A 42724-nucleotide genomic window follows, 5' to 3' on the forward strand; every position below is an offset into this window, starting at 1 on the left:
CGGGTGCCGCCGGCGCTGCGGGCGCAGGCTGGGTGGCCGAACGCTCGAGCAGGCTGCCGCCGCCGGTCGACGGACGCGAGTGGCTCAGGTAGGCCAGCGCCAGGGTGCAGCCGAAGAACACCGCCGCCAGGACCGCCGTCGTGCGCGAGAGGAAGTTGGCGCTGCCGCTGGCACCGAACAGGCTGCCGGCGCTACCGCTGCCGAAGGCCGCACCCATGTCGGCCCCCTTGCCGTGCTGGATGAGGATGAGGCCGATCATGGCCAGAGCAGCCAGCATCTGGATGCCGACCAGCAGGTTCATAAACACGTTCATTCGCTTGGACTCCTAAATTCGTAACTGGCGGTCGCAGGCGCTTTTTCAGCGCGCGGCCGCGATGATCTGCAGAAAGTCGGGCGCCTTGAGCGAGGCGCCGCCAATCAATCCGCCGTCGATGTCGGGCTGGGCCAGCAGCTGGGCCGCATTGGCGGCGTTCATGCTGCCGCCGTAGAGGATGCGGATGCCGGCGGCGTGGTCGCTGGCCGCGTGGTGCAACTGCGCACGCAGCAGCGCATGCACGGCTTGCGCCTGCTCGGGCGTGGCCGTCTTGCCGGTGCCGATAGCCCATACGGGCTCGTAGGCGACCACGATCTCGCTGATGCAGTGTCCATTGACGTGGATGACTGCGGCCAACTGGCGCTTGACCACGTCCTCGGTATGGCCGCCTTCGCGCTCGGCCAGCGTTTCGCCCACGCACACGATGGGCGTCACGCCGTGCTTGAGGGCCGCGGCCGTCTTGGCGGCCACCAGCTCATCGCTTTCGCCGTGGTACTGGCGGCGCTCCGAGTGGCCGACGATGGCGTAGCGCACCCCGAATTCGCGCAGCATGGCAGCCGACTGCTCGCCGGTGTAGGCGCCCTGCTCGTGCTGCGACACGTCCTGCGCGCCGAGCGCGATGGGCGTGCCCTGCACCAGCGCCTGCACCTGCGCCAGGTAGGGCGCCGGCACGCACACGGCCACGTCGCAGGCAGGGGCACCGACGCCTTGCGCGAGCGCCTTCACCAGGCCCTCGTTGGCAGCCAGGCTGCCGTTCATCTTCCAGTTGCCGGCAATGAGCTTCTTCTTGTGCATTTCTCTCATCTCTTACCAGGTCAGCACGATCTTGCCGATGTGCTGGTTCGATTCCATCAGGCTGTGCGCCTGGCTCGCGCCGGTGGGCGTGCCGCCGGCCGCAAAGGTGCTGTAGATCACCGGGCGCACCGCACCGCCCTCGAGCAGCGGCCACACCTTCTCGCGCAGCGACTTCGCGATGGCACCCTTGAAGGCCACCGGACGCGGACGCAGCGTCGAGCCGGTGATGGTCAGGCGCCGGCGCAGCACGTCGCCGGCATTGAAGCCGCTCTTGACGCCACCCTGGATCGCAATGATCACCAGTCGGCCGTCGTCGGCCAGGCATTCGACCTCGCGCGCCACGTAGTCGCCAGCCACCATGTCCAGGATCACATCCGCGCCCTTGCCGCCGGTGAGGCGCTTGACCTCCGCGGCGAAGTCCGAGCTCTTGTAGTTGATCGCATGGTCGGCGCCCAGCTTGCGGCAGGCCTCGCACTTCTCGTCGCTGCCCGCGGTGGCGATCACCGTGGCCCCCATGGCCTTGCCCAGCTGGATGGCCGTGACGCCGATGCCGCTGGTGCCGCCCTGGATGAGCAGGGTCTCGCCCTTTTGCAGGCGGCCGCGGTCGAAGACATTGCTCCACACGGTGAAGAAGGTCTCGGGCAGCGAAGCCGCCTCGACGTCGCTCCAGCCCTTGGGCACCGGCAGGCATTGCGCCACGGGCGCCACGCAAAGCTGCGCGTAGCCGCCGCCGGCCACCAGCGCGCAGACGCGGTCGCCGACCTTGAAGCCGGCTTCACGCAGCGCGGCCTCGTCGCCCGACACGATCTCGCCAGCCACTTCCAGGCCCGGCAGATCGGAGGCGCCCGGCGGCACCGGGTAGTGGCCCTTGCGCTGCAACACGTCGGGCCGGTTCACGCCGCTGGCAGCGACGCGGATCAGCAGCTCGCCGGCACCCGCGACCGGCGCGGGGCGCTCAGCCTCGCGCAGCATGTCGGGCGCACCGTAGGACGCAATCTCGATGGCTTTCATGGTGTTTCTGGGCTCGTTGTGCCTGGGACGCAGGCAGCTTCGTTGCAATTTCAGATGGCATGACGGCCGGCGCGCCCTGAAGGCAAGCCGGCCGTTGCTCGATCAGCCTTGCTGCTCGGTGCCCGGCAGCGTTTGCTGTTGTTGCTGCTGCTCGGCTGCGGCGTCGGCCGTCTCGCCGCTGTTGCGCGGCTGGCGGTCTTCGCGGGGCGGGCGCTCGCGGCGCTCGCCACGGTCACCGCGCTCGCCCCGGTCGCCGCGATCACCACGGTCGCCGCGGAACTCACGCTCGTCGCCCATGCCGGCCGGACGCTCTGCGAGCGCCTTCATCGACAGCTTCACGCGGCCCTTGTCGTCGGTCTCGAGGACCTTGACCTTCACGATCTGGCCTTCGCTCAGGTAGTCGGTCACCTTCTCCACACGCTCGTGGGCGATCTGGCTGATGTGCAGCAGGCCGTCCTTGCCGGGCAGCAGGTTCACCAGCGCGCCGAAGTCCAGGATCTTGGTGATCGGGCCTTCGTACACCTTGCCGATCTCGACTTCGGCGGTGATCTGCTCGATGCGGCGCTTGGCCTCGTCGGCCTTGGCGCTGTCGGTCGAAGCAATGGTGATGGTGCCGTCTTCGTCGATGTTGATCTGCGTGCCGGTTTCCTCGGTCAGCGCACGGATGACGGCGCCGCCCTTGCCGATCACGTCGCGGATCTTCTCGGGATTGATCTTCATGGTGAAGAGCTTGGGCGCGAAGCTGCTCACTTCGGTCTTGGCTTCGCCCATGGCTTCCTGCATCTTGCCCAGGATGTGCATGCGCGCCTCCTTGGCCTGGGCCAGGGCGACCTGCATGATTTCCTTGGTGATGCCCTGGATCTTGATGTCCATCTGCAGGGCGGTGATGCCGTTGGTGGTACCGGCCACCTTGAAGTCCATGTCGCCCAGGTGATCTTCATCGCCCAGGATGTCGGTCAGCACCGCGAAGCGGTTGCCTTCCTTGATCAGGCCCATGGCGATGCCGGCCACGTGCGCCTTCATGGGCACGCCGGCGTCCATCATCGACAGGCAGCCGCCGCACACCGAAGCCATCGACGACGAGCCGTTCGATTCGGTGATCTCGGACACCACGCGGATGGTGTAGGGGAACTCTTCCTTCGTCGGCAGGCAGGCGACCAGCGCGCGCTTGGCCAGGCGGCCGTGGCCCACTTCGCGGCGCTTGGTGGAACCCATGCGGCCCACTTCACCAGTGGCGAAGGGAGGCATGTTGTAGTGGAAAAGGAAGGTGTCTTCGAATTCGCCGGCCAGCGCGTCGATGCGCTGCGCGTCGCGCTCGGTGCCCAGCGTGGTCACCACCAGCGCCTGCGTTTCGCCGCGGGTGAACAGGGCCGAGCCGTGGGTGCGCGGCAGCACGCTGTTGCGGATCTCGATGGGGCGCACGGTGCGGGTGTCGCGGCCGTCGATGCGGGGCTCGCCTTCCAGGATCTGGCTGCGCACGATGCGCGCCTCGATCTCGAACAGCAGGTCGCCCAGCTTGGCGCCGTCGAACTCGACGCCTTGGGCCGTCAGTTCGGCAGCCACGCTGGCGTTGGCTTCGCGCAGAGCCTGGGTACGGGCCTGCTTGCTGCGGATCTGGTACACCGCGCGCAGCTTGGGCTCGGCAATGGCGTTGACCTGGGCGATGAAGGCTTCGTCCTTGGCGGGGGCCTGCCAGTCCCACACCGGCTTGCCGGCGTCGCGCACCAGCTCATGGATGGCGTTGATGGCAACGCGGGCCTGCTCGTGGCCGAACACCACGCCGCCCAGCATCACTTCTTCCGACAGCTGCAGCGCTTCGGACTCGACCATCAGCACGGCCGCTTCGGTACCGGCCACGACCAGGTCCATCTGCGAATCGGCGCGGGCGGTCTTGCCGGGGTTGAGCACGTACTGGCCGTTGATGTAGCCCACGCGGGCGGCACCGATCGGGCCGTTGAAGGGCACGCCGGAAATCGACAGGGCCGCGCTCACGCCGATCATGGCGGCGATGTCGGCATCGACTTCGGGGTTGAGCGACACGGTGTGCACGACCACGTGCACCTCGTTCAGGAAGCCCTCGGGGAACAGCGGGCGGATCGGGCGGTCGATCAGGCGCGAGGTGAGGGTTTCCAGCTCGCTGGGCTTGGCTTCGCGCTTGAAGAAGCTGCCGGGGATCTTGCCGGCGGCGTAGGTCTTCTCGATGTAGTCGACGGTCAGCGGGAAGAAGTCCTGGCCGGGCTTGGCCGACTTGGAGGCCACCACGGTGGCCAGGATCACGGTGCCGTCGATGTTGACCAGCACGGCGCCGGAAGCCTGGCGCGCGATTTCGCCCGTTTCCATGACGACGGTCTTGTCGCCCCATTGGAAGGACTTGGTGACTTTGTTGAAGAGGCTCATGTTTTGCTCCTGTTTTGACAGCAGATCCGTGCGGATCCGCATTGGGTCGGAGCGCCCTTCAGAACACGATGCCATTCCAGCGCAGCCCTTGGCAGGGCTTCGTTGGAATGACACAGCTTCGCTCTGTTGGCGGCTCCGAAGTGAAAAACGCCTGAGCTAGCAGGCTAACTCAGGCGTTTTTCGCATTTGGTGGCGCTTACTTGCGCAGACCCAGCTTGGCGATCAGCGCGGTGTAGCGGTCGGCGTCCTTGGACTTGAGGTAGTCCAGCAGCTTGCGGCGGCGGCTCACCATGCGCAGCAGACCGCGGCGGCCATGGTGGTCCTTGGCGTGCTGCTTGAAGTGGGGGGTGAGCTCGTTGATGCGGGCGGTCAGCAGTGCGACTTGCACTTCCGGGCTGCCGGTGTCGTTGGCGGCGCGGGCGTTGTCCTTGACGACTTCGGCCTTGACGGAGGCTGCGATCATGGTTTGGTTTCCTTCGTTCCGGGATGTTTGACTTGCGGCAGGGGCTGGAACTGCCCCTGTCGTGCGCTTTGCGAGATGCAAAACCCTGGGATTATAGCCCGACCCGCCAAACTCCCCCGGACACCCTTACCGGCCGGCTTGGCTTGCCAGCCAGGACCGCAGGCGCCGCACCCCCTCTTCCAGGCGGCCCAGGTCGTGCGAGGCGAAGCACCAGCGCAGCCACCCCTCGCCTTCGGCGCCGAAGGCGGCGCCCGGCGCGAGGCCGATGCCGGCCTCGAGCACCAGGCGCTTGGCCAGCGCCAGCGAGTCGCCATAGCCCTGCAGCTGGAAGAAGGCGTACATGCCCCCGCGCGCCGGCGCCACGCTCACGCCCGGCACCTGGGCCAGCAGGGGCACCAGGGTGTCGCGGCACTTCTTCAGGTGCGCCACCACCCGCGGCGTCACCTCGTCGGTGCGCTGCAGGGCCACCACGCCGGCGCGCTGCGTGAACACGCTGGCACAGGAGGTGTTGAACTCGATGATCTTGCCCATGGCGTCCACCAGCGAGGGCGGCAGCACCAGCCAGCCCAGGCGCCAGCCGGTCATCAGGAAGCTCTTGCTGAAGCTGTGCACCACCACCAGGCGCTCCTCGGGCTCGGAAATGTCAAGGAAGCTGGGCGCGCAACCATTGCTGGTGGGCTCGTAGTAGAGCCGCTCGTACACCTCGTCCGCCAGGATCCAGGTGCCGGTTTCGCGGCAGTGCGCCAGCAGCGCCTCCTGCTCGGCGCGCGACAGGGTCCAGCCGGTGGGGTTGTTCGGGGCGTTGACGATCAGCAGCTTGGTGCGCGCAGTGACGGCGGCTCGCACCGCGCCCAGGTCCAGCACCCATTCGCCCTGCCGGGCCACCAGCGGCACGCAGCGCACCGTGGCGCCCATGATGGCCGGCTGCGCCGTGAGGTTGGGCCACACCGGCGTGATGGCCACCACCTCGTCGCCCGGATCCACCAGCGCCTGCACCGCCAGTATGAGCGCACTGACGCCGCCCGAGGTGATGGCGATGCGCCCAGCGTCGATGCGCGGGTGCAGCCGGCTCATGTAGCCGGCCACGGCCTCGCGCAGTTCGGGCAGGCCGAGGTTGTGCGCGTAGAAGGTCTCGCCCTTGTGCAGCGAATCGATGGCCGCCTGGCGGATGAAGTCGGGCGTGACCTCGTCGCTTTCGCCGAACCAGAAGGCCAGCACGCTGTCACGGCCCAGCCCCGCATTGGCCACCTCGCGGATGCGCGAGGCCTCGAGGTTTTCGATGGCTTGTCTCATGTCTGCTCTTCAACAATCCTTCAGGGCCGCTGCATGCGGCAGGTGGTGGGCATCTCGGCGCGCTCGGCGGCAATGGTCTTGATGACCTTGAAGCCGTAGCCCGAGCCTTCCACGTCGAACTTCACGCCCGGCGTGCCCTGCCGCTCCATCTGGCCGATGACCAGCGACTGCTGGAACTGGTGGTCGCTGGCGCGCATGCGCCCGCGCTGGCCGGCCAGGGTGACGTCCGCCGTTTCCATGGCGCGCGCCACCGCCGCCGCATCGGTGCTGCCGGCCTTCTCGATCGACTGGGCCAGCGCCTCGATCAGAAGCTGCATGCGCATGTGCACATAGTCGTCCGCCGGCTTGGGAAAGCGCGCGCGGAACGACTTGTAGAAGGCTTCCGATTCGGGCGTCTGCACGTTGGGCAGCCAGTCGGCCACCGCGATCACGCGGCCGATGCCGGCATCGCCGATGGCCGCCGGCGCGCCCAGCGCATTGCCATAGAAGGTGTAGAACTTGCCCTGGTAGCCCGCCTCGCGCGCGGCCTTCACCAGCAGCGTGAGGTCGTTGCCCCAGTTGCCGGTGATCACCGCCTGCGCGCCGCTGGCCATGATCTTGGTGGCGTAGGGCGCAAAGTCCTTGACCCGGCCCATGGGATGCAGTTCGTCGCCGACGATCTGGATGTCGGGGCGCAGAACGCCCAGCTGCCGGCGCGACTCCCGCAGCACCGCCTGGCCGAAGCTGTAGTCCTGCCCGATCAGGTAGGCCTTCTGCACCGACTTGTCGTCGGCGATCACCTGCATCAGCGCCGTCACCCGCATGTCGGCATGCGCGTCGAAGCGGAAATGCCAGAAGCTGCAGCGCTCGTTGGTGAGCACAGGGTCCACGGCCGAATAGTTGAGGAAGAGCGCACGCCGCGACGGGTCGCGCTCATTGTTCTTCTCGACGGCATCGAGGATGGCCGCGGCCATGGCCGACGAATTGCCCTGCAGCACGATGCGCGAACCATCGTCGATGGCCGAGCGCAGGGCCGAGAGCGCCTCTTCGTTCAGGCCCTTGCTGTCGTAGCGGTCGAGCTGCAGCATGCGCGCGCCGCCCGGCAGCTTCACGCCGCCGCGCTGGTTGACCCGCTCGACGGCCCAGAGCAGGTTGCGGTAGACGGCCTCTCCGGCATTGGCAAAGGGGCCGCTGAGGCTTTCCACCATGGCCAGCCGGATGGGCGCGCCGGCCTGCGCCCGCGCCGGGCTGGAGCCGATGGCAAGGGCGTTCGCAAATAGCGTCGCCGCCCCCATTTTCAAGGCCTGGCGGCGCCGAAATACTTTGGGAATCACAGTCTTGAAACTCTCTGCGCCGCGCCCAGATTTGGAGTCATGCGGCACTCATGGTTGAAAGGCCGCGCAGTGTAAGGGACACACCTTTGTCCCGAGTTGCAATTCATCCGAAGGAGTACCTCATGTTTTTCGCCCCCACCGTCCGCGCCCGCAGCTATTCGCCCCGCGCCTTTGACCGCAGCTTCGAGCGCTTCTTCAACGACGCCTTCGCTGCTGCCGCACCCGCGCAGCGTGGCCTGCAGTTCGAGCAGGACGACAAGAGCTGGACGCTGTCGCTGGACGTGCCCGGACTCTCGCGTGAAGAGCTGAGCATCGGCATCGAGGGCGCCGTGGTCCGCATCGAAAGCAAGGCCGAAGCCAAGCGCCAGATCAAGGCGGCCTACGAGTTGCCCCTGGAAGTGGACGCAGCCGCCAGCGAAGCCAAGCTGGAAAACGGGGTGCTGACCCTGAAGCTGGCCAAAAAAGCTCCGGTGAGCAACGTCGCCCAGCTGGCCATCAACTGAGCCGGCCCGGCCCCGGCAATCCCTCGCAAAGCCCCGCAAATACGCGGGGCAGCGCCCCAAGCCCGCCTCTGGCGGGCTTTTTCATTGTTGCGCCAATCCGTCGTATGTAACCTTTAGTTGCCGTTCCTTTTTGTGACGGATTCACAATAATCCATACAACATGTGGCCTATACCCCAAAGCTACACGTTCTTTGATGCCAGTTCGGTGAAGTATTCAGCAGGGGTATCGCTTCGTCATCGAATGGCACTTGACGCGAAGGAAACCAATGGATACGCAACTCATGCCCGCGAGCAAGTCCTCACGCTCGGACACACTCATGGTGTTCCTGCCGGGGGCTTTCCTTCACCCCGACGAGTTCGAACGGGAGGGATTCGTGAGCGCGGTTCGGGAGCGTGACCTGGCCGCCGACGTGCTCCTGGTGCATGCGGATGTCTCCTATTACTACGACCAGACCTTCATCGAGCGGCTGGATGCCGACGTGCTCAAGCCCCAGCGGGCCAGCGGCTACAAGAACATCTGGCTGGTGGGCATCTCGATCGGCGGCTTCGGCGCGCTGATCCATGAACTGGCCCGTCCCGGTTTCGTGGACGGCATCGTCGCCCTGGCCCCCTACCTGGGCCGCCGCCCGCTGGGCGCCGAGATCCACAAGGCCGGCGGCCTGCGCGCCTGGAAGGCGCCCACCGGCCCGCTGCCCGACGAGGAAGTGGACCGCAAGCTCTGGCCCTGGCTGCAGCAGTACGCCGACTCCAAGCATGCGAAGCAGAAGCAGCTGCCGCCGCTCTACCTGGGCTTCGGGCTGGCCGACCGCTTCGCGTCCAACCACAAGCTGCTGGCTGACGCCCTGCCCTCGGACCGCGTCTTCACCACCGAAGGCGGCCACGACTGGCCCCAGTGGTCCAAGCTCTGGAAGAAGGTACTGGACGTGCTGCCGGTGCCCGCGCTCGGTCAGGCTATGCCGCGACCGGCAATGCGTCCAATGGCCATCGCGGCCTGACGTCGAAGGCATAGCGCGGCTGGGGCTGCTCCAGCCCGGCCTGGATGCGCATGGCGCCGGCCATGGCGATCATGGCGCCGTTGTCGGTGCACAGGTGCAGTTCCGGGTAGTGAACGCACACACCCCGCTTGGCGCAGGCGGCATTCAATTGCTCCCGCAGGCGCTTGTTGGCGCCCACGCCGCCGGCCACCACCAGGCGCTTCAGGCCGGTCCTGTCCAGCGCCGACAAGGATTTCTTCAGCAGCACCTCGACGATGGCGGCCTGCGTGGACGCCGCCAGGTCGCTCTTGTGCGCTTCGAGTTCGTCGCCCAGCTTGCGCACCTGGGTCAGCACGGCGGTCTTGAGTCCGGCAAAGGAGAAGTCCAGGTCGCCGCTGTGCAGCAGCGGGCGGGGCAGCTTGAAGGCGGTCTCGCTGCCGCTTTCCGACAGCTTGGCCAGCCAGGGGCCGCCGGGGTACGGCAGGCCCAGCAGCTTGGCGCTCTTGTCGAAGGCTTCGCCGGCCGCGTCGTCGATGGTTTCGCCCAGCACCTTGTAGTGCCCCACCCCGTCCACTTCCATCAATTGCGTGTGGCCGCCCGACACCAGCAGCGCAACGAACGGAAACTCGGGCGGATCGGCGCTCAGGAAGGGCGAGAGCAGATGCCCTTCGAGGTGGTGCACGCCCAGCACCGGCCGATCGAGCGCCGCCCCGAGGGCGCAGGCCACGCCCGCACCCACCAGCAAGGCGCCCGCCAGCCCCGGGCCGCGGGTGTAGGCCACCACGTCCACCTCGCCCAGCGCACGGCCGCTTTCGGCCAGCACCGACTGGGCCAGCGGCAGCACACGGCGGATGTGGTCGCGGCTGGCCAGTTCGGGCACCACGCCGCCATAGGCCTGGTGCATGGCGATCTGGCTGTGCAGGGCATGGCTGAGCAGGCGCGGCACCGGCGCGCCGCCGTGCGCCTCGACCAGCGCCACGCCGGTTTCATCGCAGGAGGATTCGATTCCCAGAACAAGCATCCGGGGAGTTTAGGCGCGCCCCACCGCGCAGGCATGCAAAAGGGCATTCGCCCTCCCGATGGCATCGCAGGGCATGAATGTTGCTCGACGGCTCATGATTCCCTTGCGCAACGATGAGCACCGGCCTGAACTTCCTGATCGCAGCCCTGCGTTGCGAGATCGACGCGCTCGAGGAGCTTGCGCGCACCAGCGAGCTGGTGGCGGACATCGGCCGGCTCATTCACGCATTGCAGCGCGAGCGGGGGCTCTCGAACGGCCTGCTGGCCTCCCATGGCCAACGATTCGCGCAGCGGCGCGAGGCGCAGATCCGCGAATGCCTGGCCTGCGAAGAAGCGGTGCGCGCCGGCTTCGATGCGCTGGCTGCGGACCGCCGCCGCCACAGCGTCAACGGCGCAAGGCTGTTCTCGCGCATCGCCTGGGTGCTGCCGGGCCTGGACGCACTGCCGGCGCTTCGCCAGCGCATCGGTGCACTGGCGTTCGATGCGGCGCAGGCCACGGCTGCATTCGCCAAGCTCGTGGCCGGGTTGCTGGCGGTCGTGTTCGAAGCGGCCGACGGCGCCACCGACCCGGAGATCTCCCGCCGCCTGGTGGCCATGTTCAACTTCATGCAGGGCAAGGAATTCGCCGGACAGGAGCGCGCCTGCGGCGCCGCCGCCTTCGGCTGCGGGCGCAGCGGAGCGGCACGCCAGCAGCAGTGGCTGCAGCTGATCTCGTCGCAGGAGGCCTGCTTTCACACCTTTGCCGAATTCGCCAGCCCCACCTTGGCGTCGCGCTGGCTCGCCAGCCAGTCGCCCGCGCAACTGGCCGAGCTGGAGCGCCTGCGCCGCATTGCCTGCAGCGCGCCGGCCGGTACCGCGCTCGACGCGGAGCTGAGCCTGTACTGGTTCGACTGCTGCACGCGCCGCATCGACGCCATGCAGGAGATCGAGGCCCTCCTGGCCACCGAATTGCGGGAGCTCTCGCGAAGCCGCACCGCACAGGCCCGCGCGGAACTGCAGGCACACGAGCAGCTGCTCTCCCGCTGGGCGGAGCAGGCTCCGGCCAACCAGGCGGACTTCTTCTTCGGCGCCCCCGACCTGCAAGCGCCCGCAGCCGCCTCCGAGGGCTCGACACCGCCGTATGGCCGGCATCTGGAACGGTCCATCCTCCAGCTCGTGCAGGACCAGGCCCAACGCCTGCAGGCCATGGAAGACGAGCTGGAAACGGTTCGCACGGCGCTGACCGAGCGCAAGGTCGTGGAGCGCGCCAAGGGCCTGCTGATGGCGCACCGGCGCCTGAGCGAGGACGAGGCGCACAAGATGCTTCGCCAGACCGCCATGAACCAGAAGCGGCGCCTGGTGGAAGTGGCCGAGTCGGTGCTGGCCATGGCCGAGTTTCTGCCCAAGGATGCAGCACGCTGAGGCCAGCAAGAACCGCTTTGGTGCATTGCACAACAGCCGCCGGCACCCGGCGCGCGCCGCGCCATACCCTGCATTGACCCGATGCATCAGGCACTTGCGCTGATTGCCCGAGGCCGGCCAGTCCCTGGCACGGGGCTTGCAAACGAAAAGCGCAAAGGCCATCGAAGGCCTTCTTGAGCAACGGGAGACATCCAACGATGGGTGTCGCCTGCACAAAAGGACAAAGGCGTCCCCATCCCGCAAGGGCTCGTTCGCGAGCGCACTTGCCGTGATGCGGACGCCTTTTTTGTTTCGTCATCACCCCCTGGAGCCCGTCCCATGAACGATTCGCAGCAGCTTCCGAAGAAACCCGGCCTCAGCCGCCGACGCGTACTGCAAGGGGCGGCCATCGGCGCCCTGGGCATCGACCCGGCCTTGCGCGCGGCTGTGTGGGCGCAAGGCTCGGACAAGCCCGAGAAGGAAGAAGTGAAGATCGGCTTCATTCCGCTCACCGACTGCGCCAGCGTGGTGATGGCCTCGGTGCTGGGCATCGACAAGAAGTACGGCGTGAAGATCGTGCCCAGCAAGGAAGCCAGCTGGGCCGGCGTGCGCGACAAGCTGGTCAACGGCGAGCTGGACTTCGCCCACGTGCTGTATGGCCTGGTGTACGGCGTGCACCTTGGCATCGGCGGCCCGAAGAAGGACATGGCGGTGCTCATGACCCTCAACAACAACGGCCAGGCCATCACGCTGTCGAAGAAGCTGGCCGACAAAGGCGCGGTCGACGGCCCGTCGCTGGCCAAGCTGATGGCCGCGCAAAAGGGCGAATACACCTTTGCCCAGACCTTTCGCACGGGCACGCATGCCATGTGGCTGTATTACTGGCTGGCGGCCAGCGGCGTGAACCCGATGAAGGACGCCAAGGTCATCACCGTGCCGCCGCCGCAGATGGTGGCCAACATGCGCGTGGGCAACATGGACGGCTACTGCGTGGGCGAACCCTGGGGCCAGCGCGCCATCATGGACGGCATCGGCATCACCGCCATCACCACGCAGGACATCTGGAAGGATCATCCGGAGAAGGTGCTCGGCACCACGGGTGACTTCGCGCGGAAGCATCCCAACACGGCACGCGCCGTGACGGCCGCGATCATCGAGGCGGGCAAGTGGATCGATGCCGGCCTGCAGAACAAGAACAAGATGGCCGAGACCATTGCCGACAAGAGCTACGTGAACACCAGCGTCGATGCGATCAACCAGCGCATCCTGGGCCGCTACGTCAACGGCCTGGGCAAGAGCTGGGACGACCCCAACCACATGAAGTTCTATGCCGATGGCGCGGTGACCTTCCCCTACCTGTCGGATGGCATGTGGTTCCTCACGCAGCACAAGCGCTGGGGGCTGCTCAAGGACCACCCCGACTACCTGAAGGTGGCCACCGAGATCAACCGCATCGACATCTACAAGCAGGCCGCCGCCGCCACGCAGACGCCGGTACCCAAGGACCCGCTTCGCACCAGCAAGCTCTTCGACGGGGTGGTGTGGGACGGCAAGGACCCGAAGAAATACGCCGATGCCTTCAAGGTCTACGGCACCTGAAACTCTTGAATGGAGCACATCACCATGGTCAGTGCCGTATTTCACTCACCGCTGGAGGCTGCGCGTGCCATGCCTGCGCCGGCCGCAGCCACTGCAAAGGCCGCGGCCCCTGCGCAGCCCTTCGTGCCCGCGTTCTCCGAGCCGCCACTGCCGCGCACGCCGCGCGACTGGAGCTGGATCTGGCTGCGCGTGCTCCCGCCGCTACTGGGCATCGCATTGCTCGTGCTCGTGTGGGAACTGGTGGCGCTGCGCAGCACCAGCGGTTTTCCGTCGCCCGCCGAGACCTGGAAGCAGGCGCTGCAAGTGTTCAGCGACCCGTTCTACAGCAAGGGACCCAATGACCAGGGTGTGGGCTGGAACGTGCTCTCGTCGCTGCAGCGCGTGGCGCTGGGCTTCGGGCTGGCGGCGGCGGTCGGCATTCCGGCGGGATTTGCCATCGGGCGCTTCACTTTTCTCTCGCGCATGTTCAATCCGCTCATCAGCCTGCTGCGGCCGGTGTCGCCGCTGGCCTGGCTGCCCATCGGCCTGCTGGTTTTCAAAGGCGCCAACCCGGCCGCCATCTGGACCATCTTCATCTGCTCGATCTGGCCGATGGTGATCAACACCGCGGTGGGCGTGCAGCGCGTGCCGCAGGACTACATGAACGTGGCCAAGGTGCTGCAGCTCTCGGAATGGAAGGTGCTCACCAGGATCCTCTTTCCCGCGGTGCTGCCCTACATGCTCACCGGCGTGCGCCTGGCGGTAGGCACGGCCTGGCTGGTGATCGTCGCGGCCGAGATGCTGACCGGCGGCGTGGGCATTGGCTTCTGGGTGTGGGACGAGTGGAACAACCTCAACGTCAAGAACATCATCATCGCGATCTTCGTCATCGGCATCGTCGGCCTGCTGCTCGAGTTCGCGCTGATTCGCATCGCCACCGCATTCACTTTCGAAGAGGTCAAGGCATGAACGAAGAGAAGTACATCGAGATCCGCGGCGTGGAGCAGCGCTTCAAGACCGCCAAGGGCAGTTTCCTCGCGCTGCAGAAGATCGACCTCGACGTGGCCAAGGGCGAGTTCGTCACGCTCATCGGCCACTCGGGCTGCGGCAAGTCCACGCTGCTGAACCTCATTGCAGGGCTCACCGCGCCCACGCAAGGAACGCTGCTGTGCGCCAACCGGGAGATTCGCGGACCCGGGCCGGACCGCGCCGTGGTGTTCCAGAACCATTCGCTGCTGCCCTGGCTCACCTGCTTCGAGAACGTCTACCTGGCGGTGGAGCGCGTCTTCGGCGCGAGCGAAGGCAAGGCCCAGCTCAGGTCGCGCACCGACGCGGCGCTGGCGCTGGTGGGGCTCACCGCTGCGGCGCAAAAGCGCCCCGGCGAAATCTCCGGCGGCATGAAGCAGCGCGTGGGCATTGCACGGGCGCTGTCGATGGAGCCCAAGGTGCTGCTGATGGACGAGCCCTTCGGCGCGCTGGACGCCCTCACCCGCGCCAAGCTCCAGGATGAGCTGCTGGCCATCGTCGCCAACACGCGCAGCACGGTGGTGATGGTGACGCACGATGTGGACGAGGCGGTGCTGCTGTCCGACAAGATCGTGATGCTCACCAACGGTCCGGGCGCCACCATCGGCGAAGTCCTGCAGGTGGCGCTGCCGCGCCCGCGCAACCGCGTGGAACTGGCGGAGGACCCGGCCTACGTCCACGCCCGCAAGGCGGTGATCGACTTCCTCTATACGCGCCAGGCGCACGTGGAGAAGGTGGCCGCATAGGACGCCGGGGCAGCCGCCATGCGCACGCGCCCCAGCGGCCGATCAGGACATGATGACCTGCAGGCTGCGCTCGTAGGCGGCGGTGAGCTGGTCGAAGCGAAGCAGCAGCGCCTCGCTGGCGCGCACCAGCGCCGTGCGGCCGTCGGCGCTGTCGGCATTGCGCACGCCGCCCAGGAGCACAAGCCATTCGTCGCGCGCCTGCGCGAGGGTGGCGCGGATCTCGGCCGAGCTCAGCGGTGTCTGCTCGAGATCGAGCAAGGCGGCTTCGAACTCGTCCATGGTCAGCGTGAGACGGGCGCGCACCGCGTCGGAGCCGAGCAGCGAGGCCAGCAGCGCATCCTTGGCCAGGCGCTGGGCGCGCATGCGCTGGCGGCCGCAGATGTTGACGATGCGCAGGGCGTGACGGGCGCCGGTGGCTTCCAGCGCACCGGTCAGGGCTTCGGCGGCGCCCAGCAGGGCCTCGGCGCGCTCGTCGAGTTCGGCCAGCGCTGCCGGGGCGGCACGCTCGTCAAGGACCGAGGCCAACGGTTCCCAGGCGCGGCGCACCTGTGCCAGGCTGTGCGCGGCCCGGGAGTCCAGTCCGAGGCTATCCAGGTGTTCCAGGTTCTGCTGTACCCGCTGCACCGACTCCTTGCGCAGCACCCGCCCGCGCCGAACATCGACGCCGGCAAGTTCCTGCGCCGCCAGCCGCGCCAGGCGCTGCGACAACATGCGCAACTGGCCCGCGCGATTGATGGCCTCGGCCCATTGCGCAGCCTCCACCAACGAGCGCGAAACCTCGCCCAACCGCAGGTTGGCATGCATGGCGGCACCGCGCAGCAGCACGAAGGCCTCGTCCTCGCCGATGCCACGCGCCGACATGAGCAATCCCTTGGCGCGATCGATCCACTTGCGTTCGTCCAGGCGGGTGCGCAAGGCGTGCATTTCGGCGCGCAGGTCGGCTTCGCGCTGCCAGCGCGCCTGTGCCTCGGCGAGCAAGCGCGCCAGGCGGACCGCATCGAGCTCGCCAAGCGGCGCCCAGGCATGCACGCCGCACTCCACCCACTGCACCGCATCTGCCGGCACCGACCCGCAGGCGAGGCTCAACGCGCAAGGCGGCCTGCCTTGCCAGGCCTTGAGCGCATCGAGCAGCGCGGGCTCTTCGGCGCCTTGCGTGGCACACAGGAGGATCTGTCGCGGTGCGTCAGCAGCGGCCTTGCGCACCATGCTGCGGCAGGTCGTTTCATCCGGGTTGGCGAACTCGGTGCCTGCCAGCAGCGCGCGCAAGGCGGCGGATGCACCTGCCGCACTCGTTTCGCTGGGAAAAACAAGAAGAAGAGAGGCCATGGCAAGGCCACGAGCATAGGCCAGACCCGCCTTCAAGTTCAGGCATGGCTCTTGCGTGAGATCGGGCACGGTGTAACGAAGCACCGCTTTGGTGAAGGAGGTGCGGCATACGCACCCCGGCCTGCGCAGCCGCGCAGGGCACACCGACCCGCCCGGGCGCTCGCTCCCGGTGCGCCCCCTCCCACACTGCCAGGCGCATCGGCCTTCCGTTTGGCCGGGGCCCTGGCATTCCGTCGCACTGAAAAGCCATGACCAGCTTCAAGTACTTTCTGAAATCGGGCCACGGGCCCACCCTGTTCGCAGCCTTCCTGTACTTCGCGTTCTCGTGCTGCATCTGGGTGCTCAACGGCGCCATGGCGCCCTTCATTGGCGAAAGCTTCGACCTCACGCCGGCGCAGAAGGGCCTGATGCTGTCGGTGCCGATCATTGCCGGCGCGCTCATGCGCTTTCCGCTGGGCGTGCTGTCGCAATACATCGGGCGCAAGAACGCCACGCTGGTCGAGATGGGCCTGATCGCGGTGGCCATGCTCTTCGGATTTTTCATGGTCGACAGCTTCAACGGGCTGCTGGCCATGGGCGTGCTGCTGGGTATTGCTGGCGCCAGCTTCGGCGTGGCGCTGTCGCTGGGCGCGGGCTGGTTTCCGCCGCAGCACAAGGGGCTGGCCATGGGCCTGGTCGGCGCCGGCAACGTCGGCACGGCAGTGTCCGTGCTGGTGGCGCCGCCCCTCGCGCAATGGCTGGGCTGGCAGAGCGTCTACGCGGTGGCCGCCTGCGCCATCCTGGTGCCGATGCTCGTCATGGTGATGTTCGCGAAGGAACCGCCCGACGTGGACACCCACGCCGGCCTGCGCGAGCACGTCGCCTGCCTGTTCGAGAAGGACGGCTGGGTGTTCAGCCTGATCTACGGCGTGACCTTCGGCGGCTTCATCGGCCTGACCACCTTCCTGCCCTCCTACTACTACGAGCAATTCGGCGTGAGCAAGGTGCAGGCGGGCCAGCTGACCATGCTGGCGGCCTTCATGGGCGCAGCGGTGCGTGTTTTCGGCGGCTGGATCTCCGACCGCTGGGGCGGGGTGAACGCACTGACGCTGGTGCTGATGGTGGTGGCCGCGGCGCTGGGTCTGGTGGGCCTGGCCTCGTCGTCGCTGGTCGTCACCACGCTGCTGCTTGTCGTGTGCTTCGCGGCACTGGGCGCTGGCAACGGCGCACTATTCCAGCTGGTGCCGCTGCGCTGGCCCGCGAGCACGGCGGTGGCCGGTTCCATGATCGGCGAGATCGGCGCGCTGGGCGGCGGACTGGTGCCCAATGCCATGGGTCTTTCGAAGCAGTACCTGGGCAGCTATGCCTGGGGCTTTGTCTTCTTCGCACTGCTGGCCCTGATCATGCTCGGCGTGATGCGCGTCATGCAGGTCCGCTGGACCCGCACGTGGGCGGAAAAGGGCGGACGCGCACGCATGGCGGCCGACGGCGTGGCCGCCGCACGCGCCTGAGCGCGACAGGCTCCATTGCACAGGTGTTGCCCATGAAAAAGCTCAAGCTCGTACTGATCGGCAACGGCATGGCCGGCGTGCGCACGATCGAAGAGCTGCTGAAGATCGCGCCGGACCTCTACGACATCACCGTCTTCGGCGCCGAGCCGCATCCCAACTACAACCGGATCATGCTGTCGCCGGTGCTGGCGGGCGAGCAGACGATCGACGAGATCGTGCTCAACAGCTGGGCCTGGTACACGCAAAACGGCATCACCCTGCATGCCGGCAAGAAGGTGGTGGAGGTGGACCGGATCCGGCGCGTCGTGCGCGCCGTGGATGCCAAGGGCGAGATCACCGAGGCCGGATACGACCGGCTGCTGGTCTGCACCGGTTCCAACCCGTTCATGCTGCCGGTGCCCGGCAACCAACTCGCGGGCGTGATTGCCTACCGCGACATTGCCGACACCGATTACATGATCGACGCCGCCCGCACGCACAGGAACGCGGTGGTCATCGGCGGCGGTCTGCTGGGCCTGGAAGCGGCCAATGGCCTGGCGCTGCGCGGTATGAACGTGACCGTCGTGCACGCCTGCGACTGGCTGATGGAGCGCCAGCTCGACGGCACCGCCGGCAGGCTGCTGCAGCAGACGCTGGAAGAGCGCGGCCTGCACTTCATGCTCGGCGCGCAGACACAGGCGCTGCTGGGCAACGAGGCCGGGCGCGTGCGCGCCATCCGCTTCAAGGACGGCACCGAATTGCCAGCCGACCTGGTGGTGATGGCCGTGGGCATCCGCCCCAACATCGAACTGGCCCAGCAGATGCACCTGCACTGCGAGCGCGGCATCGTGGTGAACGACACCATGCAGACGGTGACCGACGCGCGCATCTACTCGGTGGGCGAATGCGCGCAGCACCGCGGCGTGGCCTACGGACTGGTGGCGCCCTTGTTCGAGCAGGCCAAGGTGGCGGCCAACCACCTGGCCCAGTTCGGCACCGGCCGCTACGCGGGTTCGCTGACTTCCACCAAGCTCAAGGTCACCGGCATCGACCTGTTCAGCGCCGGCGAGTTCATGGGTGGCGAAGGCTGCGAGGAGATCGTGATGAACGACCCCTTCGGCGGCGTCTACAAGAAGCTGGTGATCAAGGACGACAAGCTGGTGGGCGCCTGCCTGTACGGCGACACGATGGACGGCAGCTGGTACTTCAGGCTGCTGTGCGAAGGCAGCGATGTGAGCGGCATCCGCGACAGGCTGATGTTCGGTGAAGCGGACCTCCATGGCTGAAACCAGATCCACCTGCCCTTACTGCGGCGTCGGCTGCGGTGTGATCATCGAATCCGACGGCGCGCAGATCATCGGCGTTCGCGGCGACCCCGAGCACCCGGCCAACTTCGGCCGCCTGTGCACCAAGGGCTCCACGTTGCACCTGACGGCGGCCGCGGAAGTCACGCGGCAGGCGCGGCTCCTGCAGCCCATGCAACGACTGGAGCGCGGCGGCGAGCCGCGGCGCATCAGCTGGGACGGCGCACTGGACATGGCTGCGTCGAAGTTCGCACGCATCATCGGCCAGCATGGTCCCGACGCCGTGGGCTTCTACGTGTCGGGCCAATTGCTGACCGAGGACTACTACGTCTTCAACAAGCTGGCCAAGGGCCTGATTGGCACCAACAACATCGACACCAATTCGCGCCTGTGCATGAGCAGCGCGGTCGCCGGCTACAAGAAGACGCTGGGCGCCGACGCCCCGCCCGCCTGCTACGAGGACTTCGACCATGCGCAGTGCCTGTTCTTCGTGGGCAGTAACGCGGCCTGGGCACATCCGATTCTTTTCCGGCGCATCGAGGACGCCAAGCGCGCCAACCCCGCGATGAAGATCGTGGTGGCCGACCCGCGGCGCACCGACACAGCGGAGATCGCCGACCTGTTCCTGCCCATCCAGCCCGGTAGTGACGTCATGCTGTTCCACGGCATGCTGCACCTGATGCTGCGCAAGGGCTGGACGCGGCCGGACTACATCGCCGCCCACACCAGCGGCTTCGATGCGCTCGAGGCCACGGTGCGCGACTGCACGCCGGACAAGGTGGCGGCGATCTGCGGCATCTCCGAAGACGACCTGCTGCAAGCGGCACGCCTGTTCGCCACCTCCGCGGCCACGCTCAGCCTGTACTGCCAGGGCCTGAACCAGTCGTCCAGCGGCACCGCCAAGAACACCGCACTCATCAACCTGCACCTGGCCACGGCACAGATCGGCAAGCCCGGCGCCGGCCCCTTCTCCCTGACCGGGCAGCCCAACGCGATGGGCGGGCGCGAAGTGGGCGGGCTGGCCAACCTGCTCTCGGCGCACCGCGATCTGGCCAATGCGCAGCACCGCGCCGAGGTGGCTGCGCTGTGGGGCGTGCCGCAGGTGCCCGACAAGCCGGGCAAGACGGCGGTGGAAATGTTCCAGGCCGCCGCCGACGGCGAGATCCGTGCCTTGTGGATCGCCTGCACCAACCCTGCGCAATCGATGCCCGACCAGCGCACGGTGCGCCGGGCGCTGGAGCGCTGCGAGCTGGTGGTCGTGCAGGAAGCTTTCGCCACCACCGCCACCTGCGCCTACGCCGACCTGCTGCTGCCCGCCACCACCTGGGGCGAGAAGACCGGCACCGTGACCAACAGCGAGCGCCGCATCTCGCGCGTGCGGCCCGCCGTGCCGCCCCCCGGCGCGGCGCGGCACGACTGGTCCATCGCCGGCGATTTCGCGCGCCGGCTGGAGGCGCTGCTGCCTGTCCACGGGGCGCGCCCTTCTCTCTTTCCGTATGCGCCGGACAGCGAGCCTGGTGCCGAGGCCATCTGGAACGAGCACCGCGAATCGACGCGGGGGCGCGATCTGGACATCACGGGCCTTTCCTGGTCCATGCTCGACACCGACGGCCCGCAGCAATGGCCGTGTCCCTCGGACCGTGCCGCCGGCGTCTATGGCAACCCGAGCGCATCGCGGCGCCAGATCGGCAAGACGCGGCTCTACGAAGACGGCGTGTTTGCCACGCCGGACGGCCGCGCCCGTTTCGTGGCCGCGCCCTACCAGCCCACCGCCGAGCAGCGTGAGCCGCGCTACCCCTTCTCGCTCAACACGGGTCGCCTGCGCGACCAGTGGCACGGCATGAGCCGCACCGGCACGCTCGGTCGCCTGTTCGGCCATGTGGCCGAGCCGGCTGTGCAGCTGCATCCGCACGACATGGCGCAGCGCGACCTGAAGGACGGCGACCTGGTCTACCTCACCTCGCGCCGCGGCAGCATCGTGATGCCCGCGCAGGCCAGCGAAGACATGGGCCGCAGCCAGACTTTTGTCGCCATGCACTGGGGCGGCGAGTACTTGAGCGGACGGTCGTCCACCGGCGACACGCTGGCCGGCATCAACGCCCTGACCACGCCGGCCTTCTGCCCCGACTCGAAGCAGCCCGAGCTCAAGCACACGGCGGTGAAAGTGCTGAAGGCAGAACTGCCGTGGGGATTGCTGGCCATGGCCTGGCTGCCGGCCGACCGTGCCTTGCAGGCGCTGCAGTCGGCGCGGGCACTGATGAAGGAATTTCCGTTTGCCAGCTGCGTGCCCTTCAGCGCGGGCGGCGCGCTGTCGCCGGAAGGCGACCCGGAGCGCAGCGGCGTGCTGTTTCGTGCCGCCGGCCATGACCCGGCGCCGGACGCACTGCTGGCGCACATGGAGAAGCTGCTCGGCCTGGATGCCGTGGACTCGCTGCGCTACGTCGATGCCCGGCACGGCCAGCGCCGCACCGCGCGGCTCGTGCGCGCCGGCAGCGATGCGCATCTCGAAGCCGTTTTGCTCGGCGGCGACACGCGCGCAGAAGCCTGGATCAAGCCGCTGCTGCAGCAAGGCCTGCCGGCCCAGGCGCTCGGCCGCCAGCTGCTGCGTCCCGGCGCCACCGCGCCGGCGGGCGTCAGTTCCAGGGGCAAGGTGGTGTGCAGCTGCTTCGGAGTGAGCGAAAGCACCATTGACTGTGCTCTGCGCGAATCCGTCGGCAGCGAAGCCGAGCGGCTCGCCGCGCTGCAAGGCCGCCTGCGCTGCGGCACCAACTGCGGCTCGTGTGTGCCCGAACTCAAGCGAATGGTGCGCGCGGCGGTGACATCCCGCGAGACCGTGGGGGCATAAGGACCCGCCCGATTTGGCATAAGCCTTGCGGGACAATCGAGGGCCAATCACCCACCATGAGCATCAGCCACTACATCAAGGAAATCGGGCGCGGCGCACGCGGCGCCCGGCCGCTGTCGCGCGAGCAGGCCCAAGACCTGTTCGGCCAGGTGCTGGACGGCCGGGTGACCGACCTCGAAGTGGGCGCCTTCTGCCTGGCGATGCGCATCAAGGGCGAAACACCCGAGGAGATGGCCGGCTTTCTCGATGCGACGCACGAACGCCTGACCCGTTTTCACACCCCGGATGGCCAGCTGCCGCTCATCGTGATTCCCAGCTACAACGGCGCGCGCAAGCTGCCGGTGCTCACGCCGCTGCTGGCCTTGCTTCTCGCGCGTGAAGGCTTGCCGGTGCTGCTGCACGGCACCCAGACCGAGGCGCGCCGCGTCACATCAGCCTCGCTGCTCGAAGCCATGGGCATGGCTGCGCTGGCTTCCGTGCGCGAAGTGAAGGAAGGCGAAGTTGCCCACGTCAGCACGCAGTTGCTGTGCCCCGGCCTCAAGCGCCTGCTGGATGTGCGCCAGGTGGTCGGCCTGCGCAATCCCGCCCACAGCGTGGTCAAGCTCCTGCTGCCGGCCGATGGCGACCGGCAATTGCTCATCAGCAGCTACACGCACCCCGCCTACGCCGAGTCGATGGCCGAGACTTTTGCGCTGACGCGGACCAACGCCCTGCTCTCTCGCGGCCTCGAAGGCGAGAGCGTCGCGGACCCGCGACGCACCGCGCAGGTGGACGGCTTCGTGCAAGGCCGGCGCATCGAGCTGCAAGCACAGGCGCCCGGCACGCTGGACGGAGTGCCGGGTCTGCCGGACGGCATCGATCTGCCATCCACCGTCGACTACACCCGCCGCGTACTCGATGGCCAATTGCCGGCGCCGGATGCCATCTCGCGCCAGGTCGAACACGTGCTGCGGCTGGTCCAGCTGCTGGACACAAAGCCGCAGGACCTGGACGCCCACGCCACCACGACACCTCTCGCCAGGGCAGCATGACGATGAATCACCTCACCTCCATTCAAGGCACCTGCACGCTGGTCGGCGCCGGCCCCGGCGATCCGGACCTGCTCACCTTCAAGGCCGCCAAGGCGATCCAGGCCGCCACCGTGATCCTGGTCGACGACCTGGTCAACGACGAGGTGCTGTCGCACGCCCGGCCCGATGCGCGCATCGTCTACGTGGGCAAGCGCGGCGGCTGCAAGAGCACGCCCCAGGCCTTCATCGAGAAGCTCATGATCACCGCGGTGCGCGAAGGCGAACACGTGGTGCGCCTCAAGGGCGGCGACCCCTTTATCTTCGGGCGCGGCGGCGAAGAGGTGGAGCACCTGCGCGAGGCGGGCATCGAGGCGCAGGTGGTCAACGGCATCACCTCGGGCCTCGCGGCCGTCACATCGCTGCAGGTGCCGCTGACGCACCGCGACCGCGCACAGGGCGTGGTCTTCGTCACCGGCCATGCCAAGACCGGCCACGGCGCCACCGAGCATCCCACCGACTGGAAGAAGCTGGCTGCTGCGGCGCACGAGGCGCGCCTGACGCTGGTGATCTACATGGGCGTGTCCGGCGCGACCCACATCCAGCAGGGCCTGCTGGAGGGGCTGCCGGGCAAGACGCCCGTGGCCATCATCCAGGACGCCACCCTGCCCACGCAGCGCCATGTGCTGAGCACGCTGGCGCGCATGCACGAGGCGCTGGCCGACTCGGGCATCGGCAGCCCGGCCATCATCGTGGTGGGCGACGTGCTCAAGGGCGCTGCGGCCGCAGGCCTGGAAGCCCAACGCTTCGGCACCTGACGCGACTTCCCCCTTCCCCCGCCGGGGGAAGGCCGGGATGGGGGCACACACCGCATCGCTATCGAGCGCCGCGCCGGCCCCCACCCCAACCCTCCCCCAGCGGGGGAGGGAGCAAAGCAGGGCCGCCCTAGAATGCTCGGCCTCCAAAGCATCGGCGGCGAATCAGCAAACATGGAAGTCAACCGCGTCTTCGACGCCATCGTCATCGGCGCAGGCGCCGCGGGCCTCTTTTGCGCAGCGCACGCCGGCCAGCGCGGGCTGCGCGTGCTGCTGCTGGACCACAACGAGCGCATCGCCGAGAAGATCCGCATCTCGGGCGGCGGGCGGGCCAACTTCACCAACCGCGACCTGGACCTGCGCGCGCCGCAGCGCCACTTCGTGGGCGACAACCCGCATTTCTGCCGCTCGGCCCTGTCGCGCTACACGCCGCAGCACTTCATCGGCCTGGTGGAAAAACACGGCATCGCCTACCACGAGAAGCACAAGGGACAGCTCTTTTGCGATGGCCCGTCGCAGCAGATCATCGACATGCTGCTGGCCGAATGCGCCGCAGGCAACGTGGCCCACTGGCAGCCGTGCAAGGTGGGCGAGGTGCAATTCGAGGCCGGCGAGGGCTACCGGCTGCAGACATCCCGCGGCGAAGTGCGCGCACCCCGGCTCGTGGTGGCCACCGGCGGCCTGTCGATTCCGCAGATCGGCGCCAGCGACTTCGGCTACCGCGTCGCGGCGCAATTCGGCCTGCGTGTCGTGGCGCCCCGCCCGGCGCTGGTGCCGCTCACCTTCGCCGGCGAAGGCTGGGCGCCCTATGCCGACCTGGCCGGCCTGGCGCTGCCGGTGCAGATCGAGACCGGCGCCAAGAAGGAACGCATGAGCTTCCATGAAGACCTGCTGTTCACGCACCGCGGCCTGTCGGGCCCGGCGGTGCTGCAGATCTCCAGCTACTGGAAGCCCGGCTCGCCGCTCACCCTGGATTTCGCGCCCGGCGTGCAGGTCGACGCGGAACTGCGTGACGCCAAGGCGCGCTCGAAGAAGCGCATTGCCAACGAACTGGCGCAGTGGGTGCCGGCGCGCCTGGCCGACGCCTGGGTCGGGCAGGACGCCGCACTGGCCCGCCCCATCAACGAGGCGGCCGACAAGGCCCTGGCGCAGCTGGCCGAGCGCATCGGCCGCTGGCAGATCACGCCCAGCGGCACCGAGGGCTACAAGAAGGCCGAGGTCACGGCCGGCGGCATCGACACGCGCGAGCTGTCGTCGCAGACCATGGAGTCGAAGCAGCCCGGCCTGTACTTCATCGGCGAGGTGGTGGACGTCACCGGCTGGCTGGGCGGCTACAACTTCCAGTGGGCGTGGGCCAGCGCGCATGCCTGCGCCGAGGCCCTGGCCGCGCAGCAGTAAGCGTACGCAGCCGGCATCGCTGCAGCGGGACCGGGGCATGCACAGGCAATGTCCGAATCTGATCGGTCCATGTCTTGCGGCCCGCTGTGCGCGGCCCGCGCAATCGCCAAGAATGCAGGCTCCTGCAACCACTTGCGAGCCAAAGCCGATGTCTTCTTCTCCCCGCCGCGCCCTGGTCGTCATCGACGTGCAAAACGAATACTTCGAGGGCGGCGGCCTGCCCATCGAGTACCCGCCGATCTCGGACACCCTGCCCAACATCACCCGCGCCATGGACGCCGCCCGCGCCGCCGGCGTGCCCGTGGTGGTGGTGCAGCACCATGCGCCGGCCGGCGCACCGGTGTTCCAGGCCGACAAGCACGGCGGCCAGCTGCATCCTGAAGTCGCCGGCCGGGCACGCGACCACCTGATCACCAAGACCCTGCCAAGCGTCTTCACCGGCACCGATTTCGCCGCCTGGATCGAAGCGCACGGGGTGAACACGCTCACCATCGCAGGCTACATGACGCACAACTGCAACGCATCGACGGTGTACGAGGGAATGCACCGCGGCCTGGCGATGGAGTTCCTGGCGGACGCGACCGGCTCCCTCCCCTACGCCAACGCCGCCGGCCGGGCCAGCGCGGAAGAGATCCATCGGGTGCTCAGCGTCGTGTTCCACAGCAATTTCGCCGCCGTGGCCTCCACCGCCGACTGGATCGCCGCCGTGGCTAGGCAGGAGGCCCTGCCCAAGGACAACGTGGTGGCGTCCAACCAGCGGGGCCGCCAGGCTGCCTGAGGGCCGGGGAAAGACGGGGGTCGACCGAGCTGGCGCGCGCAGGTTATAATGCGCGGCTAACTTTTGGCCCTACCTCAACGGCCGCACCAGTTTTCAGTTGAGGAACCCCCGCCCGGGTCACGATCTTGCCTGGGCCCCCTGTTTCAAAAACCGAGCTAAATGACCACCATCCGCGTTAAAGAAAACGAGCCCTTCGACGTGGCGCTGCGCCGCTTCAAGCGCACCATCGAAAAACTGGGCCTGCTGACCGACCTGCGTGCCCGCGAGTTCTACGAGAAGCCCACCGCCGAGCGCAAGCGCAAGAAGGCCGCGGCCGTCAAGCGCCACTACAAGCGCGTGCGCAGCATGCAGCTGCCCAAGAAGCTGTACTAAGCTGCCCCGCCACGACGGCCCTTCTTTCCTGAAGCCGCCGTCGCCGGTTTCGAGCCGCGCCAGGAACGTCCTGCCGCGGCTCTTGTCATTCTTGCCTGCCAGATAAAAGAAAAGGAAAACGCCATGAGCCTGAAGGACCAGATCACCGAAGACATGAAGACGGCGATGCGTGCCAAGGACTCCGAGCGCCTCGCCACCATCCGCCTGCTGATGGCCGCGCTCAAGCAGAAGGAAGTGGACGAGCGCGTCGAGCTGGACGACGCCATGATCGTCGCCGTCATCGACAAGATGGTGAAGCAGCGCAAGGACTCGGTCGCTGCCTTCACCCAGGGCGGCCGCCAGGACCTGGCCGACAAGGAAGCGGCCGAGATCAAGGTGCTGGACGCCTACCTGCCCCAGCGCATGGGCGCCGACGAGATCGCCGCCGAGGTGAAGGCCATCGTCGCCGAATTGGGCGCCAAGGGCCCCGGCGACATGGGCAAGGTGATGGGTGCCGTGAAGACCCGCCTGGCCGGCAAGGCCGACATGGGCCAGGTCAGCGCCGCGGTGAAGGCAGCACTCTCCGGCGCTTGAGCGGCGCCGGCATGAGCGCCAACGCCGAGCCCATCCTCAAGGCCTGCGCCTGCCTGGTCGATGCCCAGGGCCGGCTGCTGGTGTTCTACCAGCCGGCCGACGGCGGCATGCAATTGCCCAAGGGCACCATCGAACCGGGCGAGTCCCCGGAAGACGCGGTGCGCCGCGAGCTGCTGGAGGAATCCGGCATCCACTACACCGGCGAGCTGGTGCCGCTGGGCACCCTGGACCGCCACTGCGAGGCCGGCATCGAAGGCAACAAGCACCGCCACGCGCAGCTGTGGCATCTGTTCCTGATGCAGGCCCAGGGCCCGCTGCCCGAGACCTTCGACCACGTGGCGCACGGCAGCCCCGAGGAAGACGGCCTGGTGTTCAGCTTCTCCTGGCTCGCCCACGACCAGGAGCCGGTGGGCTTTGCCAAGCCGTATCTCCAGGCCATCGTGCGGGTGCGCGAAGCTTGGCGCACCCTGGCCGAGCAACGGATCTAGGCCAGTCCCGCACCGGGGAACCGGCTCCGCCGGGCCCCAGGTGGGGTCTCCCCCCTGGGGGGTGGAGTTACACGACCGAAGGGAGTGAAAAGCCGGGGGGCTGTCAGGACCCTGCGACCTTCATTCGGTTGATCAGGATGGAGCCGGTGGTCTTGGCGCCGAAGGTGTAAGCGTCGGCCCCCACCGCCTCGATGCCCAGCAGCATGTCCTTGAGGTTGCCGGCGATGGTGATCTCCTGCACCGGAAAGGCGATGCGCCCCTTTTCCACCCAGAAGCCGCTGCAGCCGCGCGAGTAGTCGCCGGTCACGTAGTTCACGCCCTGCCCCATCAGCTCGATGACGAACAGGCCCGTGCCCAGCTTCTCGAGCATCGCGTCCAGGTCGTCCTGCGGACGCGTGCGCGACGAATGCAACACGAGGTTGTGCGAGCCGCCGGCGTTGCCGGTGGTCTTCATGCCCAGCTTGCGCGCCGAGTAGGTCGATAGAAAGTAGCCCTCCAGCCGCCCGCCGTCGACGATCTTGCGCGCCTTGGTGGCCACGCCTTCGTCGTCGAAAGGCGCGCTGCCCTTGCCGCGCCGCACATGCGGATCTTCGTCGACGCTGATGTGGTCGGCCAGCACCTTCTTGCCCAGCGAGTCGAGCAGGAAGCTGCTCTTGCGGTAGAGCGCCCCGCCGCTGGTGGCCTGCACCAGCGAGCCCAGCAGGCCCGCCGCCAGCGGCGACTCGAACAGCACCGGGCATTCGGTGGTCTTGATCTTTCGCGACTTCAGCCGGCTGAGCGCCCGCTCGGCGGCATAGCGGCCCACCGCCTGCGGGCTGGCCAACTCGCCCGCCGAGCGCATGGAGCTGTACCAGGCGTCGCGCTGCATGTCGTCGCCGCGCCCCGCGATGGGTGCCACCGAGATCGAATGGCGCGAACTGGCATAGCCGCCGCGAAAACCGTGCGTGTGCGCGCTGAAGAAATGGCTCTGCTGCGCGGAGACACCCGCGCCTTCGCTGTTGGTGATGCGCTTGTCGGTGGACAGGGCCGCCGCCTCGCATTCCAGCGCCAGCCTGGCCGCCTCTTCGCTGGTGATGGCCCAGGGATGGAACAGATCCAGCTCGGGCTGCTCGCGCACGATGTCTTCCTCGTCGGGCAGGCCGCCCACGGGGTCTTCGGCGGTGAAGCGGGCGATGTCGTAGGCCGCCTGCACGGTCTGCTTGATGGCGCCTTCTGAAAAGTCGGAGGTGCTGGCGTTGCCGCGGCGCTGGCCCACGTACACGGTCACGCCCAGCGACTTGTCGCGGTTGCGCTCGACGTTCTCCAACTCGCCCTTGCGCACCGAGACGCTCAGGCCGCAGCCCTCGGAGGCCTCGGCGCCGGCATCGGTGGCCCCCAGCTTCTTGGCATGCGCCAAGGCGGTATCGACCAGGTTTTCGAAGTAGGAGCGGCTGTAGGCAAAGCCGCCCTCGGCACGCGAGGTAGAGGTAGATGACATGTGGAGGACAATGATACTTGCGCCCACCCGGCCGCGCCGACCGCGCGCTGCCCGGCCCGGGCCCTTTCAGGAAACCAGACCGCCATGCCCCGCAAACCCAAAAAAGGCTACTTCGTGCGCGGCCACTTCGTGGCCGAAGGCAGCGAACTCGACCAGGAGCTCAAGCGCGAGCTCAAGGGCACCGATGTCAGCAAGACCGACCTCAAGCGCGAGAGCGCCGAGCTGCAGGCGCTCGGCGAAGCGCTGCTCAAGCTGCGCGCCGCCGCATTCAACGACCTGCCGATCAGCGACAAGCTGCGCGAAGCCATTGTCGAAGCCAAGCGCATCACCAATTTCGAAGGCAAGCGCCGCCAGATGCAGTTCATCGGCAAGCAGATGAGACTGCAGGAGCCCGAGACGCTGGACGCGATCCGCGCCGCCCTGGCCGAACAGGACCGCCCCAGCGCCGAAGCCACGCTCGCCCTGCACGAGGCCGAACTGTGGCGCGACCGCCTGATCGTCGACGACGATGCGCTGGGCGGCTGGATCGAGACGCATCCGGCCACCGACGCCCAGCAACTGCGCGCCCTGGTCCGCCAGGCCCGCAAGGACCTCAAGGCCGGCCCGCCCGGCGAGGCGCCGCGCCAAGGCCGCGCCTACCGCGAAATCTTCCAGGTCGTGCGCGCGCAGCTGGCGGCGCACGGGGGCAGCGACCATGCCGAAGAAGCGGCCGAACAATCGCGCGAGGAAGACGCATGAACTACGACCCCGTACGCATCGGCATCGTCTCCATCAGCGACCGCGCCTCCAGCGGCGTGTACGAAGACAAGGGCCTGCCCGCCCTGCGCGACTGGCTGGGGCGCGCACTGAAGAACCCGCTGCATTTCGAGTCGCGGCTGATTCCCGACGAGAAGGAGCGGATCAGCCGCGCACTGGTCGAGCTGGTCGACGCCGGCTGCTCGCTGGTGCTCACCACCGGCGGTACCGGCCCGGCCGTGCGCGACGTCACGCCCGAGGCCACGCTGGCCGTGGCCGACAAGGAAATGCCCGGCTTCGGCGAGCAGATGCGCCAGATCAGCCTGCGTTTCGTGCCCACCGCCATCCTCTCGCGGCAGGTCGCGGTCATTCGCGGCCAGAGCCTGATCATCAACCTGCCCGGCCAGCCCAAGTCGATCGCGGAAACGCTGGAAGGGCTGAAGGGAGAGAACGGCGAGCAGATCGTGCCGGGCATCTTTGCCGCGGTGCCCTACTGCATCGACCTGATCGGCGGACCGTACCTGGAAGGCAATCCCGAGGTGTGCAAGGTGTGGCGGCCCAAGGCGGCCATCCGCACCTTCGAAAGCTGACGCGCAGCCGGCGCGCAGGCCGGGCGTCGCGCCCTTACTTGCCGACCAGCTGCGCGAGCTTCTCGGCCTCGAAGCACTCCTTGCGCGCCGCATCGTCGGGCACGCAATCGCGCTGTTGCTGCGACAGCTTCTCGATGGCCTGCCACAAGAGGGCAATCTGCTTGTCTTGCGCGCCGGCGCTGTCGATCAGCCCGCGCATGGCCAGCGACAGCGGGTCGTCGCCCTGCGTCACGCCATAGGCGGCAAACGCGCCTTCGCGCCCCTCCACCTTGTCGCGCAGCTGCGCCTCGCCGGCCGGGATGATGCGCGCCGGAATGCCCACCGCCGTGGCGCCCGCCGGCACCGGCCGCGTCACCACGGCATTGGAGCCGATGCGCGCGCCGTCGCCCACGGTGAAGCCGCCCAGCACCTTGGCGCCGGCCCCCACCACCACGTCGCGGCCCAGCGTCGGATGCCGCTTGGTGCCCTTGTAGAGCGAGGTGCCGCCCAGGGTCACGCCCTGGTAGATGGTGCAGCCGTCGCCGATCTCGGCGGTCTCGCCCACCACCACGCCCATGGCGTGATCGAAGAAGACGCGGTTGCCGATCTTGGCTGCGGGGTGGATCTCGATGCCGGTGAGCCAGCGCGAGAAATGCGAGATGAAGTTGCCCAGCCAGCGCAGCCCGTGGTTCCAGCACCAGTGCGCGGGCCGGTGCAGCATCACGGCGTGCAGGCCCGGATAGAGCGTAAGAACCTCGAAGGCCGAATGGGCGGCCGGGTCCCGCTCGAGGATGCAGCGGATATCGGAGCGCAGGCGGTCGAACATCTTGTTTGAGCTCTTTCGGCGATATCGATATGGGGCCGCGAGTCTATCGCTGGCCGCTATCGCTTGCAGAGGATGGGGACTCCGCTTCCGTGGCAGGCCGCTGGGGTTCGGCCATCAGCTTGGCGATGCCGCGCAGGATGTGGATCTCTTCCACCGTGGGCCGGGCCCGGTTGAACAGCTGCTGCAGGCGCGGCATGAGCTTCTTGGGCGCCTTGGGGTCGAGAAAGCCGATGCTCACCAGCGAACGCTCCCAGTGCGCCAGCATGCCGGCCACAGCCTGCGCGTCGGCAGCGGCGGGCTCGGGCAAACCGGCCGGCAGCGCGTCGTCGAAGCCGCCCAGTGCCTGGCGCCATTCGTAGGCAATGACCTGGATGGCCGCTCCCAGGTTGAGCGAGCCGAAGCTGGGGTCGGTCGGAATGCGCAGCGCCACATTGCAGCGGTACACATCCTCGTTGCGCATGCCGAAACGCTCGGAGCCGAACAGGAAGGCCACGTGCTGGTCCTTCTGCTGCGCCAGCGGCATGAGGTGCTCGCGCGGGCTGCGGGTGGGCGGGCCGAAGTCGCGAGCGATCATGGCGGTGGCGCACAGGTGGGTGACGCCGTCCAGCGCCTCGTCCAGCGTTTGCACGATGCGCGCCTTGTTCAGCACGTCCAGGGCGCCGCTGGCGCGCTGGATGGTTTCTTCCCGGCGCAGCACGTTGGCCCAGCGCGGCGCCACCAGCACCAGGTCGTCGAAGCCCATGGTGCGCATGGCGCGCGCCGCGGCGCCGACATTGCCGGCATGGCTGGTCTGGATCAGGATGAATCGGGTTCGCATCGGGGGGCAAAAGAACGGAAAGGCACCCGAAAGGGGGTGGCCGGGTAAAATCACCCCAATTGTCGCCGCCCGCATCGCCGGGCTGCTTTCGGCCTCCTGCCTCGCCTGCTCTTCAAAAAATTCATGTCGTCCAACCTGCACCCCATGCTCAACGTGGCCATCAAGGCCGCCCGCGCCGCCGGCGCCATCATCAATCGCGCCGCGCTCGACGTCGAAGCCGTGCGCATCTCGCAAAAGCAGGTCAACGACTTCGTCACCGAGGTCGACCATGCCAGCGAGGCAGCCATCATCGAGACGCTGCTGACCGCCTACCCCGGCCACGGCATCCTGGCGGAAGAATCGGGCCGCCAGCACGGCGCGCAGGATTCCGACTACGTGTGGATCATCGATCCGCTGGACGGCACGACCAACTTCATCCACGGCTTCCCGGTGTACTGCGTGTCGATCGCCCTCTCGGTCAAGGGCAAGATCGAGCAGGCCGTTATCTACGACCCCACCCGCAACGACTTGTTCACCGCCACCAAGGGGCGTGGTGCCTACATGAACGAGCGGCGCATCCGCGTGAGCAAGCGCGTGCGCCTGAACGAATGCCTCATTTCCACGGGCTTTCCGTTCCGCACGGGCGACAACTTCAAGCAGTACCTGGCCATCATGGCCGACCTGATGCCGCGCGCGGCCGGCCTGCGCCGCCCCGGCGCCGCCGCGCTGGACCTGGCCTACGTGGCGGCCGGCTTCTCCGACGCCTTCTTCGAGACGGGCCTGAACATCTGGGACGTGGCGGCCGGCTCGCTGCTGGTGACCGAGGCCGGCGGCCTGATCGGCAACTTCACCGGCGAGCCCGACTTCCTCGAGCAGCGCGAATGCCTGGCTGGTGCGCCGCGCGTGTACGGCCAGCTGGTGCCGCTGCTGGCCAAGTACTCCAAGTTCGCCGGCGTGGACGAGAAGCTGCGCGCGTCCGACCGCATGCGCGACGTGAGCGCCAGCGCCGCCCGCCAGGGCGGCCATGTGCAGGATGCCGATGCCGACGTGTACGCCCGCAGCACCGTCTCGATGCAGCAGGGCGAAGCGGACGCCGCCGCCGAAAGCGAAACGCCGGCCGCCGCCGCGCCCGCGCCGCGCAAGCTGACCCGCGCCCGCACCCCCGGTGCGGCTCCCTCGGACCCGACCTCCGCTAAGTGATGCAGGCGCAACGCGCCGCGGCGCGTCGGGCTCGCGCGGCGATGCGCGTTGCCCTGAGCTACTACGTCACCAACGGCATCTCGGTTGCGCTGGGCCTGGCGCTGATCTCGGCCGCGGTGCACTACTTCCTCGGCCCGGTGGCCGGCGCCACCGCCTCGGTGGGCGTGCTGGTCTGCGCGCCGCCCGACCTGGCCGCCCCCCGCCGCGGCAAGTTCTACACAATGCTGCCGGCGCCCTTTCTTGGCCTGCCGCTGTTCTTCGCCGTGCAGGTGCTGCACGCCCGGCCCCTGGAACTGGGCCTGCTGCTGGTGCCGGCCACCTTCCTGGCCTTCCTGGCCATGGCCTGGGGCAAGCGAGGCATCCCGATCGCCATCGCGGTGATGTTCTCCATGATCTTCTCCATGGCCACGCCGGCGCAGCCCGACTGGCGCCTGGCCTGGGTCAACACCTGGCACTTCGGGCTGGGCGCCGGGCTGTACATCGTCTGGGCGGTGCTGGCCAACTCGGCGCTCAATGCGCGCTACCGCGTCCAGTTCACGGCCGACGTGCTGTTCGCGCTCGCGGCGCTGATGCGCACGCAGGCCCGGCAATTCTGTGCCCCGAGCGAGACGGATGATGTGCGCGAGGTGAGCGCGCCGCTGCTCGGCCAGCTGCTGCGCGACCAGGCCGCGCTGGCGGACCAGTTGCAGGCCGCGCGCGACATCGTGCTCGAGTCGCCCCGCACCCCGCGCCGCCAGCAGCTGGCGGGCATGCTGATGATCGCGCTGGAGATGCGCGACCACCTGGTGGCGACCGAGCTCGACCTGGAAGCGCTCATCGTCCATCCCGGCGGCGCGCAGGTGCTGCGCGAGATGCGCCTCATCATGGAAGAGCTGGCCGGCGAAACCGCCGCGCTGGCCGACGCGCTGCTGCTGGGCCGCCAGCCCGAACCGCCGCTGGACCGCCGGCCGCTGCTGGCCAGTATCCGCATGCCGCAGGACGAAGGCCCGGGCGCGGACGGCCGCATGGGCCCCACGCCGGCCCTGCTGGCCCGCGGCATGGCCAACCGCATCGGCCACCTGAACGACGACGTGCTGCGCCTCACCTCCCTCGCGCGCGGCGACAGCGCACCCGACCTGGCCGTGGTGCGCGCGGGCTGGAAGATGTTCGTGAGCCCCACCGACTGGTCGCTCGCGCCCTTCTTCAAGGTCTGGCGCTGGGACGCGCCGCCGCTGCGCCATGCCATCCGGGCCATGCTCGCCATCGCCGCGGGCTACGGCATTGCGCTGGCGCTGCCCTGGGGCTCGCACGACTACTGGATCCTGCTGACCATCGTGGTGGTGCTGCGCGGCAGCCTCTCGCAGACACTGGAGCGGCGCAACCACCGCGTGGCCGGCACGCTGCTGGGTTGCGTGCTGGCCAGTGCGCTGCTTTCGGCGCACCCCTCGGCACTCGCGCTGCTGGTGTGCGTGACGGCCGCGCAGGCGGTGGCGCACGGCTTCGCCATCCGCCGCTACCTCATCACCGCCGTGGCCGCCACCGTGCTGGGCCTGGTGCAGGCGCACATGCTCAACACCGGCATGGCCCCGACCTTCGCGCTGTTCGAGCGCATTGCCGACACGCTGATCGGTGCCGGTCTGGCCTGGGCCTTCTGCTACGTGCTGCCTTCGTGGGAGCGCCACCAGCTGCCGGCGCTGGTCAGCCGCACCCTGCGCGCACAGGCCCGGCACGCCAGGCTCGCACTCGGCCTGGGCCAGCTGCGCGCGGCCGACGACACGCCCGAGCTGGCCTGGCGCCTGGCCCGGCGCGAGGCCTACGACAGCCTCTCGGCGCTGGTGCAGGCCACGCAGCGCTCGATTTCCGAGCCGCGCGCCGTGCGCCCGCCGCTGGCGCCGCTGGAATACCTGCAGGCGCACAGCTACCAGCTGCTGGCGCAGCTCAGCGCGGTGAAGTCGATGCTGGTGCTGCGGCGCGACCGCCTCACGCCCGCCGACATCGAAGGCCCCCTTGAACGCACCGCCGAGCGCATCGAGAAGTCGCTGACCGCACCGCTCGACGAAGCGGCCCTGGGTCCGATGAGCGACATCGCTCCGGCCATGCCCAGCGCCGGTGGTCCCATCTCGCTGCCCGACCCCTTCGAGAGCGACGTCAGCCCCTGGCTGCTGCGCCGCCTGGATTTCGCCACGCGCATTGCGCTGCAGCTGCGCGAAGATGCAACTCGCGTGCTGCAATCGACTCGGAGTTCGTCATGAGCGCGCAAGTCATTCTTTCCCATCCCTGGTTTCCCACGCTGACGGCGGCGGTCGTTGCGGTGCTCGTGGCGCTGGTGGTCCATCGCATCGCCCGCATGCTCTTGCTGCGCCTCACGCGGCCGCTGCCGGGCCTGTACGGCATGGTGGACAAGTGCCGGCCGGCGGCACGCTGGGTGCTGCCGCTCATCGGCCTGCAGATGGTCTGGCAGGCCGCGCCGGAGGACCTGCGCGGCCTGGGCAGCGTGCGGCACCTCAACGGGCTGCTGCTCATCGCGGGCGTGGCGTGGCTGGCGGTGCGCGCCATCAACGGCTTCACCGAGGGCTTTCTGTCGAAGTACCCCGCCACCGTGGCCGACAACCTGCAGGCGCGGCGGCTGCACACCCAGGGCCGTGTGCTGGCGCGCACGGCCATCTGCGTGGTGCTGATCGCCGCCGCCTCGCTGATGCTGATGACCTTTCCGGGTGCACGGCAGGTGGGCGCCAGCCTGCTGGCCTCGGCGGGCGTGATCGGCATCGTCGCGGGCCTGGCGGCCAAGCCGGTGTTCAGCAACCTCATCGCCGGGCTGCAGCTGGCGCTGGCCCAGCCCATCCGCATCGACGACGTGCTGGTGGTCGAGGGCGAATGGGGCCGCGTGGAGGAAATCACCGGCACCTTCGTGGTGCTGCGCCTGTGGGACGAGCGCTGCCTGATCCTGCCGCTGACCTACTTCATCGAGAAGCCTTTCCAGAACTGGACGCGCAGCAGCTCGCAGCTGCTGGGCTCGGCTTTCTTCTACGTGGATTTCGGCATGCCCGTCGAGCCGCTGCGCACGGAACTCGAGCGCATCGTGCGGGCCGCGCCGGAGTGGGACGGCCGCAGCTTCACCCTTCAGGTGACCGATATCACCGAGCGGACGATGCAGCTGCGTGCGCTGGCCACCGCTGCGACGTCGGGGCTGGCCTTCGAGCTGCGCTGCCGCATCCGCGAAGGCCTGATCAGCTTCATGCAGCGCGAGTATCCGCAGCATCTGCCGCAGATGCGCCTGAGCCAGGACGCGAACTTGTCGCCGGCCGCGCTGCGGCAGGAGGCGGTGCGGGGCGATGCGCCGCTGGCGGCAGCGCAACCCAGGTACGGAAACACCGCACGATAGCCGCCCGGGCTCAGGCGCCCGATGCCGCGCGCCTGCCGCGGCCGGCCTTGGGCAGGTCGGCGACTGCCGGCAGCAGCGCCTCGGCCCGCGCCTGCAGCCGCGCCAGCGCTTCGTCGAACTGCTCGGCCGCCTGCGGCGTGAGGGCGGCCATCAGGTGCGCATTGATCTCGCGCACCATCGGAAAGAGTTCGGCGTGGATGGCCCGGCCCGCCTCCGTCAACCGCAGCATCACCTGGCGCTTGTCCCCGCCCGGCTGGCTGCGCAGGATCAGGCCCTTGGCCGCCAGCGACCCCACCGCGCGCGAGGTGCGGGCCCGGTCGAGTTGCGCAAGCTCGGCCAGCTGCGATGACCCCAGGCCCTTGCCGCCGTGCTCCACCAGCGTGGCCAGCAGGCGCCATTCGCGCCGCGTGATGCCAAAGCGCCCCTCGCACAGCCGGATCACCGGGCTGCCGCCCACCGCCAGCAGGCGGCTCAGGCGGTACAGCAGCAGGTCGTCGAGCACGGGGCCTGCGCCGGGCAAGGGCTTCTGGGCCATCGGGGTAACTCCGCAAAGCAGTTGATTTGATCAATCGATTGTCGCGCCCCTACAGTGGCGGGCGGCGCCACGCGCCGCCCGGAACACCCAACGAGGAAAGATCGCACCATGCCCCTGCGCAAGACCCTACGCACCCTGATCGGCGGCCTCGGCCTGGCCGCCCTGGCCGCGGCGAGCCCCGGCCTGTCGGCCCAGACCCTGGAAGGCGGGCCGCTGCGCATCGTGGTGGGCTTTGCGCCCGGCGGCGCTTCCGACAAGGTGGCGCGCATCGTGGGCGACAAGCTCTCGCCCAAGCTGGGTGTGCCGGTGGTGGTCGACAACAAGACCGGCGCCGGCGGCCGCCTGGCCGCGCAGCAGGTCAAGAGCACCCCGGCGGGCCAGAACGTGCTCATGCTGGCCAACCCGGCCGTCATGGTGGTCGCGCCCCTGGTCTTCAAGGACAGCGGCTACGACCCCGACAAGGACTTCGTGCCGGTCTCGCACGTGAACGACTACGAGTTCGCCCTGTCCGTCTCGACCGCGGTGCCGGTCAAGGAACTGCCGCACCTGCTGGCCTGGATGCGCGCCAATCCCGAGAAATCGAACTTCGGCGTGCCGGCCACCGGCAGCCTGCCGCACTTCTTCGCGCTCATGACGGCCGAGAAGGCCGGCGTGCAGGGCCAGGTGGTGGGCTATCGCGGCTCGGCGCCGCTGCTCAACGACCTGATCGGCGGGCAGGTCCCCATTGCCTTCGACACCTTCGACGTGGCCCTGCCGCAGCACCAGGCCGGCAAGCTGCGCATCCTGGCGATTTCCGGCACCCGGCGCTCGCCCTTTGCGCCGGACATTCCCACCTTCAAGGAAGCCGGGCTGGACCTGGCCGCCACCGGCTGGAACACCTTCTTTGCCCCGGCCAGCATGCCGCCGGCCAAGGTGGCGCTGCTGTCCAAGGCCATCCACGACGTGATGAAGGACCCGGCCACCGTCAAGGCCTTCCACGACTCGATGATGACGCCCGTGGCCTCCACCCAGGCGCAGACGGCGGCGATGCTCAAGGCCTTCCGCGAGCAGTGGGCACCGGTGGTTCGCAAGTCCGGCTACCAGCCCTGACGCGGCCGGCGGCGCCGAAGGCCTGGCCCGACCGGCAGGCGCGCGCTGCTCCTACATCCGCCACCTGGGCCGCGGCGCAGCATGAGTTCCTGCCAGTTGCAAAGGAGATTCATCATGCCCAGAGGCGACAAGTCGGCCTACTCGGACAAGCAGAAACGCAAGGCCGAGCACATCGAGGAAGGCTATGAACACCGCGGCGTCGGCAAGAAGGAAGCCGAGCGGCGTGCCTGGGCCACCGTGAACAAGGAAAGCGGTGGCGGCGAGAAAAGCGGTTCGGGGCGCGGCAAGCCCGAGAACCACAGTGCTTCGCGCAAGGGCGGGCGACTGGGCGGCCGTGCCGCGGCATCACGGCCGGCGGCGGCTCGCTCCGCTTCGGCCAAGAAGGCTGCGGCCACGCGCAAGCGCCACGAGGCGAACTGAGCGCGGAGGCTGCATGCCAACGCGCAGCAAGACCAGCGCGGTGGTCGAACACCATCGCAAGGTCCAGCGCCAGCAGGATGCGAAGGACCGCAGCAGCGCCAAGGCCGGGAAAGCCGGCAAGTCCAAGCAGCCGATGCAGGCCGGCCATCGCGAGGAGCCGGAGAACCCGATGCCCTCGCAGCGCCTGGAAAAGCCCGGCATCGAGGCGCAGATGGAACTGCGGCCGCGCTTCCTGGCGCCCGACTATCGCGGCAGCGGCAAGCTCCAGGACATGTGCGCGCTGGTGACCGGCGGCGATTCCGGCATCGGGCGCGCGGTGGCGGTGCTCTTTGCGCGCGAGGGCGCGGACGTCGCCATCGTCTACCTCAGCGAGCACGAGGACGCCGAAGAGACAAAGCGGCACGTGGAGGCCGAAGGCAGGCGCTGCCTGCTCATGGCCGGCGACGTTTCCGACGGCGCTTTCTGCAACCAGGCGGTGGCGCAGGCCGTGAAGCACTTCGGACGCCTGGACATCCTGGTCAACAACGCCGCGTTCCAGATGCACGCGCAGAAGATCGAGGACGTGAGCGACGATCGCCTGGACCTGACATTGCAGACCAATATCGGCGGCTACTTCCGCATGGCGCGCGCAGCGGTGCCGCACCTGAAGCAAGGCGCCTGCATCATCAACACCGGGTCAGTGACGGGGCTGGAAGGCAGCGGGCATCTGCTGGACTACTCGGTGACCAAGGGGGCCATCCATGCATTCACCAAGTCGCTGGCCAGCAGCCTGCTGGACAAGGGCATCCGGGTGAACGCCGTCGCGCCCGGGCCGGTGTGGACGCCGCTCAATCCGGCCGACCAGCAGGCCGAGCGCATCGCGCACTTCGGCGAGAAGACCGACCTGAAGCGCCCCGCGCAGCCGGAAGAGCTTTCTCCCGCCTACGTGTTCCTTGCCGCGCCGTGCTGCGCCAGCTACATCACGGGCATCGTGCTGCCAGTCACCGGCAGCGTCGGCGCCATCTGAATCCCGAGCCCCAAACAAGGAGAGCGAAATGCCCTATGTCGATGGATTCGTCGTTCCCGTGCCGCGCAAGAACCTGGATGCCTACCGCGACATGGCGCTGAAGGCGGGCAAGGTCTGGATCGAGCACGGCGCGCAGCAGTTTCGCGAATGCGTGGCCGACGACGTCAAGCCGGGCGAGTTCACCTCGTTCCCGCAAAGCGTCATGCTCAAGGACGACGAGGTGGTGTTCTTCTCGTGGATCGTCTACGAGTCGCGTGCCAAGCGGGACGAAGTCAACGACAAGGTCATGAAGGACCCGCGCATGAAGGACATGATGGATCCCAAGGACTCGCCCTTCGATGCCAAGCGGATGATCTACGGCGGCTTCGAGGTGCTGGTCGATCTGTAGCCCTGCTTGGTACTGCGGGCAGGCGCCCGCAGCCGCGGCACAATGGCCATGGAAAAAAACTCCAGACCGCCATTCATGAAAGCATTTGCCGCGCCCCTGCTGATCTCCGCCGCCGTCCTCGCCGCACCCTTGCCGGCTGCCGCCCAGGGCGCCGACTTGCTGTTCCTGAAGAACAGCCCGGCCGCCAAGTTCAATGCGGCCGACTTCAAGCTGCTTCGCGCCACCATCGACAAGGCCCTGGCCGGCCCGGCCGAAGGCCCGGCGCTCGAATGGGCCAACGACAAGACCAGCGCCTCCGGCACGGTCACCCCGGCGGGCGTGGACGAAGCTGCCGCGCCGCGCAAGTGCCGCAAGCTGCGCATTGCCAACGCCTACAAGTTCACCAAGGACGAAGGCGTCTACACCTTCTGCCAGGGCACCACGGGCAAGTGGACGCTCAAGCCCTGATCGCGCCCTGACTCCCCACATCCCCTTGTTTGGGGAAGACGCAAAAGCCGCCTTCAGGCAAAAACGCGGGCTTGTCGCCGGCCCGCGCCCGCCTTGGCCTTCCCGAATCTGCGCAGAGCCGACGTTTCCAGCCCCCGATGGGGCGCGCAAAGAAGAACAACCCCAGGAAACTGACATGGCATTCGCAGACGGATTCGTGGCGCCACAACTTCGCAGGAGCATCGATGCCTCCCGCGCACTGGCCGCACAGCTTTATTCACCCCTGCCGGACGAAGACGACGCGGGCATCGCCCTCATGCCCCTGGCCGATCAGGCCCTGGCCGGACTCGTGCGGCTGCTGGAGGCCGACCTGGAGCTCCAGGTGCGTTTCATCGCCGACCCGTCGCAGCCCGGCCTGGCCATGCAGGGCGACACGCCGGCCAGTGCCGGCATCGGTGCGCCGGTGCGCCTGGCCAGCGGCCACATCCTGGGCATGCTGTGCTTCTTCCATCCCGAACCGGACGGCCAGCTGGACGAGCGCGATGTGCGCCGCCTCGAGATGGCAGCCCGGCTGGCCGCACGCCTGATCGACGGCGCGGACGCGCACGGCATCGCGTCCTGACCCGCCCCAGCCGGCCAAGCCCGCCGGCAGGCTTCAGGCGCCTGCCGGAAAGGCCCGGCTCCAGGCGAACAGAAGAACCAGGGCGGCAACGATCCATGCGCCCGTCGCCAGGCTCAGCGTACCGGCCAGCGAATAGCGCACGCTGAGCCAGTAGACCGCTGCGAGGTACACCGCATAGGGGATGAGCGACCACAGGCCGAACAGCGCGGTGGTGCGCAAATCCGCCACCGAGCGCTCGGTGCCGACGATGTAGTGGGCAATGAGCGCAAAGGTGGGAAAGAGCGGCACCAGGCCCGCGATGAAGAAATTGCGCGTCTTGGACAGCAGCGCGATCACCAGGACCGCCAGCGCGCCGAGCAGGCATTTGAGGAACAGGGACGTCACGCGCGCTCGGCCCCCGGCGCGCCTTCACGCAGCACCTCGTAGCGCAGCTCCGCCATGCCGGGGCCGAAGCGCTTCACGGCCGTCAGCTCGAGCCGCCGGGGCTGGGCAATGCGGCGCGGCAGCAGCGGATGGCCGCTGCCCAGGGTCACCGAGCCCACCTGCACGATGATGTCGTCGAGCAGGCCGGCATCGTAGAACTGGCCCACCAGTTCGCCGCCGCCCACCAGCCAGATGTTCTTGCCCGTGCCCTGCACGGCGGCCTGCATGGCCTGGTGCACCGGCCGCACATCGCCGCGCACGAAGCGGATGTCGGCGCCCGGCACCGCCGGCAACTGGCGGCTGCTGAACACCCAGGTGGGCTGCGCATAGGGCCAGGGCGCGCCGCCGCCCGGCGCGTTCACCACGTGCCGCAGCATCCACTCGTAGGTGGACGACCCCATGGCCAGCGCCCCCACGCCTTGCATGAACTCGGGAAGGCTGGTGTCCTGGATGTCGACCAGCGGGAAGAGCCATTCCAGCGAATGGTCCTCGGTGGCCAGGAAGCCGTCGAGGCTGGCGGCGGTGTAGTACTGGGTGCGCATGCGGGGCAGTTTAAGGGCGCAAGGGCAAGGGCCAACGGGGGCGCCCCGTATAGTCTCAGGCTGTTCGATATCGCCCGAGATTTTTCCGAAGATGACTTCCACCGCCGCCCTGGACCTCAGTGCGCACACGCCGATGATGCAGCAGTACCTGCAGCTCAAGGCGGACCATCCCGACACCCTGCTCTTCTACCGGATGGGCGATTTCTACGAGCTGTTCTACGCGGACGCGGAAAAGGCGGTGCGTCTGCTCGACATCACCCTCACCCAGCGCGGCCAGTCGGCCGGTGCGCCGGTGGTGATGGCCGGGGTGCCCTTCCATTCGGTGGACGCGTACCTCTCGCGCCTCATCAAGATGGGCGAGTCGGTGGCCATCTGCGAACAGGTGGGCGAAGTGGGCGCGAGCAAAGGCCCGGTGGAGCGCAAGGTGGTGCGGGTGGTCACGCCCGGCACGCTGACCGAGGCGGAGCTGCTCAGCGACAAGGCCGAGGCGCTGCTGTTGGCCGTGCACGCCGGCGCCCGCAACCTGTGTGGCGCGGCCTGGCTCAGCGTGACCGGTGCGCAGATGCACCTGGCCGAATTCGAGGCCGACGAGCTGGAAGCCTGGCTGGCCCGCATCGGCCCCACCGAGGTGGTGTACAGCGCCGAGGTCACGCCCGCCTTCGAGCAGCGCCTGAAAGAGGCGCGCAACGCCGCCAGCGCCGCGCCCTTCACGCTCACCCTGCGGCCGGCCTGGCAGTTCGACACGGGCCTGGGCGAGCGCCGCCTGTCCGAGCTGATGGGCGCCGCCACGCTGTCGGCCTGGAATGCGCAGGAACTGGCGCAGGCGCAGGCCGCCGCGTCGGCCCTGCTGGGCTACGCGGAGCACACGCAGGGCCGTGCCTTATCGCATGTGCAGCGCCTGGCTGTGGAGCGCAACGACGAATTCATCGACCTGCCGGCCACCACGCGCCGCAACCTGGAGCTGGTGCAGACGCTGCGCGGCGAGGCGGCGCCCACGCTCTTTTCGCTGCTGGACACCTGCATGAGCGGCATGGGCAGCCGCATGCTGCGCCGCTGGCTGCTCACGCCGCGGCGCGACCGCAGCGCGGCGCGCGAGCGGCTGGAGGCCATCGGGGCGCTGGG

42 protein-coding genes and 1 pseudogene are annotated in these 42724 nt (G+C 68.4%); 28 read left to right on the forward strand and 15 right to left on the reverse strand.

The window, feature by feature from the left end; translation table 11 throughout:
* The 7 genes from secG to VSO01S_RS13855 form a co-directional block, all read right to left on the reverse strand.
* The coding region (gene secG, locus VSO01S_RS13825; protein WP_068643406.1) for a preprotein translocase subunit SecG at window positions 1–313 on the reverse strand (313 nt) is incomplete at its 3' end.
* A 45-nt stretch (window positions 314–358) separates the two neighbouring features.
* Complete coding sequence (gene tpiA, locus VSO01S_RS13830) at window positions 359–1108, reverse strand: triose-phosphate isomerase (protein ID WP_068643332.1); 750 nt, start codon at window positions 1106–1108, stop codon at window positions 359–361.
* 12 nt (window positions 1109–1120) lie between these two features.
* Complete coding sequence (locus VSO01S_RS13835; RefSeq protein WP_068643333.1) at window positions 1121–2119, reverse strand: NAD(P)H-quinone oxidoreductase; 999 nt, start codon at window positions 2117–2119, stop codon at window positions 1121–1123.
* A 102-nt stretch (window positions 2120–2221) separates the two neighbouring features.
* Window positions 2222–4516, reverse strand: a complete 2295-nt coding sequence (gene pnp / locus VSO01S_RS13840; protein ID WP_068643334.1) for a polyribonucleotide nucleotidyltransferase — start codon at window positions 4514–4516, stop codon at window positions 2222–2224.
* A gap of 196 nt (window positions 4517–4712) precedes the next feature.
* Window positions 4713–4979, reverse strand: coding sequence for a 30S ribosomal protein S15 (gene rpsO, locus VSO01S_RS13845; protein WP_068643336.1), 267 nt, complete (start codon window positions 4977–4979; stop codon window positions 4713–4715).
* 126 nt (window positions 4980–5105) lie between these two features.
* The gene (locus VSO01S_RS13850) at window positions 5106–6272 is read right to left on the reverse strand and encodes a pyridoxal phosphate-dependent aminotransferase (RefSeq protein ID WP_068643339.1); all 1167 of its coding nucleotides are present in this window, start codon (window positions 6270–6272) and stop codon (window positions 5106–5108) included.
* Between the two features lie 20 nt (window positions 6273–6292).
* The gene (locus VSO01S_RS13855) at window positions 6293–7546 is read right to left on the reverse strand and encodes a branched-chain amino acid ABC transporter substrate-binding protein (RefSeq protein ID WP_174544733.1); all 1254 of its coding nucleotides are present in this window, start codon (window positions 7544–7546) and stop codon (window positions 6293–6295) included.
* Window positions 7547–7707: 161 nt separating this feature from the next.
* Between VSO01S_RS13855 and VSO01S_RS13860 the strand changes: the two genes are divergently transcribed.
* Window positions 7708–8088 carry an Hsp20/alpha crystallin family protein gene (locus VSO01S_RS13860; protein ID WP_068643342.1) on the forward strand — a complete coding sequence of 127 codons (381 nt, stop codon included), beginning with the start codon at window positions 7708–7710 and terminating at the stop codon, window positions 8086–8088.
* 266 nt (window positions 8089–8354) lie between these two features.
* Complete coding sequence (locus tag VSO01S_RS13865; protein ID WP_068643344.1) at window positions 8355–9083, forward strand: alpha/beta hydrolase; 729 nt, start codon at window positions 8355–8357, stop codon at window positions 9081–9083.
* Here VSO01S_RS13865 and tsaD read toward each other — a convergent pair.
* Window positions 9040–10083 (reverse strand): tRNA (adenosine(37)-N6)-threonylcarbamoyltransferase complex transferase subunit TsaD, encoded by a 1044-nt coding sequence (gene tsaD / locus VSO01S_RS13870; RefSeq protein WP_068643346.1) that lies wholly within the window; start codon window positions 10081–10083, stop codon window positions 9040–9042. The two genes, VSO01S_RS13865 and tsaD, sit on opposite strands and share 44 nt — an antisense overlap.
* A gap of 113 nt (window positions 10084–10196) precedes the next feature.
* Here tsaD and VSO01S_RS13875 point away from each other — a divergent pair, with 113 nt between their 5' ends.
* The 4 genes from VSO01S_RS13875 to VSO01S_RS13890 all read left to right on the forward strand — a co-directional run bounded on the left by VSO01S_RS13875 (window position 10197) and on the right by VSO01S_RS13890 (window position 14812).
* Complete coding sequence (locus tag VSO01S_RS13875) at window positions 10197–11483, forward strand: nitrate regulatory protein (RefSeq protein WP_068643347.1); 1287 nt, start codon at window positions 10197–10199, stop codon at window positions 11481–11483.
* Between the two features lie 318 nt (window positions 11484–11801).
* Window positions 11802–13061, forward strand: coding sequence for a CmpA/NrtA family ABC transporter substrate-binding protein (locus tag VSO01S_RS13880; protein ID WP_068643348.1), 1260 nt, complete (start codon window positions 11802–11804; stop codon window positions 13059–13061).
* Window positions 13062–13085: 24 nt separating this feature from the next.
* A complete protein-coding gene (gene ntrB, locus VSO01S_RS13885; RefSeq protein ID WP_068643410.1) occupies window positions 13086–14009 on the forward strand; it encodes a nitrate ABC transporter permease in 924 nt (307 codons plus the stop codon).
* Window positions 14006–14812, forward strand: a complete 807-nt coding sequence (locus VSO01S_RS13890; RefSeq protein WP_068643350.1) for an ABC transporter ATP-binding protein — start codon at window positions 14006–14008, stop codon at window positions 14810–14812. Before ntrB ends, VSO01S_RS13890 begins: the two co-directional genes overlap by 4 nt.
* Window positions 14813–14854: 42 nt before the next feature.
* Here VSO01S_RS13890 and VSO01S_RS13895 read toward each other — a convergent pair whose 3' ends face one another.
* Complete coding sequence (locus VSO01S_RS13895) at window positions 14855–16138, reverse strand: ANTAR domain-containing protein (RefSeq protein ID WP_068643355.1); 1284 nt, start codon at window positions 16136–16138, stop codon at window positions 14855–14857.
* A 248-nt stretch (window positions 16139–16386) separates the two neighbouring features.
* Between VSO01S_RS13895 and VSO01S_RS13900 the strand changes: the two genes are divergently transcribed.
* The 10 genes and pseudogenes from VSO01S_RS13900 (at window position 16387) to VSO01S_RS13945 (ending at window position 27187) form a co-directional block, all read left to right on the forward strand.
* The gene (locus tag VSO01S_RS13900; RefSeq protein WP_068643356.1) at window positions 16387–17628 is read left to right on the forward strand and encodes an MFS transporter; all 1242 of its coding nucleotides are present in this window, start codon (window positions 16387–16389) and stop codon (window positions 17626–17628) included.
* Window positions 17629–17660: 32 nt separating this feature from the next.
* Window positions 17661–18884, forward strand: a pseudogene (locus tag VSO01S_RS13905) (NAD(P)/FAD-dependent oxidoreductase); the annotation flags it as partial.
* A 1-nt stretch (window position 18885) separates the two neighbouring features.
* Window positions 18886–21756, forward strand: coding sequence for a nitrate reductase (locus tag VSO01S_RS13910; RefSeq protein WP_068643357.1), 2871 nt, complete (start codon window positions 18886–18888; stop codon window positions 21754–21756).
* A 56-nt stretch (window positions 21757–21812) separates the two neighbouring features.
* Window positions 21813–22787, forward strand: coding sequence for a DNA-binding protein YbiB (ybiB, locus tag VSO01S_RS13915; protein WP_068643359.1), 975 nt, complete (start codon window positions 21813–21815; stop codon window positions 22785–22787).
* A gap of 2 nt (window positions 22788–22789) precedes the next feature.
* On the forward strand, window positions 22790–23581 hold the full coding sequence (gene cobA, locus VSO01S_RS13920; protein ID WP_068643361.1) for a uroporphyrinogen-III C-methyltransferase: 792 nt from the start codon (window positions 22790–22792) through the stop codon (window positions 23579–23581).
* Between the two features lie 171 nt (window positions 23582–23752).
* A complete protein-coding gene (locus VSO01S_RS13925) occupies window positions 23753–24976 on the forward strand; it encodes a BaiN/RdsA family NAD(P)/FAD-dependent oxidoreductase (protein WP_068643411.1) in 1224 nt (407 codons plus the stop codon).
* Between the two features lie 148 nt (window positions 24977–25124).
* Complete coding sequence (locus VSO01S_RS13930) at window positions 25125–25754, forward strand: cysteine hydrolase family protein (protein ID WP_068643366.1); 630 nt, start codon at window positions 25125–25127, stop codon at window positions 25752–25754.
* A gap of 159 nt (window positions 25755–25913) precedes the next feature.
* Window positions 25914–26126 carry a 30S ribosomal protein S21 gene (rpsU, locus tag VSO01S_RS13935; protein WP_007833691.1) on the forward strand — a complete coding sequence of 71 codons (213 nt, stop codon included), beginning with the start codon at window positions 25914–25916 and terminating at the stop codon, window positions 26124–26126.
* A gap of 123 nt (window positions 26127–26249) precedes the next feature.
* Window positions 26250–26699, forward strand: a complete 450-nt coding sequence (locus tag VSO01S_RS13940) for a GatB/YqeY domain-containing protein (protein WP_068643374.1) — start codon at window positions 26250–26252, stop codon at window positions 26697–26699.
* An 11-nt stretch (window positions 26700–26710) separates the two neighbouring features.
* Window positions 26711–27187, forward strand: coding sequence for an NUDIX domain-containing protein (locus VSO01S_RS13945; RefSeq protein ID WP_068643376.1), 477 nt, complete (start codon window positions 26711–26713; stop codon window positions 27185–27187).
* A 103-nt stretch (window positions 27188–27290) separates the two neighbouring features.
* On the opposite strand, the gene pmbA is transcribed toward VSO01S_RS13945, so the two are convergent.
* Window positions 27291–28664 carry a metalloprotease PmbA gene (gene pmbA / locus VSO01S_RS13950; protein WP_068643377.1) on the reverse strand — a complete coding sequence of 458 codons (1374 nt, stop codon included), beginning with the start codon at window positions 28662–28664 and terminating at the stop codon, window positions 27291–27293.
* An 84-nt stretch (window positions 28665–28748) separates the two neighbouring features.
* Between pmbA and yjgA the strand changes: the two genes are divergently transcribed.
* On the forward strand, window positions 28749–29402 hold the full coding sequence (gene yjgA / locus VSO01S_RS13955) for a ribosome biogenesis factor YjgA (protein ID WP_068643379.1): 654 nt from the start codon (window positions 28749–28751) through the stop codon (window positions 29400–29402).
* Window positions 29399–29989: a molybdopterin adenylyltransferase gene (gene mog, locus VSO01S_RS13960; RefSeq protein ID WP_068643380.1), complete on the forward strand. Its 591-nt coding sequence runs from the start codon at window positions 29399–29401 to the stop codon at window positions 29987–29989. Before yjgA ends, mog begins: the two co-directional genes overlap by 4 nt.
* 34 nt (window positions 29990–30023) lie before the next feature.
* Here mog and cysE read toward each other — a convergent pair whose 3' ends face one another.
* Together cysE and VSO01S_RS13970 are read right to left on the reverse strand one after the other, a co-directional pair.
* Window positions 30024–30794: a serine O-acetyltransferase gene (gene cysE / locus VSO01S_RS13965; RefSeq protein WP_068643381.1), complete on the reverse strand. Its 771-nt coding sequence runs from the start codon at window positions 30792–30794 to the stop codon at window positions 30024–30026.
* A 43-nt stretch (window positions 30795–30837) separates the two neighbouring features.
* Window positions 30838–31611, reverse strand: coding sequence for an RNA methyltransferase (locus tag VSO01S_RS13970; protein WP_068643382.1), 774 nt, complete (start codon window positions 31609–31611; stop codon window positions 30838–30840).
* A gap of 123 nt (window positions 31612–31734) precedes the next feature.
* Here VSO01S_RS13970 and VSO01S_RS13975 point away from each other — a divergent pair, with 123 nt between their 5' ends.
* From VSO01S_RS13975 to VSO01S_RS13985, 3 genes are read left to right on the forward strand one after another with little or no spacing between them, the layout of a single operon-like run.
* Window positions 31735–32790 carry an inositol monophosphatase family protein gene (locus VSO01S_RS13975; protein ID WP_068643384.1) on the forward strand — a complete coding sequence of 352 codons (1056 nt, stop codon included), beginning with the start codon at window positions 31735–31737 and terminating at the stop codon, window positions 32788–32790.
* A gap of 41 nt (window positions 32791–32831) precedes the next feature.
* Window positions 32832–35021, forward strand: coding sequence for an FUSC family protein (locus VSO01S_RS13980; RefSeq protein ID WP_245684212.1), 2190 nt, complete (start codon window positions 32832–32834; stop codon window positions 35019–35021).
* Complete coding sequence (locus VSO01S_RS13985; RefSeq protein WP_084241866.1) at window positions 35018–36151, forward strand: mechanosensitive ion channel family protein; 1134 nt, start codon at window positions 35018–35020, stop codon at window positions 36149–36151. Before VSO01S_RS13980 ends, VSO01S_RS13985 begins: the two co-directional genes overlap by 4 nt.
* A gap of 10 nt (window positions 36152–36161) precedes the next feature.
* Here the strand turns inward: VSO01S_RS13985 and VSO01S_RS13990 are convergent, their stop codons facing one another.
* The gene (locus VSO01S_RS13990; RefSeq protein ID WP_068643388.1) at window positions 36162–36686 is read right to left on the reverse strand and encodes a MarR family winged helix-turn-helix transcriptional regulator; all 525 of its coding nucleotides are present in this window, start codon (window positions 36684–36686) and stop codon (window positions 36162–36164) included.
* 108 nt (window positions 36687–36794) lie between these two features.
* Here VSO01S_RS13990 and VSO01S_RS13995 point away from each other — a divergent pair, with 108 nt between their 5' ends.
* From VSO01S_RS13995 to VSO01S_RS14020, 6 genes are all read left to right on the forward strand, one after another.
* The gene (locus VSO01S_RS13995) at window positions 36795–37775 is read left to right on the forward strand and encodes a Bug family tripartite tricarboxylate transporter substrate binding protein (RefSeq protein ID WP_068643390.1); all 981 of its coding nucleotides are present in this window, start codon (window positions 36795–36797) and stop codon (window positions 37773–37775) included.
* Between the two features lie 114 nt (window positions 37776–37889).
* Window positions 37890–38195, forward strand: coding sequence for a plasmid stabilization protein (locus VSO01S_RS14000; protein WP_068643392.1), 306 nt, complete (start codon window positions 37890–37892; stop codon window positions 38193–38195).
* A 13-nt stretch (window positions 38196–38208) separates the two neighbouring features.
* Window positions 38209–39201: an SDR family oxidoreductase gene (locus tag VSO01S_RS14005; protein ID WP_068643394.1), complete on the forward strand. Its 993-nt coding sequence runs from the start codon at window positions 38209–38211 to the stop codon at window positions 39199–39201.
* Window positions 39202–39229: 28 nt separating this feature from the next.
* Entirely contained in the window at window positions 39230–39589 is a 360-nt protein-coding gene (locus tag VSO01S_RS14010) for a DUF1428 domain-containing protein (RefSeq protein WP_068643396.1), read from the forward strand.
* Between the two features lie 75 nt (window positions 39590–39664).
* Window positions 39665–40036: a hypothetical protein gene (locus VSO01S_RS14015; RefSeq protein ID WP_068643398.1), complete on the forward strand. Its 372-nt coding sequence runs from the start codon at window positions 39665–39667 to the stop codon at window positions 40034–40036.
* A 175-nt stretch (window positions 40037–40211) separates the two neighbouring features.
* A complete protein-coding gene (locus VSO01S_RS14020) occupies window positions 40212–40637 on the forward strand; it encodes a GAF domain-containing protein (protein WP_068643400.1) in 426 nt (141 codons plus the stop codon).
* Window positions 40638–40670: 33 nt separating this feature from the next.
* Here the strand turns inward: VSO01S_RS14020 and VSO01S_RS14025 are convergent, their stop codons facing one another.
* Complete coding sequence (locus tag VSO01S_RS14025; protein ID WP_068643402.1) at window positions 40671–41021, reverse strand: GlpM family protein; 351 nt, start codon at window positions 41019–41021, stop codon at window positions 40671–40673.
* Window positions 41018–41602 carry a dihydrofolate reductase family protein gene (locus VSO01S_RS14030; RefSeq protein ID WP_068643404.1) on the reverse strand — a complete coding sequence of 195 codons (585 nt, stop codon included), beginning with the start codon at window positions 41600–41602 and terminating at the stop codon, window positions 41018–41020. Before VSO01S_RS14030 ends, VSO01S_RS14025 begins: the two co-directional genes overlap by 4 nt.
* A 91-nt stretch (window positions 41603–41693) precedes the next feature.
* Between VSO01S_RS14030 and VSO01S_RS14035 the strand changes: the two genes are divergently transcribed.
* A partial coding sequence (locus tag VSO01S_RS14035; RefSeq protein ID WP_506016902.1) for a MutS N-terminal domain-containing protein occupies window positions 41694–42724 on the forward strand: 1031 nt, incomplete at its 3' end.

Source organism: Variovorax soli NBRC 106424 (assembly GCF_001591385.1).
Classification (GTDB): Bacteria; Pseudomonadota; Gammaproteobacteria; order Burkholderiales; family Burkholderiaceae_C; genus Variovorax; species Variovorax soli.

Bases quoted from the DNA above. Each gene is read 5' to 3' on its own strand.
- tpiA (WP_068643332.1), bottom strand. From the start codon at position 1,108: ATGCACAAGAAGAAGCTCATTGCCGGCAACTGGAAGATGAACGGCAGC.
- VSO01S_RS13835 (WP_068643333.1), bottom strand. From the start codon at position 2,119: ATGAAAGCCATCGAGATTGCGTCCTACGGTGCGCCCGACATGCTGCGC.
- pnp (WP_068643334.1), bottom strand. From the start codon at position 4,516: ATGAGCCTCTTCAACAAAGTCACCAAGTCCTTCCAATGGGGCGACAAG.
- rpsO (WP_068643336.1), bottom strand. From the start codon at position 4,979: ATGATCGCAGCCTCCGTCAAGGCCGAAGTCGTCAAGGACAACGCCCGC.
- VSO01S_RS13850 (WP_068643339.1), bottom strand. From the start codon at position 6,272: ATGAGACAAGCCATCGAAAACCTCGAGGCCTCGCGCATCCGCGAGGTG.
- VSO01S_RS13855 (WP_174544733.1), bottom strand. From the start codon at position 7,546: ATGGGGGCGGCGACGCTATTTGCGAACGCCCTTGCCATCGGCTCCAGC.
- VSO01S_RS13860 (WP_068643342.1), top strand. From the start codon at position 7,708: ATGTTTTTCGCCCCCACCGTCCGCGCCCGCAGCTATTCGCCCCGCGCC.
- VSO01S_RS13865 (WP_068643344.1), top strand. From the start codon at position 8,355: ATGGATACGCAACTCATGCCCGCGAGCAAGTCCTCACGCTCGGACACA.
- tsaD (WP_068643346.1), bottom strand. From the start codon at position 10,083: ATGCTTGTTCTGGGAATCGAATCCTCCTGCGATGAAACCGGCGTGGCG.
- VSO01S_RS13875 (WP_068643347.1), top strand. From the start codon at position 10,197: ATGAGCACCGGCCTGAACTTCCTGATCGCAGCCCTGCGTTGCGAGATC.
- VSO01S_RS13880 (WP_068643348.1), top strand. From the start codon at position 11,802: ATGAACGATTCGCAGCAGCTTCCGAAGAAACCCGGCCTCAGCCGCCGA.
- ntrB (WP_068643410.1), top strand. From the start codon at position 13,086: ATGGTCAGTGCCGTATTTCACTCACCGCTGGAGGCTGCGCGTGCCATG.
- VSO01S_RS13890 (WP_068643350.1), top strand. From the start codon at position 14,006: ATGAACGAAGAGAAGTACATCGAGATCCGCGGCGTGGAGCAGCGCTTC.
- VSO01S_RS13895 (WP_068643355.1), bottom strand. From the start codon at position 16,138: ATGGCCTCTCTTCTTCTTGTTTTTCCCAGCGAAACGAGTGCGGCAGGT.
- VSO01S_RS13900 (WP_068643356.1), top strand. From the start codon at position 16,387: ATGACCAGCTTCAAGTACTTTCTGAAATCGGGCCACGGGCCCACCCTG.
- VSO01S_RS13910 (WP_068643357.1), top strand. From the start codon at position 18,886: ATGGCTGAAACCAGATCCACCTGCCCTTACTGCGGCGTCGGCTGCGGT.
- ybiB (WP_068643359.1), top strand. From the start codon at position 21,813: ATGAGCATCAGCCACTACATCAAGGAAATCGGGCGCGGCGCACGCGGC.
- cobA (WP_068643361.1), top strand. From the start codon at position 22,790: ATGAATCACCTCACCTCCATTCAAGGCACCTGCACGCTGGTCGGCGCC.
- VSO01S_RS13925 (WP_068643411.1), top strand. From the start codon at position 23,753: ATGGAAGTCAACCGCGTCTTCGACGCCATCGTCATCGGCGCAGGCGCC.
- VSO01S_RS13930 (WP_068643366.1), top strand. From the start codon at position 25,125: ATGTCTTCTTCTCCCCGCCGCGCCCTGGTCGTCATCGACGTGCAAAAC.
- rpsU (WP_007833691.1), top strand. From the start codon at position 25,914: ATGACCACCATCCGCGTTAAAGAAAACGAGCCCTTCGACGTGGCGCTG.
- VSO01S_RS13940 (WP_068643374.1), top strand. From the start codon at position 26,250: ATGAGCCTGAAGGACCAGATCACCGAAGACATGAAGACGGCGATGCGT.
- VSO01S_RS13945 (WP_068643376.1), top strand. From the start codon at position 26,711: ATGAGCGCCAACGCCGAGCCCATCCTCAAGGCCTGCGCCTGCCTGGTC.
- pmbA (WP_068643377.1), bottom strand. From the start codon at position 28,664: ATGTCATCTACCTCTACCTCGCGTGCCGAGGGCGGCTTTGCCTACAGC.
- yjgA (WP_068643379.1), top strand. From the start codon at position 28,749: ATGCCCCGCAAACCCAAAAAAGGCTACTTCGTGCGCGGCCACTTCGTG.
- mog (WP_068643380.1), top strand. From the start codon at position 29,399: ATGAACTACGACCCCGTACGCATCGGCATCGTCTCCATCAGCGACCGC.
- cysE (WP_068643381.1), bottom strand. From the start codon at position 30,794: ATGTTCGACCGCCTGCGCTCCGATATCCGCTGCATCCTCGAGCGGGAC.
- VSO01S_RS13970 (WP_068643382.1), bottom strand. From the start codon at position 31,611: ATGCGAACCCGATTCATCCTGATCCAGACCAGCCATGCCGGCAATGTC.
- VSO01S_RS13975 (WP_068643384.1), top strand. From the start codon at position 31,735: ATGTCGTCCAACCTGCACCCCATGCTCAACGTGGCCATCAAGGCCGCC.
- VSO01S_RS13980 (WP_245684212.1), top strand. From the start codon at position 32,832: ATGCGCGTTGCCCTGAGCTACTACGTCACCAACGGCATCTCGGTTGCG.
- VSO01S_RS13985 (WP_084241866.1), top strand. From the start codon at position 35,018: ATGAGCGCGCAAGTCATTCTTTCCCATCCCTGGTTTCCCACGCTGACG.
- VSO01S_RS13990 (WP_068643388.1), bottom strand. From the start codon at position 36,686: ATGGCCCAGAAGCCCTTGCCCGGCGCAGGCCCCGTGCTCGACGACCTG.
- VSO01S_RS13995 (WP_068643390.1), top strand. From the start codon at position 36,795: ATGCCCCTGCGCAAGACCCTACGCACCCTGATCGGCGGCCTCGGCCTG.
- VSO01S_RS14000 (WP_068643392.1), top strand. From the start codon at position 37,890: ATGCCCAGAGGCGACAAGTCGGCCTACTCGGACAAGCAGAAACGCAAG.
- VSO01S_RS14005 (WP_068643394.1), top strand. From the start codon at position 38,209: ATGCCAACGCGCAGCAAGACCAGCGCGGTGGTCGAACACCATCGCAAG.
- VSO01S_RS14010 (WP_068643396.1), top strand. From the start codon at position 39,230: ATGCCCTATGTCGATGGATTCGTCGTTCCCGTGCCGCGCAAGAACCTG.
- VSO01S_RS14015 (WP_068643398.1), top strand. From the start codon at position 39,665: ATGAAAGCATTTGCCGCGCCCCTGCTGATCTCCGCCGCCGTCCTCGCC.
- VSO01S_RS14020 (WP_068643400.1), top strand. From the start codon at position 40,212: ATGGCATTCGCAGACGGATTCGTGGCGCCACAACTTCGCAGGAGCATC.
- VSO01S_RS14030 (WP_068643404.1), bottom strand. From the start codon at position 41,602: ATGCGCACCCAGTACTACACCGCCGCCAGCCTCGACGGCTTCCTGGCC.